Origin of the sequence: Pedobacter sp. (assembly GCF_039594775.1) — a bacterium.
In the GTDB taxonomy this organism is placed as follows: Bacteria; Bacteroidota; Bacteroidia; order Sphingobacteriales; family Sphingobacteriaceae; genus Pedobacter.
Map to the genome: position 1 here is coordinate 346030 of NZ_JBCNMT010000003.1, position 57671 is coordinate 403700.

Below are 57671 nucleotides of genomic sequence, written 5' to 3' on the forward strand. Positions count from 1 at the left end.
CATAGATGGAATCGAGTCAATTGCGTATGATAAAGGATACCATGTTATCATTTCGCAAACACACGAATCATACGAAAGAGAAGTAATCAACGTAAACCATTTGGCTTCGAGGTCTGTAGATGGACTTTTAGTTTCGCTATCTTCCCAAACTTCCGATATTTCGCACTTAAAATCCCTACATGATAAGGGCTTACCCATTGTTTTTTTTGATCGTGTAGCTGATGAAATTGTAACCCATAAAGTAATTGCCGATAATGAAAAGGGGGCTTACGATGCAACGAGCTACTTGATCAACTCGGGCTACAAAAAAATTGCCCATCTCACAAGTTCCAGTTACCTTTCTATTAGCATAGAACGCTTATCAGGTTATAAAAAAGCTTTGGCCTACCATGGCATCCCTTTTAGAGAAGATTATGTAAAATACTGTCCTCATGGTGGTATGCTTTACGAGGAAACAGAAACAGCGATTAAGGAATTAATGGCCCTGGAAGATAAGCCTGATGCCATTTTTGTTGCAGGCGACAGATTAAGTACAGGCTGTTTAAGTGTATTTAAAAATCTGCATATAGCTGTACCTAATGATATGGCCATTGCTGGTTTTAGCAATTCAGATGTATTGGATCTTTTTAATCCTTCGCTTACTTCGGTAAGGCAACCCGCCTATGAAATAGGTCGCCTCGCTACCGAAATGTTGCTCAAAATTATTGAAGCAAAATATCCAATTGAAGAGTTTGAGAAGAAAATTTTAGATACAAATCTCTATATCAGATAAATTTATTGAGGTAATTTATAAGCCTGCCTGGCCAATAATTTCCAATCTTTTCCTTGTAATTGCCAAACCAGTAAAATGCCAAGATGAACTTCGCCGGGTTTGCCTCCATCGTTAGTTTTGGCATGTAGCTCATGGCGTACAACGCCTGTGTTGCCAGTAACTTTAACGGTTTGATTTTTTAGATCTATACTTACAAAATCAGACTTGCCACTAGCTATAGTTTCCACAAAAGTAGCTTTATCTTCTACCTTTCCGCCAGAATGCCCATAGCTTAAATCAGCAGCGGCTACATCTTCTAGGTCTTTACGTTCACCACTCACCATGGCATTTTTCAATTTTTCTACGGCGGTTAAAAGACTTTGCTCTGCTTTATTTTGGGCAAATGCGTAAGTACTAGACATCAATGTAAAGATTAAAATCAGTTTTTTCATATTATTATTATCACATTAGGGCATAAAAAAACATACCCTCCTTTAAGGAACAAAAGGAAAGGGTATGCTTAATTCAAGTATCTTATTTATTTTTCAGTAAATCTCTAATCTCACCCAATAAAACCTCTTCTTTAGATGGTTCAGGTGGCGCTGATGGTGCAACTTCCTCTTTTCTTTTTAGCTTGTTAATTCCTTTGATCATTAAAAAGATAACCAAAGCCAACAGTAGGAAATTAATAGCTACTGTAATGAAATTACCGTAAGCGAAAATAGCAGTTTCCGGTATTTTACGAGCTTCTTCTAAAGCAGTATTAGCTGGTACTTCTCCTTTAAGTACAATGTATAGCTGGCTAAAGTCAGGCTGTCCAATAATGGCCGAAACAATTGGCATCACCAAGTCTTTCACTACGCTATCGATGATTTTGCCAAAAGCGCCACCAATGATCACACCAACAGCTAAGTCCATTACGTTGCCCTTGATGGCAAACTCTCTAAATTCTTTTACAAATCCCATAGTAAACATGTTTTTAGTTAGATAATATATTTTAGTTATTGTAAACTTACTGAAAAGATGATTAATTAATCAAATTAAACCAACAAAAATCTAAAGCATTTGTTTATTTTTGGAACTCGAATTCATCCCAAATATGCTAAAACAACATCTTCAGCAAAAGTTATTACAAAAACTATCGCCTCAACAAATCCAGTTTATCAAGTTGTTGCAAGTACCTACAGTAGCTTTAGATACTCGCATAAAGGAAGAGTTGGAGGAAAATCCTGCTCTTGAAGATTCGAGTTTGATGACGTTAGAAGAACCAAAAGGTGAATATGACGACCTACAAGACGAGAGAGATGACTTTGATGGTGAAAGTGGTGAAGACACAAGCATTGATGAATTTAATGTAGATGATTATCTGCAAGATGATAACACTAATGACTACAGCACTTCATATAATAACGGTGATGACGAGGAGGATAAAAAAGAAACTCCTATCGCTATTGAGACCACGTTTTTCGAAAGCTTACAGCAACAACTGGACTTAGTCCCCCTTTCTGATCAAGATTTCATTATCGGTAAACAGATTATTGGTAGTTTGGATGATGACGGTTACCTACGCAGACCCATCACTTCCATGATTGACGATTTGGCTTTCTCCCAAAATGTAATGGTTGAGGAAGAAGATGTGCTAGAAATGCTAAAGCTTATCCAAAGTTTCGATCCAGCCGGAATTGCAGCTAGAGATTTACAGGAATGCCTAGCTTTGCAGTTAAAGAAGAAAGACACTTCTAACCCTCTTATTAAAAAGGCGATTGAAATTGTAGAACATCATCTTGATGAGTTTACTCGCAAACATTATGATAAACTTGAACGTGCTGTTGGACTTAATAGTGAGGAGCTAAAAGAAGTAGTGGCTGAAATTTTACGCCTCAACCCAAAACCTGGCGATTCAAACCAGGTAACTACCAAGCAAATGCAAATCATTCCCGATTTTCATATCACCAATAATGATGGTGTATTGGTACTTACACTAAACGCCAGAAATGCGCCTGAATTAAGGGTGAGCCGTTCGTACATGGATATGTTTGAACATTATGACAAAGCTGCACAAAAAGACAAGAAAATGAAGGAAGCTGTGCAGTTTGTAAAGCAAAAGCTTGATTCGGCGAAATGGTTTATCGATGCTATTAAACAAAGGCAACAAACCTTGTTAAAAACCATGAATGCCATTATGCACTATCAATATGATTATTTCTTAACTGGCGACGAACGCAAGTTGAGGCCAATGATTTTGAAAGATATTGCGGATAAAATAGACATGGACATTTCTACGGTATCAAGGGTAGCCAATTCTAAATATGTTCAAACAGAATTTGGCACTTTCTTGCTAAAATCATTCTTCTCGGAGGCGATACAAACAGAGAGCGGCGAAGAAGTTTCCAATAAAGAAGTGAAAAAGATATTGGAAGATTGTATTGGAAAAGAAGATAAACGCAAACCTTTGGCCGATGAACGCTTAACTGAAATTCTGAAAGAGCATGGCTATAATATTGCCAGGAGAACTGTAGCTAAATATCGTGAGCAAATGAATATTCCGGTAGCAAGGCTAAGGAAAGAGCTGTAAAAATTCCTATTCATTAACTATGGCTAAAAAAGTAGCCTTAGTGCAATTTCATGTGAACCCGAAGAGGCAGTTCTTAACTCCGACGTTGTATAGTCGTAGGCATAGCTTACCCCTACTATATTGGCAACATTAAAACCCACGTTCCCAAAAAACGCGTCATTTTTGCGATAACCACCCCCTACCCAAAAATTGTTCCGATAGGCAAATTTCACATTTAAATCAAAAGCTTTAGGTAGCGGACTAACCGCCTTTAACATTACCGAAGGAGTTAAAGAGAAATTATTGCCCATCCAAAACTGATATCCGGCAGTTAAAAAATAGTGTGGCACTTCTTTGCCTGTGTTAAAAGAGCCATCAAAAGCTAGCTTATTTTTAATGATCTGTTGCATAGAGGCTCCTATATAAAAAGTAGCCGAATAGAAATATATACCAGCATTTAGATCGGGGGTAAACTTGTTGATTTGGCCAGAGCTAGCCGTTACCGGGTCATCTGGTTCGTCAAACACCAACGATTGGGCATCCAATCCCAATCTATTTACGCCCAAACCAACTCCAACAGATAGGTTGCTTCGCTCTCCTACCGCTAAATGGTAAGCATAGGTTAAATTTCCGGTCATACGATTTAACGGACCAGCCTTATCATTAATAAATAAAGCACCAATACTATGATGAGCCATAGAACCAGAATAATCGAACATATCGTCTTTGTCTACTGGCTCGGTAACGCCTAAATCACTGGAACGATAATTGGCCATATCACCACCAAAAGAAATTGGCATGCTAAAACTTACATAGCTAGTTTTGGGTGCATTTTCCAAGCCTTGCCATTGGGTACGTAGCCCAAATCTCAAATCCCTACCTTTATAAATACCTGTTACTGCTGGGTTTAACACCGACATATTCTGAACATATTGTGAATAATGTGGGCGTTGTTGCGCAAATGCCGTAAACAACATCAGTTTTAAAGCTATAAAAACAACTAACTTCCTCATCTTAAAATGGTCACTGATCCAGTGTATTTTTTACGGCCATTATTAGGTTCAATAATATAATAATAAGTACCTACGGGTAAATCTGTACCATTTAGCTTTCCATCCCATGGAGTGGTGTAAGGCGAAGCTTCAAATACCTTTTGTCCATACCTATTGAATATAGAAATAGTGCCCTGTACAAGGGTTTCCAAATATTTGATGTTCCAAGTATCATTTTTACCATCGCCGTTGGGGCTAAAAACATTAGGAATACTCGGATTTTCGTGTACATTCACTACATATTCATAAATGGTTTCACAACCATTGGAAGTTACCTTTAAGGTATATTTGGTTGTTTTGGTAGGTTTTGCAATAGGGTTTAAAATATTATCAGCGCTCAGTCCTTCTGAAGGCATCCATTTATATTTAATGTTAGGAGCGGTTTCCGTTACTTTGGCATCAACAAGCTTTTGTCCGCCAAATATAATATCCATATTTGGATGTAATTCAATCTCTGGAAGCTTATCTACAATCACATTGATATTTTTCTCTTCTATACAACCATGGTTTGAGGTAAATACATACTTGATATTAAAGTTTCCGGGGCCACTGACCCTTGGGCTAAACACTCCACTACTTGAAACACCAGTTCCGCTGAAAGTGGAACTACCTGCCACTATATTTTCATCGGTAACAACCAGTTGAACAGGGTCTGCGTTTTCACAAATCGAAGAAATATCGCTAACTTTTAATATGGGTGCCGGGTAAATACTAACAGTTACTGGAGCACTTTCCTTGAAACATCCCTGACCTGAATAAGCTCTCATCACTACTTTATAGTCCTTCTTTGCGGGTAAGTTTGGATATTTGTGCAAATATGTTTTACCTAAGGTTGGATTATCATCGGTGACTATTGTGTTTTGTCCCCCATTCTCATAGTCAAATATCCATTCAATTTTGCTTATTTTTCCAAAAGAAATATTACTCTTATTCTCAAAAACAACTTCTTTATTAGCACATAAATTAGCGGGATCCTTAACTTCAAAAATAGCATTTGGATTACTTCCACTAATGGTAACTTGTTTGGTAAATACCGTAGAGCATCCTTGATCGGTAGTGCCCACTAATTTAATGTCATAGGTACCAGCTGCATTAAATTTATGACTAGGTTTTTGCTTAGTGTCTTGCACCAAACTGCTCACACCATCACCAAAATCCCAGCGCCAAGCCACAAAATTACCTTTCACGGCTGTAGCGTCAAATTGAACAATATCATCCACACATGAACCCGGGTCTTTAAAAGTAATTTCCGGATTTTCAACAATCGTAATAGTTTTCACAATGGTATCAGCACAACCGCTTGACGAGACTGAAATCAGCTTTACCTGATAGTTTCCAGCCGCTTTATATTTCGAAATTGGAGATTGATCTGAAGAATTAGGTTCCCCATTTCCAAAATCCCAAACTTGGCTAGCTACATTAGAGTTTACAGCGGTAGTTTGATTCACAAACTTAATATCATTACCAATACAAAATGGCCCTGTAGCGGTAAAATCCGATTTGGGAGCAACGATGATATCTATATTTTTAGATATTGACAAATTACAGCCCATATCAGTTACTACCTTTAGTTTTACGGTTTTAGTTCCCGTAGTAGCATATTTATGTTTTGGATTTTGAAGAGTGGACTTTACGCCATCGCCAAAATCCCATTCCCAAGCAGTTATATTTCCTCCTGTCCTAGGGGAAATATCTGTAAACTGAACATCAGTTTTTACACAGGCCCATGCGGGCGCACTGATTGCCGGCGAGAAAATATCAAAAACAGTGAAAATCTCTTCATCTATTGCACAAACAGCAGCAGCAGGCTTTTGTATTAAAGCTCTTAATACATAGTTTCCAGCCGTAGCAAAATAACTGGGCTGTACAGTATATTTATATAGATAATACGTTTGACCATCTTCTACTTGGGTAGTGTAGCTCGGCGTATTGATCACTTCTGTTTTAACCCCATTGTTGAGGTTCCAAGTAATCTTATCTGTAATATAAGGTAGCCTAAGCACAAAATCTAAATTTGTACCTAAACAAAAGTTGCTAGATGCCACATTCCCCCCATTAGGAAAAACCTGTATGTTACTTTTTAGGTTTTTCAAATCCGTACCTGCTAAATAAGCATATGATTCAACGGATCCATATCCATAGGCGATAGCTACAAAACCACCACTGGCAATTAAACGATGCTGATCGCTCGAATTGGTTACATCTACCACAGCATAACTATATTCACCGTCGGCTATAGGCTTAAATAGTGTAGAAATGGGGCTTCCATCTAAAGTAAATCCCTGAATATCGACTGTTTTGATAATGATGTTCAAAAAGTATTTAGAGATATTGGTATTAACGCCGGGCACACTATTCAATCTAGAATAAACGGCGATATCCTTTAAAGTCTGCTCAATAGGGTTAAGAATGGTCATCTCTGGATCCCCTAGATACGGACCACCCTGGTTTGATTGAGCACTATTTGCTAAATTACAAGTCTGCGAAGTTTGAAACTGTGCCACAGCAATTGGAGAAGAAGCCTTAATTACATTGGGCGAAGTACTGTAAAAAGTAATCACACTGCCCTTTCTATATGGATTTGATAGTGAAGTGCCATTGGCCAAAGTAGTACTTCCATTAACATTAATAGTTGTATTGTCTTCTGCTACAATGATTCTAATAATATCCGTATTTCCATTTAAGGTATTATAAAAAGGTGCCGAGACAAAATTACGTCCCCATGCCGTTACGGGAAACAGTTGCTGAAATAAATTATCGCCACCATTAGGTAACCTTGAATTTCCAACTTCACAGAAAGCAGACCAGGTCGTTCCCGAAAAAACTGCTATTGGTGTACAACCACTAACCGCTTTGATCAAAGTACCTGTTAAATCGTAAACTGATTGATATTGATAAACATCTCCCTTATTTAAAGTAATCTGAAACTTATTATTTGCTGTCCGTGTACCGTCAGAGCTCGTTTGTGTAGGCGTAATATCTATAACAGTACCATCTTTAGTACCAACGATGGCAAATTGAGAATATGCAGCAGAACTTGTACCTCCTTTATTCTGTTCAGAAAACACATAATATTCCTGCTCAAGTGAGGGTGTAGGTAATACCAGGGTAGATCCTGTACGGGCATTATTAGAAATTACGCAATATAGCGAAATGGGCTTGCCCGAAGTAACATTGATCCCTTTATCTATCTCTTTAAGGTTAGATGAACCAATGTAAACACCATGTTTGTTTGGATCGATAAAAACAGGGGTAACCACATTGGCCAAAATACTGCCGCTGGAAATAACCTTTCCTCCCGATTTTACTTCGTAGGTTGTGTTCACATCAGATGATAAAAATAGCGTCATGCGTGACACCAAGCCATCTATATGGCCTGTATAGGCCAACCAAAAGTCAGTACCCCTATTAGAGGTAGATTGAGCGTAAGTATTTAAGCTATTGAAAAGCAGCGACATGAAGAATGTCACAAACAAAACCCTGCTTTTCATCCTAACTTAAAATAAGAACATTAGATGGGTATAAAATCTTCATTAAAAAAATAAAAACATTAACAATCAGGTACAATTAGCCTTATTATTGATAAACATATCGGAATAAAGCTGGAGAACGGTTACGACAATAGGTTTTGGCGAGCGATAAATTCTAGCTGTTGGTTAGCAATCAGAAGTTTTTCAGTCAATTCTCTATTTTCTTTTCTGAGCGTATAAATTTCTATGGCCTTATCTATGTTTATCCTCAAATCCTCTTCCATCCAAGGTTTTTGGATATATCTATAAACCTGCCCTTTGTTAATAGCGTCTATAACAGCATCAATATCCGTATAACCTGTTAAAATCATCCGTATAGGTTCTGGGTATTTCTCTAAAATAGAAGCTAAAAATTCAACCCCAGTAGTTTTAGGCATTCTCTGGTCAGTAATGATTACCTGTATATCTTCTGTATCTAGGATCTTTCTGCCATCTTCTGCCGATTCCGCCGTAAAAACTTTATACATTCTACGAAAGGTTGCCGCAAAAGCGCTCAAATTATGTGGTTCATCATCAACGTAAAGGATATTCGCTGTCATTTCTTTGCTAATAAAAAGTTAAAAATACTTTTTTAATGTAATTCTAAAAAACTAATTTAGTCTTTTAGCCTTGAAAAACATGTTTCTTCCGCAATATTTTATTTTTCCTAGATCATACAATGCATTCTAAAGCCGCACCCCACTCGTTAAAAGAGCTTATTGGGCAAACCCAAAAATTCAGTGATACCTACAAGCCTATCAAATTGAATTTGAGCAATCAAGATGACCTCGCTCAGTTCAATAAAATCATAAAAGAACAACCTAATTTACAGGTTTACGACACCATCAGACTACAGGTTAAAGAACTTGTAAAATGTTTGCAACCTTTTTTAGCCTTAACCCCTGCCAATATAGATATTGCAGTTGAAAAACGTTTCAACGACATCCCTGATCACGAGTACGGAACCTGGTTCTACTATCCGTGGTCAAACAGGCTAATTCATCTTTTAAATGAGGATGAATTTACCATAGTGAGAACCAATCGTAATAAATATAAGATTACCGAAGAGGAACAACAAACACTTGCTACCAAGAAAATTGGCGTGATGGGCTTATCCGTAGGGCAATCTGTTTCTTTAACACTAGCTATGGAACGCGGCTTTGGGGAATTGAGAATTGCCGACTTTGATGAGCTTGACCTTAGTAACATCAATAGAATAAGAACAGGCGTACATCATATACAGCTAAAGAAAACAGTGATTGTTGCTCGTGAAATTGCCGAAATAGATCCTTATTTAAATGTGGTTTGTTTTCATGAGGGCATCACTGATGAAAATATCCATCAATTTCTTACCGAAGGTGGCAAACTAGATCTTTTGATAGATGAATGCGACAGCTTTGATATCAAAATCAACAGCAGGAAAATAGCCCGACAGCTACAAATACCTGTACTTATGGAGGGTAGCGACCGTGGAACCATCGATATCGAACGTTTTGACCTTGATCCAAACCGACCTATTTTACATGGATTGGTAGAACATTTGGATATGGATAAGTTCAGTTCGTTAAAAACCTTCGACGAAAGGATTCCCTACATTACTGCAGTAACAGGATTGGAGACCCTTTCTCCTCGCATGAAAGCTTCAGCGGTTGAACTCATGGCCACCATTTCTACTTGGCCACAGTTGGCCAGTGCCGTTACCTTTGGTGGTGGTGTAAGTGCAGATCTTTCTAGAAAAATATTGCTAAACAGCCTTAAAGTGTCAGGCAGGTTCTTTTTAGATTTAGATGAGCTCATCGCAGATCCATCTACCGAAACCCAACATGAACTACCTACCGATGAAAAAACTCCATTAACTGTTGTTGAAATAGAAACTTTTATTGCCCAGAACAATTTAAACAACTGGGACAATACAGGAATTGAATTACCTGAGCAAAGTCTGTTATCCTTAATTGAAGCGGCTAAGAAAGCACCGTCAGGGGGTAATAACCAGCCATGGAGATTTCATTACCAAAACAAACAGCTCCATTTATTTTTAGAGGAAAGTGCTACCGGAGCATATTTAGACCCGCAATACATTTCGTCGTACACCTCCATTGGCGCTGCCATAGAAAATCTTTTGTTAACCGCTGCTATCCAAAACTTAAAAGTAAATTGGCAACTCACACCACAACTGGCTCCCAAACACTTAGCTGTTTTTACCTTTAGCAAAGGTGAAGGACCAAAAGAAGAAGAAAAAGCGCTTCAAAAACAAATAGACCATAGACATACCAATAGAAAAGCACTGCCAAAACAAGAAATTGACCAAGCTGAGATAGACCAACTTAATGCACTTGTTGCGCAGACCGAAGGTGTTCAACTAACTTTTGTTAAAGATCCTGAAAAAATCAATGCGCTATCTAAAATAGCAACCCAGGCCGATTTGTTAAGGATGTTTATTCCTGAAGCCCATGAGGACTTTATTAACCGCGAAATGCGCTGGACACCTACCGAAGCTACTGAAAGAGAAGATGGCATAGGTATACATACTTTAGATTTGAGCAATAACGACCAATCAGGCATTCGTATGTTGCGTGACCGTAGAATGATTGATTTTCTACAAAAAATTAAGGGCGGAAGCGCTTTTGGTCGTCTCCTAGCCCAGCAATTCAATACCTCATCAGCCATTGGACTCATCAGCATCCCAAACAGCAATGTATCATCTTGGATAAATTGTGGCATTGCTGCCGAAAGAATGTGGCTGGGAGCCACCAACTTAGAATTTCAAATACATCCTGTTAATGTTCCATTGATCTTTTTTTATAAAAATTCTATAGAGAAAAAGTTACCTTTAGCGGAAGAAAAAAGAATTGAATTAATTAAAGCAGAAAAAGAGTTAAATATTATTTTTGACGTGCCTAAAAACCAAATCCCAGCATTTATGTTTAGGATTTTTAAGGCTAACGCATCTCCGGAAAGAACCATCAGAAAGTCGAACAATAAAATTTTCTCCATTGGAAGAGCATAACTCAGATATAAAGAACATCAACTTCACAGCGTTTAGGGCTATAAATGATAGAGCAGCCTGTATGCAGTTTGTTGAGGGACATAGACGCGTGCTAGAGATATTTGGGATTACTCAAATTACTTCGGCAAAGGCAGACTGGGTTTCAAATCCGGACGTATATGTAATGCTGGTTACCGATGCCGATACTGGAAAAGCCCTAGGTGGTGGCCGAATCCACAAAGCAAATAGAAAAAATCCCTTACCAATTGAAGAAGCAGTGGGTTACATGGATGATAAGATCTACAAAATGGTTGATGATTATACCGATGCCGGAACCGGAGAGGTAGCTGGTGTGTGGAACTCATTCGAAATTGCAGGTTTGGGCATTGGAAGCCTTCATCTAAGTACTGCCTGTGTGGCCTACTCTAAATTTATAGGCATTACTACCCTATTTGGTTTAGCAGCCCCCGCTACTTACAGGAATGTGGTAAGAGGTGGTTTTAGAGTAGTTACTGATCTAGGCAACAATGGAAAATTCTATTACCCTAAAGATGACATGACGGCAACGGTTTTGTTCAATCACGATATTATTGATCTTCCCTTAACTTTGGAACCCCAAAGAACAATAGCTTTTGAAATGAGGAGAGATATTGTTTACAAAACTGAAATAACCTCCAAACAGGGCGATGCTGTAAACTTAACATTCGACCTATCCAGAACATGACAACGCTTACTTTTAAGAGGTTATTAATCGTTATATCCATCCTATTTATTGGGAGTAGCAAAAGCTACGCTTCGGCCGAAATTGACACATTACCCTTCAAAGCACAATATTACAAAGACAGCAGCAACAAGCTGGCAATCGACGAAGTTGATAAAAAAACTTTTACCCAAATACAGTCCGACATCTTTAATTTTGGGGTAGACAATGCTACCTTTTGGGTAAAGCTCGACGCTGAAAAGGACCTTACGTTTAGCAGGAATATTCTTTTCATAGAGCAGGCTAGGTTTTTGGCCGGTGAAATGTACTATCAGAAAGCTAACCAAAAACCTTTGTTAACTAAACCGTTCAGTTTTTTTAGAGATAGCGTAAAAAAAGGGCCTCAGGGAATTGCATATCTCCTTCCCGACACAATTAAAAAAGGCGATGCATTATTCCTTAAATTAAAGTCCCATGAAGCCTTTATCACCAAAATTTCTATTGTTAATGAAAACGAATTACGAGATAAATATGCACTAAAGGATATTATTTTCGGTATATACACAGGAGTAATGTTAATTATGTTTGTGTATAACCTTTTCCTATTTATCGTAGTAAGAGACCGAAGCTACATTTTTTACGTTTTTTATATTTTCTTTACCTGGTTGACCCAAATTTCTATACAGGGCTACGGTTCAAAATACATGTGGCATGCAGGTTCCCCGATCAACCATTATTCAGTAGTACTTTATTCCCTACTAGGTTTAGTATTTGCCAGTTTATTTACCACCTCCTTCCTCAACACAAAGGTATTTGCGCCTCGTATCCATAAGCTCATTAAGGTATTCATACTGTTAACACTAAGCAACATTGTACTGCTATTTATAGCCGATACCTATATAGGTTTTATTACCATGCAGCTCACTACCGTTTTAGGAGTGGTTATTGCGCTATCCTCATCTTATTACGTTTACTTCAAAAAACATTTTAAACCAGCGGGCTTTTATCTTATCGCCTGGTCAATTTTATTGATTGGAGCTGTTTTGTTTATTTTAAAAGATTACGGTGCTCTGCCTTACAATACCTTTACCACTTATCTATTACAGATATCTTCGGCAATTGAAGTAATGCTGCTTTCGTTTGCACTGGCAGATAAGATCAATTATTTCAAGAAAGAAAATGAAACCTCGCAGGCGCAGGCTTTACAGGCTTCGTTGGAAAATCAACACTTGATCAAGGAACAAAACGTAATACTCGAAAAAAAGGTAAAAGAACGTACCGAGGAGATTGAAAATACCAATCAGGCGCTTAACGAGACACTTAACAATCTAAAATCTACACAATCCCAGTTGGTAGATGCGGAAAAGATGGCTGCATTAGGTCAGCTTACGGCAGGTATAGCACATGAAATTAATAATCCCATCAATTTTGTAACTTCCAATGTAAAGCCCTTACAGTTAGATATTGATGACCTTAAGGACATCATTAAGAAATATGAAGGTATTGATTTCGAAAAAGAGATTAAACCTCAGATAGATGCCATTGAAGCTTATAAAAAGCAAATAGATCTAGACTTTATCAATAACGAAATCACTTCTCTCCTCTCGGGAATTAGTGAAGGAGCAAAACGTACGGCCGAAATCATTAGAAGCCTTCGTAATTTTAGCCGTGTTGATGAGACCGACATGAAGGCTATCGACCTAAATGAAGGCCTCTTATCTACTCTGGTACTGATTAGAAACACCCTTCCCGACAACCTAACTGTTATTAAAGAACTGGGCAATCTACCAAAGGTAGAATGTATGCCTGGTAAGATCAACCAAGTATTTATGAACCTGGTATCTAATGCGGTACAGGCCATAAAAAGTAAGGAAGTACAGGAAGAAGAAGAATTTCTTACCATTAAAAGCTGGTACGAAGACCAGAAAGTACACATTAGTATTAAAGATAGTGGTACTGGCATGAGCGAAGAAGTTAAACATCGGATATTTGAGCCCTTCTTTACTACTAAGGACATTGGCGAAGGCACTGGGCTAGGTTTATCTATCGTATTCAGTATCATCGAAAAACATAAAGGACACATAGATGTTGTTTCCAAAGTGGGTGAAGGAACAGAATTTATTATTACATTGCATGTAAATACATTATAAACTAAACGGCAAAATGAGCATACCTACAGTACGTGTCTTATATATAGATGATGAGGAAAACAACCTTCAAGCATTTAGGGCAAGTTTTAGGCGCCAGTATGAAATTTATACCGCAATATCAGCAGCAGAAGGTCTTCTGATCCTACAAAATGTAGATGTACATGTAGTGATTGCCGATCAGAAAATGCCAAACACTACTGGCGTCGAGTTTTTTAAGAGCATTGTTGAAACACATCCAGATCCAATTCGTATCCTTTTAACCGGTTATACCGATATTGAGGCCCTAGCAGACGCCATTAACCATGGCGATATTTATAGATACATTACCAAACCATGGAACGATCTGGAGCTTCACAACTCTATCAAAAATGCGTACGATGCCTATAAAGCGAAAATAGACCTTCGTAACAAGATGACCGAGCTAGAGAAAACAAACGACGAGCTCAACCGGTTCATCTATAGCATTTCGCATGAGTTAAGAGCACCATTGGTATCCGTTATCGGGATTATCAATTTGGTAAAAATGGAAGATCTATATCATTCTAGTGGTGAATATTGGAGTTTGATAGAAACCTGTTCCAACAAACTAGACTATTATATCCAAAAAACCTTACAATATTACAAGAACACCAAAGATGTTCCTGACCATAGTGAAATAAACTTTAAACAACTCATTAACGAGTTAATTGAACTACATACCTATTCCGATAAGGATACCGGATTTAATGTAAATATTAACCAAAATGTTAAATTTGTAGGTGACGCTTTCAGAATTGAAGTAATATTAAGTAATCTTATTTCCAACGCCATCAAGTATCAGAAAAGCAATGAGCTTAACAAAACGGTAAATATTGATATTGATGTCACCGAACATCATGCAAATATCAATATCAACGACAATGGAATGGGTATCCTTAAAGAGCACCTCGAAAAAATCTTTACCCAATTCTTTAAAAGCAAAATGCATCACGGAAGTGGCCTAGGACTTTTCATTGTAAAAGAAGCTTTAAATAAGATTAATGGTACAATTAACGTTAGCTCAAATATAGAAGATGGTACCACCTTTAAAATAACCATACCAAATGCCAAATAAGACTGGAAAAGTGTTGCTGATTGACGACAATGATATTGACCTAAAAATCAACTATAAAATTATTAAACTGTCGGGCTTTTTTGAAGAGATTATCCTATGCCAATCAGGAGAGGAAGGAATTGATTATATCAACAGAAATCTTAGCGAGCCCGAATTATGGCCTGATTTTATTCTATTGGATATACAGATGCCGGAAATGGATGGCTTCGAATTTTTAGAGGTATATAAGAATTTCTCAAGAGAGTTTTTGGACCATTGTAAATTGGCAATCCTGTCTTCGACACTTGATTTTGGGGATATTAAAAAAGCAGAAGCAAATCCATTGGTGTTAAAACTATTGAAAAAGCCTTTATACCCTAACGAGCTACAGACCTTATTGCACAAGCATTCAACCCTGATGGGCATATAAGGTATCCGTTAAAAATATTTAAAAGGCTAGCTTAATATCTCTAGGCTGGCTTTTTATTTTATTCGACTGAATTTCAATTTGTTGAAACACACACTCCTTGTCTAACATATTAAATTCTAAGGTCTCCAATAACAAACCTGTTTCTGTTTTTATTTCAAGCTTATGCTTACCTACAGGAACGTCCTTAACCACAAATACATTCACAAGTTCACTAGGTTTTTTAAGATCCCTACAATCATTAACAGGACTAGGTCTATTGGTAGCCACAAGCTCAAGCAAGCCGCTCTCCACACCATTAATGAAAAAACGGAGACTTATGGTTTTATTGCCATTATATTTAACACCAACGGCATATTGCCCTAGTTTTTTGTTATAATTATCTTTATCGCAGGAAGAAAATAAAAAGAGGGTAATAAGCAATAGAAAAATCGAGGCGTTGATTTTTTTTAACATGGTGAGATTTAGATAGTTTTTTGTTGCCGGCAAATATGTACAATATTTTAAAAAGAGCCAATACCTAAATGTAGGTATTTGAGCTTGGTCAAATAGATTTTACAAATCTATCTGCAATTTTCCACCGTACCGTAAGCGCTATGTGTATGCGGAGACAAAAAAGGAATATTTAGGTTGGCAGCCCTTAAAATAAAAAGTGCACCTATAGATAAGGCAAACCATGGTATTAATTTTTGGCTATTGAACCTAAAATACTTCTTTAAATAAACACCACCCAAAGAAACAAATAACATTAAGGGAGCGGTACCCAAGCCAAAAAGCAACATAAAACCTGCTCCCGAACCTGAATTTGCCGAACTAAGTGCTGTTGCCAAAGCTAAGTAGACCATTCCACAGGGAATCAGCCCATTTAACATGCCTGCAAATAAACCCCATAGCGGCAATTTAAATACCTTTCCCATTACTTTGCTTATAGGCACCACCAAACGGCTCTGCAAGCGCTGTAAAGAGGCCGTATACCTCCCGGTAAGTTGCAATACCGTAAAAGTAATTAGCAAAATGCCAATGATTAGGCTTAAAGTTTCCTGCTTTGCAAAAACAGAGAACGTATTTCCAAGTAAGCCAACCAATAAACCCAAAATGGTATAGGTGCCAATTCTTCCAATTTGATAGAGTGCCACTTGCAACACATTGCGCCAGCTATGGTAGCCATTTAAAGGTAGGCCCAATACGATCGGCCCGCACATTACAGCGCAATGTATGCTACCCAAAAAACCCATCAAAAAAGCAAGCGGCAGTAAACTCATATGGTGATTTCTTTTACAAACAAATAATCTTTACCATTGGTACGCCATTTCAATTTTAACGACCATAAGCCTTTATCTAAATGAGTAGCATCAACAATAACCAAGTGGGCATCCCCTATGGTTTTGCCCTTGCTGTTCACATCTTTTTTTGCTTCCGATGGCCTCATAAGTGTCAACTCATAATCAGCGGCATCTTTTAGCTGCAAAATCACCTGGCTTTTGCTGATCTTAATGATAGGTACTGCATCGTCATTTAAAGTATTGCTTTTAGCGGCATATTCCTGGTCATAGTTAATGCCTTTCTCATAGTAATCGTCTTCTACCAAAGCATCATTACCGTGGGTTTTAAACATATATACCACCATGCTAATAATAAACAGCATAAATGCCGCCATTCCTAAAACTATCTTTGTGCCCCAGTTCATTTTTTTTTAGTATTTAGTATTTAGTAGTTAGATGTTAGTAGTTAGATATTACTATTTGGATATGTTTAATCGTCACGCTATTCTCATTCCCCCTCTCCTAAAGGGGTGCCCAACGGGCGGGAGTTTCTATTGTTTAATTGGTTAATCGTTTAACTGCTTAATTGTTAATTGCTTTCCTACATCGTTATCTCAATCGTAATTCGTAAATCTAAAATCGTAAATTCAACTATGGTTGCGAAAAAAAGGTTGTACTTGTACTACTGATCACTTTCCCTTCTGCCTCTACTTCAAACTTAACTTTTGTTTTAAACTCTTCAATATCCTTGGCTTTCTTAATTAAAAAGAAGGTTAAATGTGCCGTTCCTTCTTTAGGCAAAATAGTATCGGCCTGTATCCATTGAATTTTATCCAGTTCATTTGCCGACTTAAATATAAACTTCATATCTCTATTGGTTTTATTGATCAGTTCAGCATTATATAAATTGGCAATGCTCCCATCCGGTCTTTTCTGATATAAAGTTCCGCTTGCTCTTAATACCGTGGTTTGCACATCCTCTCTTTTATAAATTAACGAGGAGAAAATAATGATCACCAATATTAAGATAACGGAATAACCGTAGGCTTTAGCTCCTACCTTAAAAGGATTTCTGTTCTTAATAAAATCATGGTTATAAAAGCCGATCAGCTTTTTAGGTTTGTTGATCTTCAGCATCACTTCATCACAGGCATCAATACAAGCGGTACAGTTTACACATTCCAATTGCGTTCCTTTTCTGATATCAATACCTGTTGGACAAACCTGCACACATAGGCCACAATCAATACAATCACCTTTTAAACTTTGGTCTTGGCTTTTTTGTATATGCCCTCTTGGTTCGCCCCTCGTTTCGTCATAGGCCACAATTAGACTTTTATTGTCTAACAACACACCCTGTAGCCTTCCATAAGGACAAATAACGGTACACACCACTTCTCTTACATAGGAAAATACCCCATAAAAAATGAACGTAAAAATCCAAATAGAGATAAAACCAACGGTATGTTCTTCAATAGGTTCGGTAATGATCTTATACAACGCATCGGAGCCTATGATGTAGGCCAAAAAGATATTTGCAATGAGAAATGATATGGTTAGGAACAAAAAGTGCTTAAATCCTTTCTTAAATACTTTCTCGGCGTTCCACTCCTGTGCGTCCAGTTTCTTTTGCTGGTTGGCATCACCTTCAATCCAATACTCAATGCGCCTGAATACCATTTCCATAAAAATGGTCTGCGGACAAGCCCAACCACACCACAACCTGCCTAAAACTACCGTAAAGCACACAATAAACAAAATAAAGATCAGCATGGCCAAAGCAAACAGGTAAAAGTCCTGCGGGGTAAAGATCAGGCCGAAAAAAACGAACTTCCTTTCCAAAAAATTGAGCAACACCAATTGCTCGCCGTTTAATTTGATAAAAGGACTCGAAAATAAAAGCAGGAGCAATACGTAGCTCACCCATTTCCTCTTGTTGTATAAACTACCTTGAGGTTTTTTAGGGTAAATGAACGTTCTGCCCCCAATCTTTTGGTCATTGTTTTGTTGTTTTGCCATTACTCGCTCTTCATTACTACTGCCTGTCGTTACTTCCTCATCTCCTACTTGTCATTCTGAGCAAAGCGAAGAATCTCTATGAGATATCTATGAGATTCCTCCTAACGTCGGAATGACAAATAGTCTAAATTTCTCCGTTTCGCTACGCTCAGAATGACAAGACCTTAATTGGCCGCGGTTTCTCCCTCAGCAGCCGCTGGATCGTATTTCTCACCTTGAGGTGCTTTCGGATTAGCCGGCTTGGTACCTTGCAGTGATAAGATGTAATTGGTTACCGCACTAATATTGGCCGAACTCATGTTCTTTTCCCAGCTTACCATGCCTTTTTCAGGTACCCCATATTTCACCACCTTAAAAATGTCCTTCACACCACCACCGTGCAACCAAAATTCATCGGTAAGGTTAGGGCCAACTAAGCCCTCTCCATGTTGACCATGACAGGCTACACAATTGGCATTAAATATCCCTTTACCTACTTCAATTTGCGAAGGGTCTACCTTTACACTATTCTCATCTACCGAAGAGGCATTTTTAGCCAAGTACTGCTGTTTGGCTAAATCGGCCTTGGTCATTTCGGTTTTATACTCATCATCCTGTCTTTCACCGTATTCGCCAATATGATAATAGTATAAATAGCCAGCTGCAAAAATGAGTGTGCCATAAAACAATACGTTAAACCAGGTAGGAACAGGGTTATTCAATTCCTTAATGCCATCGTAAGCATGTGGAATTTCCAGGTCCTTTTCTGCCGAGAGCGGCTTTAGGCTCAACAACTTGGTCCAAATGGTTGGCCTATCTGCTTTTTGTTTTTTCCACTCCTCATAATCCAAAGCCTTTTCTTGGTGTTTCACATAAGGTGTAGGGTTTAATTTTTCCTTATAAATTACCTTAAAGCTGTTGTATAAGGTAATGGCCACAAATAGCAGGATAATGGAAAATACCAAAAGTGTAATGATCAACAGTTCGGTAGTGCTGATCCCCAACGATGGTTCTGGGATCACTACGGGTGTTTCCTCTGCTGCAGCTGCGGCTCCCTGTGCGAAGGTACCCAAGGTGGACACCAACATCATTATCAATAAACTAAACTTCTTCATACTCATCAGGTTGAGGTTCGTTAATAGGTAGGTTACTCATTTCTATAATATGGGTCTTGTTCATTTTAATGAGGTAAATGCCTACCATAATGAAGAAAACCATGAATATCAGCAGTGAAGCGATCAGGTAAAACTCACCTCCTGCCAAATCTTTTATTTGCTTAAACATAATTTTACTGGTTAGATGGAATAGTGGTTTTATTAGCTTTAATATCGGTACCCATACGCTGTAGGTAAGCAATCAGGGCAATGATCTCTCGATCACTTTTCACCTCAATGTTATTCTGTTTCAAGTCGGCCGCGATGGCTTCGGCCTGCTCTTTCAGCTTTGCCTGTGCCACTTGATCAAAATTCTCTCTGTAAGGCACACCTAAAGTTTGCATGGCCCTAATCTTGGCTTCCGTTTGGCTAACATCTAACTTTTGGGTAATTAACCATGGGTACGGTGGCATAATACTGCCTGGCGACATAGATGTAGGATCAAGCATGTGGTTATAATGCCATGCATTAGAATACTTACCACCTATGCGGTGCAGATCAGGTCCGGTACGCTTACTGCCCCATAAAAACGGGTGATCGTAAACAAACTCCCCTGCTTTACTATATTCGCCGTAACGCTCGGTTTCTGATCTAAACGGACGGATGGTTTGCGAGTGGCAGTTCACACATCCCTCTCTGATGTATAGATCCCTGCCTTCCAGTTCAAGTGGTGTGTAAGGTTTCACACTAGAAATAGTTGGTACATTGCTTTCTATGGTAAAGGTTGGCATCATTTCTACCATCCCGCCAATTAAAATCACGATCATAGAAAGCACCATGAATTTCATTGGTTTACGTTCCAATACTCGGTGCCATTTTTTATCTGCAGCATCTTCGTGGGTAACCACTTTTTCCAAAGCCATTGCTTCTGCTGCTTCATTGGCCACTAGCTTACCTCTTAACATGGTTTTAGCCAAGTTGTAAGTCATTACAATAGCGCCCAATAGGTACAATGCACCACCAATAGAACGTAAAATGTGCATTGGAATGATCTGTAAGGTAGTGGTTAAAAAGTTTGCGTATTTCAATAATCCTTCTGGTGTAAATTCTTTCCACATTAAACCTTGTGTAAAACCTGCCCAATACATTGGAATAGCATAGAACAAAATACCCAGGGTACCAATCCAGAAGTGGAACGATGCCAGTTTTTTAGAATACAGCTCTGTTTTATAAATACGTGGTATTAACCAATATAAGATACCGAAGGTTAAGAAACCATTCCAGCCCAAAGCTCCTACGTGTACGTGTGCTACAATCCAGTCGGTAAAGTGTGCAATCCCATTAATTTGTTTTAGGGATAACATAGGCCCTTCAAAGGTGGCCATACCATAAGCGGTTAGCGCCACTACCATGAATTTCAAGGTTACGTCTTCACGAACCTTATCCCAGGCGCCGCGTAAGGTTAACAATCCGTTGATCATACCGCCCCAGCTTGGTGCAATAAGCATAACTGAGAAAGCTACCCCTAATGATTGTGCCCAACCTGGTAACGAAGTATATAACAAATGGTGTGGTCCTGCCCAAATGTAGATGAAGATCAACGACCAAAAGTGCAGGATACTCAATTTATAAGAATATACCGGACGGTTGGCCATTTTAGGCAAAAAGTAGTACATCATTCCCAGATACGGCGTGGTTAAGAAAAATGCCACCGCATTGTGCCCGTACCACCATTGCACCAAGGCATCCTGTACCCCGGCAAAAACATAATAACTTTTTAGGAACGAAATAGGCAACTGAAAAGAGTTTACGATATGCAATACCGCAATGGTGACGAACGTGGCTATGTAAAACCAAATGGCCACGTACAAATGACGTTCTCTACGCTTGATAATGGTACCAAACATGTTCACCCCAAACACTACCCAAATTAAGGTAATGGCAATATCAATGGGCCACTCCAGCTCGGCATACTCATGTGAGGAGGTAATGCCCAAAGGCAGTGTAATTACCGCCGACACAATGATGAGCTGCCAGCCCCAAAAATGGATATTGCTTAACACGTTGCTAAACATACGGGCTTTTAACAGGCGTTGTAACGAGTAGTAAACGCCCATAAAAATGGCATTGCCCACAAAGGCAAAAATTACCGCGTTGGTGTGTAATGGCCTAATACGACCAAAAGTGGTGTACTGGCTGCCCATGTTCATTTCGGGCTTAAATAGTTGCATGGCAACAAGCAGTCCAACCAGCATTCCAATAATGCCCCATACAATGGTGGCGATACCGAAATTTCGAACGATCTTGTTGTCGTAGGTAAATTTTTCTAGCTGCATAATGATTAGAAATAGATTTGTTATAATGTTTGAAGCAAAGTTATTGTGGCCACTACCCGTGGCTCATGATGAGCATTAGTCGGAAATATGATCTTTATCACTTTTTTCGGCTTCCACTTCATCATCAAAAAGTATGCGTACGCTGGGCGTATAAACGTCGTCGTGCTGACCGTTTTTTAGCGCCCAAAAGAAAGCCCCCAGAAATATCAATGCCACCAGTACGCTACAGCCGATTAAAAAATATAGTATGGTCATGTTTTTAGGGATTAGGAGTTAGTTGTTAGTTGTTAGTTGCTAGTTGTTAGTGGTTAGGGGTTAGTTGCTAGTGGTTAGGTATTAGTTTATTGGTAATTGTTTTATCTATGATTGTCTAACTGGTTATTCAAACTTGTTTGTCATTCCGAGGGAAGTGCAGCGACGAGGAATCTCTATATAGTTGTTTAAACTCTTATCCCGCAGATTACCTCGATTTTTAGTAATTAGTTGTTAGTGATTAGGATTTGTTCATTAGTTCAATTGTTCACTGGTTCATTAACAGGTATTGTTGTCATTCAGCTTATCCTGATCTATCGGGAGCGCAGTCCTTGTCATTCTGAGCCTGTCAAAGACCGCGAAGCAGCTACGAAGTAAATCTCCTGTATAACCTTTTAATTTTATTCCCGCAGATTACCCTGATTTGTCCGCTGATTGTTTTAGTGGCTAGTGATTAGGGGTTAGTCTGTTAAATCATTGTTTAATTGGTTGTTGTAAACTGAAAACTGTTAACTGGTTAGTAGTTTAATTGAATATTGTTCATTAACCTTCTGCCGCTCATCTTACTTCTCTCTCCTTCTTAGGGAGAGATGCCCAAAGGGCAGAGAGGGTTAACCTCTCCCTAATCCTCTCCTTTAAAAAGAGAGGGAATTCGGCACTGCTAGCTACTTCAACCCATTCCTCCTTGCAAAATACCTGGTGGCCAAACTGGTAAAACTGATAATGGTAATGGTACTAATGGGCATCAATATGGCGGCTACCAAGGGGTATAAAGTGCCTTGTACGGCATAGTAAACCCCAATTAAATTATAGGCAGTGGCAATGGCAAAGCTTATTTTAATGGTCTTTAGCCCATCGCGGCTCAATTGGATAAATTTGGGCAATAAGCCTATAGCACTGCCTTTCATAATGGCATCGCAGCCTGGGGTAAAGTTGTTGATGTTATCGGTAATGGCAATTCCAAAATTGGCCTGTTTAAGCGCCCCTGCATCGTTAAGGCCGTCGCCCAACATCATCACCTGCTTATGGCCTGCCTGTAGGGCTTTTATTTCGGCTAGCTTTTGGTGTGGACTTTGGTTAAATAATAAAGGCGTTGAGGGTTTAAATACTGATTTCAACAGCTTTTCGTCCTTGTTTGTATCGCCAGAAAGTACTTTAAGGTCAAAATCATTATCTAGCTCATTGATCAGCGGAGCAATCCCTTCTCTCCATTGTTGGTCTACGGTAAAACAACCTTTATACTCTTCGTCTATTACAATATGTACACCGCTATGGTCTTTGGCGGGCACATCAAAAGGCATGGCACGTTTACTACCTGCATAAACCATACTACCATTTACTACCCCCATAATTCCTTTGCCCAACACCTCATTATATTTGGCAATGGCATAAATTTTACTAGGGTTAAGTACTTTAAGCACTTGTCGGCTCAATGGATGCGAAGAATTATATAACAGCGAGGCTACCAATAGCTTCTCTCCTGCCGATAAACTGCCTTCAAACCTGATTTCAGACTGATGGGTACTGGTTAACGTTCCTGTTTTATCGAAAACAATGGTATCAATAGCGGCCAATTGCTCTAAAGCATCGGTATTTTTTACATAAAACCCTTTTTTATCGAATACTGAAAGAATGGCCGACAGGGTAAAAGGCGTGCTTAGGGCCAATACACAAGGACAGGCCACGATCACCACGGCGGTAAAGGCCGACCATGCCTTGATGCTATCATTTTGCCATAGCCAGTAGGCTGTAGCGGCAAAGGCAATTACAAATACCCCTATGCTGAAATACTTGGCAATGCTATCGTTAAAGTTCTGTTTCTTAACATCGCTCTTGTAAAACTCTTTGTTCCATAAACCGGTTAAGTAACTTTGCGAAGCCGGTTTTACCACCTCAAGCTCTATCGCTTCGCCCATCTGTCTACCTCCAGCATACACAATTTCACCCAAAACCTTCTGCTGGGGTTCGGCTTCGCCAGTTACAAAACTCATGTCCAGCCAAGCATCTCCCTTCATTAAGATGGCATCGGCTGGCACCAATTCACCATTGCGGATCAATAGTCGATCCCCAACAACTATCTCGCTAATGGCTACCGGTTTTTCCCGGTGATCTTCAAGGGTGGTAATGGCGATGGGAAAATAAGAGCGATAGTCCCTATCAAACGAAATATGATGATAGGTACGCTGTTTAACCCATTTTCCCATTAGCAACAGGAATACCAATCCTGTAAGGGTATCGCCAAAACCTGGCCCTGTGTTAAATACGGTTGAAATAGCAGTACGGATAAACAGTACTGCTATAATGAGCGCTAGAGGCGTATCTAGATTAACAAATTTTTGTTTTAAACTGGCAATGGCCGAAGTAAAGTAATCTTTGGCACAGTAAAAGGTTACCGGAATACAAAAGGCCAGGTTTAGCCAGGCAAATAAGTGTTGGAATTCCTTTTCCAAGGCCGATAGGCCGAAATACTCGGGAAAGCTGAACAGCATTACGTTGCCCATACAAAAACCGGCAATGGCAATTTTCCAGATCAGCTGCTTATTTACCGAGTTGCTCTTCTCCTTTACTACATCCTGCAGGCTAATAAGGGGTTCATAGCCTATCTGGTTCAGTATTTCAACCACTTTGCGCAACGAAACTTGTTCGTGCTTATAGCTAATGGTTACCTCTTTCTTTAAAAAGTCGATACGTGAACTAAAAATAGCGGGATTGATCTTGTATAAATGTTCCAACAACCAAATGCACGAACTGCAATGGATGGCCGGAATATAAAAGGTAACAATGGTGTTTTCCTTGTCTTTGTAGTTGATCAGCTGTGCAATAATGGGTGCCTCGTCCAAATATTCATAATGACCTTCTTCCTTTACACGTTGTCCAGGAGAATCGTTATAAGCATAATAATTGCACATGTTGTTTTCAGATAGGATCTGATAAACGCTTTGGCAACCTATGCAGCAAAAGTCTTTCTGATCATAGCTTAATTTAACGGCGGGCAATTGATCGCCGCAGTGGTAGCAAACTGAACTTTGATGTATGACGGTTGAATTGCTCATTTTCCTTCTAATTGATTTTAGTTCAAATTCTATCAAACAGCCCCTGAAACAGGTTCAGGGTGACGATCATTAACCATCCGTCATGCTGACTACGAAGTAGCTGCTAAGCACTTTAATCAGCATCAGTTCTATAGGTTTCATTTCATCATCTATGTGCCTATGTGGTTAATGATTTAGTTTTCAATTATTGTACTATTATTTGAAACACATAGTTACATAGCCCTTATCTTCTATTCTTTTAAATTCTATCCAGTAGACCCTGAAACAAGTTCAGGGTGACGATTATTAACCATCCGTCATGCTGAATTTAGTTCAGCATCAGTTTGCATTTTTCAATTATTGTACTATTATTTGAAACATATAGATACATAGATGATATCCGTATTTCTTATTGTTTATTCTATCTGTGTAGGTGGTAATTTTATATTCGAATTAAATAGCTGCACTAAACAATTGCGTTTGCGGCTGTTGCTGCCATAAGCGATCGTCAAAGGCCATACAGGTATTGCGTAAAAAAGACCTGCCCAAAGGCAATATCTTTACTTCCCTGTTTCTAATGGCCACCAACCTGTCCTCGATCATGGGCTGCAAACGTTGCATTACCTGGGCGGGAACCTCGGTTTCAAAACAAGTACTGTTCTGGCACATCAGGCTCAAAATATGCCTTCTAATGCTCAAATCCTCCGCATCAAGCAAGTGCCCTTTCTGCACTGCCAAAACACCGTCCTTAATGTATTGCTTATACTCTTCTACAGTTTTGGCATTCTGCGCAAAGGCAGTTCCACAATCGCTGATAGAGGACACTCCAAGCCCTAACAGTATCTGCGTATGCTGATCGGTGTAGCCCATAAAGTTGCGATGTAACTTGTTTTGTTGATAGGCAATAAACAAACTATCTGTTGGTAAAGCAAAATGATCCATGCCAATTTCTTCATAACCAGCTGCCACCAACATTTCCCTGCCTTTTTGGTACAGGGCAAATTTTTCGTTACCCTGCGGAATATCGGCTTCCGTAAAATGGCGTTGTCCGGCCTTGATCCAAGGCACGTGGGCATAGCTGTAAAAAGCAATACGATCTGGCTTTAAGCCGATCACTTCATCAATGGTTCTGGTCAACCCTTCCATGTTTTGTCCCGGTAGGCCATAGATCAGGTCGTAGTTGATAGATTGATAGCCCATCTTCCTGGCCAGCTCGGTAATATGTTTTACCTGTGCAGGTGTTTGGTAACGGTTGATCATATACTGCACCTTGGGATCAAAATCCTGTATGCCCAAGCTTAGGCGTTTAAACCCAAGGCTGTATAAGGTCTGCAGATGTTCGGCGGTAGTATTATCGGGGTGTCCCTCAAAGGAACAGGCCGCTTCGGTATCAAACTGGGCCGCTCCGGCAATGCTTTGCAACAGTTGCTGTAAATTAGTGGCACTAAAAAAAGTAGGTGTACCGCCGCCCAGGTGTATCTCCTTGATCTTGGGCTGTTCGCCCAATAAGGCTACATACATTTTCCATTCCTGTAACAAGGCTTCAATGTAGGGCAATTCTACCCCGTGATTTTTGGTAATGCGGGTATTGCAGCCACAATAGGTGCATAGGCTTTCGCAAAAAGGCAGGTGAATGTAAAGACTGATCCCTTCTTCTCTGTGTTGGGCATAGGCGCTCAACAATCTCGATTTCCACTGCCCCTCGTTAAAGTGCTGGTTGTTCCAATAAGGTACGGTGGGGTAACTGGTGTATCGTGGAGCGGCAATGTTGTACTTGCGCAAAAGCTCAGTGGTTTCCATTTTGCTCCTTTTTTTTAAGTGATGCTCCACAGTCGTTTGGACAGCAACAAGCCTTGCCTACGCATTTGCCTGCAGCCCAATTGTCTAAGTTCTTGACCACCTGTTGCATACGGGGCATAGCAAAATCTTCACCTTCCCTAAAAGGAACATTGGCAATTTTAAGGCCTGCCTTTCCGGCAGCAATCAGGTCAATATGCTTGGTTTCAAAGGACGATGTTGCAATGTACTTAATGCCCAAAGCGCTTAAGCCCATGATCAGCTCTTCACTCAGTGGGTCTTCATTAAACACGATCAGCACTTCCTTGCCCTGTGCAAAAGGTAGTGTTTCGCCACTTAGGCTGTTGGCTATAATGGTAATATCATGTTTTTTATGATTGGCCAGTACTAGGCATTCTTTTTCCTCGGGTTTAATATTGTAGGCAATAGCTTTCATCCGTTCTTGTTATGTACCTACAAAACTAGCTAGCCCCCCATCCTCACGAGTTGAGCGTAGTTATTGGAAAAAGTGATATTCGTCACAAACGTGGTTAGTCCTTGGTTAGTGGTTAGTGGATAGTATTTAGTAGTTAGATATTAGTATTTAGTAGTTAGATGGGCTGTTCCCCAAATTCCCTCGTTGAATTGGTTAATTGCTCATTTCTCTCCTACAACGTCATCTCGACCGTCGTAGTTGTCATCCTGCCTGTCCCGATTCATCGGGGAGCCTGTCGAAGGATCTCTATAAAGCATAAACAAAACCCACCAACTGTTATACGATTAGCAGTCGAGCTGGCAATGACGAATAACCAGCAGATACAGTAAAAACCAAATAGCATCAACTCTATCACTCCGTTTCCGCTTTCCACTGTAGTTTCAATCGTCGTACATATTCAAAAGTCTTATAATAAAGCAGCGTTAAACAAAAAAAGATATTCGATTTCAGTAAAAAAGCTCCCGCAATGGTCAATGGATCCAACGAAAAATCAACACCAACAAACTCCCTTTGATTTGAAGTATACAGTATCATCACAATCTCCAAAGGAACCAACAATACCAAACCAATCATTGGTCTTAAAAACGGGTGGTACCTAAATTTAGGTTTTCTCAGTAATTGAGTGGCCACTATCCATAAAGTTGGCTGTAGCCAAAAACTAAACCAATAAGGTCCAAACATCCTATTGATGATTGCTGCACTATCTGGTTCTTCACTGGTCATTAAGGCCCCGATCACCACCATGATCCACAAGCCCAAAAACACTAGCCCCAAACAGATAGTAAAACTGCAAAATACCCTATTCAACAATTTCATCTGAGCTCTTTTTGGAAATAGGAATCCTAAAGGATATAATATAGAAATTATACCAAAAGTGGTAAACAAATCTTGTTGGATAACCCTATTGATATAGAAGATGATTTGGAGCATTTAATTAATGGTTAACAAATATAATGATATTATTTTCTATAATTCACTATATCATAACCTAATACAAAGAGGACATCTCTGTTTACCACTCCGAATATTAATATATCGCTCGTAACACTTCCTTATGCTCCAATATCAAACCTTCGGCTTTCCTTACCACCTTATTTACCTCTTCTAAAAAGTCATGGAAATAACGATCTAAAGCCAGCTCATCATGGCAAAAAGTTTCAATGTCCTTCAACTCCTTAGGAAACCAGTAAAAACAAATATATTGCTCTGTAGGGTCCATATCATTTTGATCAAACTGCTGCAAGGCCGCCCTCAGCGTTGCTCTCGTTTTCTCATCGCCCGGAGCAATGGTGAAATAAAAAACAATGCTATCGGTTTTAATTAAAAACTCGAACAAAAAGGCTTCATTTTTCCAAGCACTGCTATTGTTGGGAATAACATCCTGTAACGATTGCGGTAAAAACCTCACATAGTTCTTTTGGCAGGTTTTCCTCACCCATCCAAACGAACCCAATTTCTTAGAAAAGTAATTCTGCAGCTCATTCAAAGGATTAGGCGTATGGTTCAAGATGAAATCGAACAGTTCCTTATGATTTAAATAAACCTCTCTGGCTAAATTATTTACTTCTCCGTTTCCCATAAAATTTGTTTTGATAGTTTCGATATAATCATTTAAATAAACCATTACCGAGGGCGATATGGCTTCATGATATGAACTGGTAATTAACTGTAAAATGGATACAATCCTTGCATAGGAGTAGTTCACATAAGCCTCATTCATACTGGCTTCTAAACCATAGGGCGTTAAAAAAACAAACACCTTTTTACTGTCCCTAAACTCCTTATCAATGGTTTCTTTGTACCTTTCCAATTGACGGTTACCTTCTCCAGACCATATCTTATTCTCAAAAACGACCACCAAATTTTCCATTTTGATCAGGATGTCGATGTTTTTCCATTCCCTAAACACCCTGGCCTTCTCCAATTTCAATTTGCCTATGGAAGTCACCGACACATCTTTGGCTCTTTCATCCAATAGAATATCCGACAGTACGAGTTTTAAAAATTTGGTTCCCAAACCGTGTGTTTGATTGGGATCCAATAACCAGCCCAAAAAATTAGAATGTCTAATTTCGCGATGGGCCAATCTAAGCGCATTGAAAATATTGGGCTTTTGGTATAGAAGCTCCAGCTTGATAAAATTAGGGTCTAAAAGTAAACTCGAATATTTACTCTCCAGTTGATGTTGTTTCATGAAAGGCGTTAAATCTTTTTATTCCATATGGGCAATCTGCCGTGTTGCAATTGGTATTGGCTGAGCAATGAAACTTCTAAATCTCTCGGAAAATCTTGGTCAAGCTCACCATAGGTTACATACCAACGTATTTCTATAACTTTGATCTGTTGGGCCAGCATTCTATTGGGCCAGGCAATTTTTCTCAGCACCCCATCTGTTTTACCTCTTAAAAACCGACCCCGCAAACCATCTTTACGATGGATAATTTCCCCTTTTTCACTCTTCCTTCCTGATATACCAATATAGATGAGCTCTCTTTTTCCCTTAACCGTCGCGTAAATTAAATATATGCCACTACCGCTTTTGGGCGCATTGCATACAGATGAAAGTCTGTCCTTCTGATTAAAAACAAAAATGCCTTTTTCTTTATATTTATTTAATTCGGCAAACATGGAGGTGTTAATATGGTCTTTTAAATAATTGCTTTGACCCTAAAAGCAATAAGCGTAATTTTTAAATATCATCAAATTGCTGAATAACATCTTGGGCTGTAATTGTTTTTCCCAAACTAATCATCGTTTCCACAATTTCTGATAAGTCTTTTTGATCTTTAATGCGATAAGCCAACAAATGTAACAATGCATCGGAACTGAGCAATATAAATCGCTTGATATCCGTACGCCAAGTAATATCATTTACAAAACTGTCAAAAGATGACTTAAAGCCATTACTCACAATAATAAACCCTATACGCTGTATGCCTTCCTTTTTGAGTTTAGGACAATAATAATTGATGTATTCCCTCATCGCTCTTTCATCTGAAGCCCCCATCATATAACCATTAGCATAAGCTTTGGCATCTACTATAAAAGCTACATTATCCTCTTTATGGATAGCGATTAAATCTGGCTCTCTACCCTTACCCTGTCCTAAAGATTCAATTACAAATCCTAACTGTTTAAATACCTCACAAACTGCTTTTTCATACTTGCTACCCTTTCCAGAGTTTGAATCTTCGATTTCTTTTCCTAATGCAATAAGGTTAGCTGTAATTCTTGGCACATAATCGTAAATATCAAAACTAGCCTGTGTTAATGCCGAGACAGACTGCTCCATAGTTATTTCTGTTTGCACTATTGGTATATTTACAGGCTTTTCTTTTTTAGGATAAGCGGTTACCGTTCTAAAATTCCAAAAAGCATGTTCAGCGTCCCAATTAGATACTACATGACCTGTATGTTTCGACAAAATCGACTTGATTTCTTCGTTTAAAGTGTAAAATTCTCTATAAGCTTCTTTCTGTGTCTTTGGACTTTCCCATAAACCAATATCGGTAAAAGAAACAATCATAGAGCTATACATAATGGGCCATTGCTGCGGATCATGTATTTGCCAAAAGTAAGATAGAAAATAGCCAATGCTCCCTGGATTAGGAGCTTTACGTTTATTAGGCGCCTTATTAAAGATGGCCGAAACATACTTATCTAATGCCTCAATTTTATTTAAAGCATCCTGTAAATCCTTAGGTTCAGCTACACATCCTTTTAAAAGCGTCGTAAGTTTTTGCATTTCAACCTCTCCTTCACTTGTTTTAAGTAAAAGGTTAAAAAACATTTGCCCCTTAATAGAGGTAAAACCCCAAAAATTATGTTGCTTATTGAAACTGTCAACAGCCGTTTTAAATTCGGCAATATCTATAGTTCCTGCAATAAATTCCTGAACAATGGCTTTCAAAGTAACAATAGCTTTTAACCTGTTGTTGTCTATATCATCGTAGGGTACTCCTTTAGTATCCAGTACAGTTTTGTTATCTGAAATGTATTGATCCCAAATAGTAGTAATTTGAGTTTGTGTACCTGCTGAAATCATTTTAATTTTTAAATTAAACCTAGTTTTATCGTCTTAAAAATAACAGGAAATCCAACTATTTAAGACAGTCCCTTTTCCAGTATTTCTTTTAAAGCACTTAATTCATCATCGTTATGTTTTTTCAAAATCTCTTTATACTTATCTTGATTAACCTCACTTATTATATCCTTATCCTCTCTTAGTTTTTTAATTCCATTTTGTTTTACAACTGTTGGGTTACTTGGGCTAATATTTGATAAAATAGCTAACTCATCCTTATAAGCCATAAATGGTTCATATAATTTATGAAATGCCCTACCTACCGCGCCATAAAATTGAAATAACTTTGGATTTTTTTCTCTATTGACAGCATTTTTTAAAATATGCTGCCTTGCGATACCTGGGTAAGGGTCTATATAATAGATTTTATTAATTCCTAACTGAAATGCTTTCTTTGAACATAATTCACATGGACTTGCGGTAGTAAAAAGAACTCCTCCTATAACTCCTTCTCCTCCGTACTTAACGATTTGCATCATCGCATTTTCTTCTGCATGTAATGATCGTGTATGGACTTGATTTTTTTCTCCCTCATAAGAGTTTTGGAAACTTTTAAAACAATAACTACAATTTCTACCTTCTAAATCATCAGGGTTTAAACTTTCAAAGTCGTTTTTAAATAGTGTTAGAAATTTTTCTTCTTTACCTATTCCAAATTTAACAGAACCATTTTTTTCATAATCACTAAAGTGGTTAGGTGAAATATCGTTAATTAAATGTGTAGCATTCCGTAAATTACATGGTAATTGATGCTGTGCTACATCATTCCACCCAACCGATTTAACAGAGAAATTTGCATCTGTAATAACGGCTCCTACTTGTCTAGAAATACAACCTGAATTTAGCTTTGCATTATAGGCAATTTGCATACATCTTTCTATAGCACTAGGGGTTACAATTCCTGGCTGATGTATTAAGGCTAACAACTTAACTAGTTGTTTATCGATAAAAGCATCGTCTATATTAGAAATATGAAATTCACTTTTTTGAATACAATTTTCGACATCCGGTGAAGCAAACATTCCTTTTGAAAAATGATTACTAGCATACTCGGCCTCATCTAAATTCAATAGTTCTTGAACATGTTCTTGTTGTTTCTTAAACTTTTTGTTCAAATATTTCTTTCTAGCTTCCTCTTCTCTATTAACGGAAATCATATAAAAAGCTGAATACTTTTCTTTAAAATACATTAATTCAAGAGAGTTCTTCAAAGAATCTATTACAATTTTTGTTGGTGAACCAGATTGCCTAACGCATTTAATAATTCTATTTATAGTGTTAGCAGTAGTATAAATATTTTGCAACTCCACGTTAGCAACAGTATTTAGGTTTTTCACACTACCATAAATCCTTAAATTATTAGATAGGTCATGAAGAAGTCTAGACCTTTTTGTAATATCAATATTATTTAAAAGATTAAAGAAGTCAATAGCTAACTTTTGTAAAAAATCAAAGAAGAAAGAAGTAAATTCTTTACAGAAGTTGGGGTCATTTAATTTCTCTTTAAACTTAGATTTTAAATCATCTAATTGTATCAATGTGGTAAACCACAAATCATCTTTTTCTAGTTCTGTTCTTATTGAACTAAAATCGTCACTTGTGTCAAATCTGTTTTTAAACTTATCTCCAAATTTTCCATTAACACCATTTTGACAGATAATTTCACAAACTTTGTTTATAGCGCTGACTTTTTCTTTTGTTTCAGCAACAGCTTCATGTAAAAGATGTAAAAAGACTACTGACTTATATTCTATAATAGTAAAAGGCAGATAGTTGTTCTTATGTTTAAGATAATCGTAGCAAATTCTAAGCTTAATATCATCTGGTTTATCGTTATTTAAACCCCATTTTCGCAATTCTAAATTTAAAACAAAATTTGGGTCTGCTATTCTTTTTGCAACTGCTGAACATCCACTTCCAACTCTACCACTGATACCTATAACAGTAAAATTTTTTCTAAGTGAGTATAGATTTTCTAATTTCATTTGAGAACATTATTTATAATTATTATTTCATTTTACTTAACGTCTTTAATTTTTTTATTTCTTCCAATAAATCTTTAGCATCTCCATCTGTAAGTAATTGCTCTACCAACTCGCCTTTAAAAGCTTTATGCAAAATGGCTTGTGGCAGAGTGGCTACTTTAGCTTTTAAGGCTTTGTATTTTTCTTCTATTTTATCCGCCTTGGAAAATAAGCTTTCTACTCGATTAATAATTTCTCTTTGTTCTATTAATGATGGTAAGGGAAACGGAATTTCATTCAGTCCTTTTTGATTTATTTTAGGCAATACACTGCGTTCTCCCGCAGTTGTTGAATAATTTAAAAACTCATTACTCATCATATAATAAAAAACGAACTCAATAATTGTCAGCTCGGAATTTAAGATTGGATACATATCTGCACTACATAAGCCGCTAAAGTCAACGATGGCAAGCTTATTTAAATAAGGTCGTATTTTTGAATATATTATTGATCCACTTTGAAACAAGTGTTTTCCACTAATAGGTTTTATCTCGGAAACAATCGGTTTATTAATTATTTTACCAGTGTTAGCTTCTAAATTATCTGGAGCTATTAAAATATGATTTGAATATAAATTTGGATTGACTAAATTACTTTTAATGATTGCAGCTTGATCAAAAGAAATTATTGACCAGTCTTCCGGCAAGTTGAATTTCCAACTTCTGTGAGGTGTTTCGGCAATTTTTTTTAATAAAGGAAAATCCGAATTATTTCTCCACTCTTTTGTTAACTTACCCGTTACAGCTTGCGTTAATAGCTGTTGCCTAAAATCTTTTAGCAATTGTGGTATCCGTTCTAAAGCTTGTTTAATAGCCTCGTGTTGCGCAAATAAGGTATCTAACTTAGTTACTATACGTTCTTGTTCTGCTAATGGAGGAATTGGAAAATCCAACTCTTTTAAGACAGCAAAATGCCTACTATATCCAAAATCGGGAATATTTAGACTTTTTAAATAATAATAGAAAAACCTAATATTTATATTTTTCTTAGGACTTAATACTTTTGTTCCATCAGCTCCAATTGCAAATGGAAAATCAATAAATTTTATATTTCTAGTATGATCGCCAAATATGACAATTGGTAAATTTCCTTTATACAAAACTTTTTCGTCATCGACGTAACCTGAAATTAAATTTGCGCCTTGATCTACAACTGGAAATACGCCTTCATTAGAATATTCTTTAGAACTTAATTTCGTTATAATATTAGTTTTCTCTATAGCTTGTTCAAAATTAACAAACAACCAATTGTAATGAAAACTTGGCTGTATTGACTTTTTATTAATATCACCTTTACCAGCCATTAATTCAACTCTTTAATTAGATTTTCTAATTCTTTCTGTATCAAATTCAATTCGGACAGAGCGGCTTTAGCTATGTCTAAAGGCTCACCTAAATCCTCAGCTTTGGTTAAAGAGCTATCTGCAATTAAACCTAAATCTAAGCTATAGTTTTTCGCTTTTATCGTATCCAGTGTAATGCATTGCCAACGCTCGTCTTGTATAGCTGCCCTCTTTTCATCATCAATTTTACCATCAAAATCCTTCATCACTTCGTCAGCATTAATCCCACCCGTATAAGCTATAATAAAATCGACAAATGCCTTTTCGGTAAAAGGCGTACGTACCCCATAGCTTGGCATATTGGTACGCATATCATAAAACCATACTTTATCAGTATTACCTTCTTCCTTTTTACCTCTTGTAAAGAACAAAACATTAGTTTTTACTCCAGCAGCATAAAAAATACCCGTAGGTAAACGTAAAATGGTATGTAGGTTACATTTTTCCATTAAATCTTTACGGATACGCTGGCCATCGCCATCTTCAAAAAGCACATTATCTGGTAAAACTACAGCTGCTCTGGCTTTCCCATCTTTTTTAAGGGAGCGGTAAATATGTTGTAAGAAATTTAATTGTTTATTACTGCTTACATAAATCAAATCATCACGGGTTGGCTTCTCACCACCTTTCTTGGTACCAAAGGGAGGGTTAGCCAATACCCCATCATAACCTTTTAAGTTTTTACCCAAATCTGTTAAGGTATCACCTAAATATATACGGCTTTCCATGCCATGTAAGCGTGCATTCATTAAAGCTAAACGATGCGCATCCCCTACAAGTTCTACACCACTCATCGCTTCTTCCAACTGAAAGGTACGGGCTTTACCTTCTAAAGTATAGAGATAATCATATTTTTCTCGCAGGTAATGGTCGGCAGCAATCATAAAACCAAAAGTACCACAAGCAGGATCATTCCATTTCTCACCTAATTTGGGTGCCATTAAATCAACCATTACATTAATCAATGGTCTTGGGGTGAAATACTGCCCTGCACCCGATTTTTTTTCACTCGCATTCTTCTCCAATAGGGTTTCGTAGATATCCCCCATCACGTCACGATCGTTTTCTTCGTACCAGTCTAGTTTATCAATAGCTTTAACTAGTGTATTAAAGTTAACGGGCTTAGTTAAGGTAGTAGATGCATTGGTATAAATTTCTTTAATGCTATCACTGGTAGTTTTAGCGGCTACCGTAGCTAAAAACTCACGGTATCGGTCGAAGTTCTTTAGGTTATCTGTTTCTTTCACAAATACCTGCCATTGATACTCTGGCGGTAACTGATCATCAAACCTTTTAACTTCCGACAGCTTGAGAAACAAGATATAAGTTAACTCATTTAAGTATTGATGATAGGTTACCCCATCATCACGTAACACATTACAAAGGTTCCAAAGTTTATTTGCTATTTCCTGTGCGCTCATTATTCAAATCTTATTAGCGTTAGTGTAACTAACGGATGTTTATTATCACAAAAATGCTGTTTTTAAATGATTTTAGGCAGTAAAAAGATAGCCATTTAACTGGCGTAATAAATTTTCTAAATCATCTTCAAAAATGCTATTTAACCTTTTAAAGCCCCCCTCATTTACAAAAGGCTGTAGGTCAAGATCCTGCTTGGTTAAAATAGTTTCCGCTAAAAGTTGTTTTTCAAATCGTTCAATCCATTTAAGCTGGGTTTTATTCCAGGTCTTAGCCGTTTTTATTTTAGCAATGGCATTTTTAACACGGTGTTGCGGCGTGACCAATTCTGTATTTAATGCCAAGGTTCTAATAAAGGCGATAATATCAGCTGAAATATCGACCATATTTTTAGCTCGCCAGGCGGTATTTAATGCTGTTTCGTTAAATCCTTCACTATCTAATAATAGCTTTAATTCTTTTAATGATTTACGATCTAAATCCGCTGGTTTAGTGCAGATCAATTCAAGGGCGGCGATTTTATTTTTATTTATCTCTATAAATGCTTTAAAACTATCAATATAATCTTCAGGTTTATTGCCATAACCATAACCTCGCTCCATGGTAATAAACCGATCTTGATGGTCAGATACATAAATTTTACGATTACCTTCTTTATTTTCATCAAGAAAAGTCCATAAACCTGCTGTATCCAATAGAAGTGATTTAACTTCAGGCATTGATAAACTGCGAATAACATTAATGAATTCCTGAGGATTTCGATTATCACTTAAAAAGGCAAATCTGTCAAGATCATCACCCTTTATCTTACCCTTTTTACCTTGTAACTTAGCTATCAGTTGCTCTTTAAATCGTAAAAATTGATCTTCTGTATTTATTTGTTGTAAATCTCTGGTCAATTGGGTAAAGCTAACACTAGGATTCGAAACTGCAATCATCTGTGTTTTATTTTTCATTGCTCGATACAATTGAACAGCATCATAAATTTTAAAACTTTCCTTGCCAATTTCATCACATAAACGTGTTGCCCTTCCTATCATTTGTTCATATAAGATCCTCGATTTAACGGCTCGTAGAAACACCAAATTACAAATGGCTGGTACGTCTATACCTGTAGTCAATAAATCAACAGTAACTACTATGTTCGGATATTTTTCGTTCTTAAACTTTTTGGTTTCTCCTGCAGGATCCTTTATACTACCAGTTATTTTCTTAATGGCTTCTTGATGAACAGCGATGCCAATTTTTTCGAACTCTTCATAAAGGATACGTACCACATCATCGGCATGTGAATCTCTGGCAGCAAAAATCAGTGTCTTTTCTTCTCCATCAGGATCTAGTTCCTTAACCAATTCAGCTAATACAGTTTGGTTAAATGATGGGGTAAGTACACGTTTATTAAATTGATCTACATCCAGATCGATATCATCGGCTATATTGGCCAGCTCTTCAATACTATTGGTCTCTGGATCATAAACGTTTACCGTATCTCCTCTTTCCCAATGAATACCACCTTCATTTAATTCGGTTTTAATAGTATAAGGAGGCTCATGATCTTTTAAATAACCATCTATCACCGCTTCGCGATAAGAATAAGAATGCACTGGCTCTCCAAAAATTTGAGAAGTATGTAAGGCCGGGGTTGCTGTAAGACCAATTTTCCAGGCATCAAAATAAAAAAGTAACTTCTTGTATTGGCCTATATAATCTTCTTGGCTACGAAACTCCAAGTCATCCTCTACAAAATCTCGATCTAAAATATAGCCACGATGCGCTTCATCAACAATGATACAATCAAAAGCATCCACGGGCAAAGGTTCATCACTATAAAACACACGCTTAACCATGCTTTGTACAGTGGCAAACTGTAACCTTGTTTCGTAATCAGGCCTTTTTAAATCTAAGTCAGCAATTTTATAGATAGAAGCAAAAGACTGTAAATTTTCAACTTTATTATCCGAAATGGCATCTCTGGCTTGAGTAGCCAAAAGTGTTCTATCGGTTAAAAATAAAACTCGCTTAAACCTATTTGCTTTGATAATTCGATAAATTAAACCACCAATGGTACGGGTTTTACCAGTACCTGTGGCCATTACCAATAAGGCCTTTTTGTCTTCTTGGTTTTCATGTTGTAACTTATCTTCAACTGCTTTAATCGCATCTATTTGATAGTGCCGGAGCGATAAACCGCTAGTAGAACTTAAATAGTCATAATCATCTGCCTTCAAACGTTGGTTAGCAGCTTCAATATCCCGTTCAAATAATTCCTTTAATCCACTTGGTGAATAAAAATTATTTAAAGCATTAGCTTTGTTATATACATTGCGTATGTCTAAAAACCAAACTCCCGATTTGGTTTTTAGCTGTTCTATATATGACCGCCCATTGCTTGAAAATAAAAAGGGTACTTTATAAACATTCCATTGTCCAAGCAGCTTATAGTCATCTGATTCTAAAACATGTTCAGCATATAACTTAGATTGATCAAGGTTGCTAGAAATATCTTGTGCATAACGTTTTGCTTCAACTATACCATATAACTCTTCGCCTACAAACAAAGCGTAATCAGCCCATTTACCACCACAAGGCCATTCGGCAATGGCCATATTCTTATTTTTTTGAGGAAGTGTTTTATGAGTCTTAAAATTTAAATGAATTGAATCACATTCCCAGCCAGCCTTATTTAATTGATCATCAATAAGCAGCCGAGTTTGTGCTTCATTCAATTCGAGGTTAGAAGCAGAACGTTTTGCTCTTTCTGTAAAAATTGCCTTCTGCGCTATGGAAACAATTTTAGTTTGCTGTAACAATGCTTCATATTGCGCCCTAATATCTGACAGCTCTCCTTCTAAAATATGTAGGGCATGTCGCGTATCTAAATTAGCAGGCACTTCAAATGCTATTGCCTTAACATCTACATTTTTTACAGAATATGATTCATAAAACCATTTGCCTAATTTAAATGCGGCAGATAAAGAAGCTATAGCTTCGGCTGTAGTACCTTTAAATTGATGTACCGCACTATTGCCTTTATGTCTAAGAATAGTAAAGTAATCTTCTACACTAGTAGGTAATATTCCTTGGCTTCTTAATAGAAAAACTCTATTTTGGAAAGTGTTCTTTTCAGGCAAATCTATTCCATAGATATTAAATATCTGTTCAGTCATGTATTCGCCATACTGTCTTAATTTATACAAAGAAGTGTTAGGATCTTGGTATAAATTATACTCAGCTGCTTGAGCTAAATTATTCAGCAAAGGGAATTCTTCTGTTAAAAAGTTGAAATTTGAGGCCTGCATTTAATTTATAGATGTTAATATTGCAAGATAAAAATAATAAATACAACTAAAGTTAATCTACATTCATTTTACTCAAAATTCGACTATCTAAAATAATAGATATCCAAAAAATACTACCTCTCCCTAAATCTTTCAAGCATTTCGAGCAAATCGCTATACCGATAATAAGACTTGCCACGAATGAGAGAACGGACCAGATAGCCCTCGCTCACGTAGGTCCTAAGCGTACGTTCGCTAATGTTCAGGAATGTCATGACTTGGTATTTGTCCAATATCTCATTGACATATTGAATAGGTTGTTCAGATCTGAACACCACCTTTTTGAGCCCTTTAGAGCGCCCGTAATTTTCATTAAAATCCATTACAGTAGATATTTTGGTTAGTCACAGGATATACAAGTTACTAAACATCAGTACAATTACAAAAAAATATCCCTTATTCATCAAAGTAGTTACTTAGCTCCCACTTCTATCGGGTCTGCTTCGAACCTTATTCGAGACATATTCGAGACTGCTTCGGCAATTGCCGAATGGGTATGAATTAAGATCTACTTCAATTTCGACACCGGATAGGGCCATTATTGTTAGTTAAAGCAACATTTTAGGCCATTTATACCCCGCAATATTCATGCGAAAATAAAACACCTTTGTCGAAGAAGCTCGCTTAACTGCCGAAGAAGCTAGGCAATAGCACGAGGTTTTAGGGCAAATGTGGGCTGCTTTAAGGTAAGTAGCTAAGCAAACACGGCATAGAGGGTGAAAAGCTAGGCAAAATGCGGCAATATTTAGGCAAAACAACATCACAATATATTGATTATCAAAATATTAAAACCAACAAACCTACCTTTACCTCAATTAATTAATTTTTTAACCTTTAAACCAAAATTAATATGGGAAAAATTGAGCAAGGCATTTTAGGAGCCTTTTCAGGTACAGTAGGTACCGTAGTGGGAGCACGCTGGCGCGGCATTAGATACATGCGTGGCAAAGGACCAAGCACACGTCCAACAAGTACTGTAAAACAGGACAAACAACGCGAACGTTTTTTATTAATGGTACATTTTGTGAGAGCAATGAGCCCCATAATTACCCTTGGCTATAAAAAGTTAGCGGTAAACATGACGCCGGCCAATGCGGCACTTTCATACAACCTTAAAAATGGGGTGACAGGTACCTATCCTGATTTTGAGATTGCTTACGATATGGTGTTGCTTAGTCGGGGCGATTTACCCAATGCAAGTAATGTTGCCGCCGTGGCCGAGGGAGGTTCGACAGTAAAATTTACCTGGCTAAACAATGCCGGAAGCGGCAAAGCATTAGAAAGTGATTTATGTATGGCTGCCGCTTATTGCGAAGAGCTTGATTTGGCCATTTGCAGTATCTTAAATCCTGCTGATACCAGACAAAAGCAATTGTTTAATTTAAATGTAAGCGATTTTGCGGGACGTAGCGTAGAAACCTACCTCACCTTTTTTAGTGCCGATGGCAAAGAGATAGCCAACAGTTTATATACGGGAAATGTACCATTACCGTAGGAGCTTGTTATTGAAAAATTGGAACTGGGGCTAATGCTCTGGCTTCCAATTTTTGTATCAAGACTTTTCAGTTTTCTGTTGCTGGTTACGAGTTATCAATAATCAATCGAGGTTATCTATGGAACAATTAAACAAGCAACCAGTTAACCAATGGACAGTTAACAGTTTACGATTATCAATTGACCAATAACAAGTGAACTAATGAACTAATACCTATAAACACGCTACCGTCATATCTCTCGATGGCTAATCTTCATGTGGTTAGATTTCTCCACTACGGTCGAAATGACGCGATAGGAACGGGATGAGCTAAGGAACCAATGAACAACCAATCAATCCCTACTACTAACCCCGGCCTTATTGGATTCCGGAGCAATGAGCGGTGAAATGGATACAGTAACGCAGAAACAGCACAAAACAAGAAATTAGGCAGTCGGAGCTTGGGGATAAGGCAGCGGGACGACCTTCTAATTTCGCCCTAACCATTTCGCCAGACCAGTGCAAGGAAGGCAATACAGCCTTGATTTTTTGCTTCGTTTTGTATCAAGACAAAATGAAGATGCCTTTCCAGCATAGAGGAAACAGAGAAACAACGATGGACAGTAAAACATCCTTCATGGCATTGGGATGAAATTTCTTTTTACCCTCTCATCAAGAAAACACCCCGCCCCTTGGACACCTCTCTAAAAGAGGGGAATTTTGGGAACAGCCCATCTAACTAATGCCTATAAACATGCTATCGTCATATCTCACGACTGGCTAATCTTCATGTGATTAGATTTCTCCACTACGGTCGAAATGACGCGTTAGGAACGGGATGAGCTAAGGAACCAATGAACAGTTTTCAGTTAACAGTTAACAGTTAACCAATTTAACAATTAACCAGTTAACCAACCCCTGCTACTAACCCCGGCCTTATTGGATTCAGAAGCAATGGGCAGTGAAATGGGTGTAGTAACGCAGAAACAGCATAGAACAAGAAATTAGGCGGTCGGAGCTTGGGGACAAGGCAGCGGGACGACCTTCTAATTTCGCCCTAACCATTTCGCCAGACCAGTGCAAGGAAGGCAATACAGCCTTGATTTTTTGCTTCGTTTTGTATCAAGACAAAATGAAGATGCCCTTCCGGCATAGAGGAAACAGAAACAGTGGTGGACAGTTTGATGTCACCCATAATTTGCCGGGGTTTCGTTTATACTTTATAGAAATCCTTCGACAAGCTCAGGATGACATGTAGGAAAGGAATAATCAATTAACCAGTTATCAGTTAACCAATTTAACAATTAACCAGTTAAACGAATGACCAATGAACCAATGAACCAACTACCCCCTAAACAACTAAAAAAACCAAACAACCAACCAACTCATCCGTTATTAAAATATGAAAACGATCACCACCCTCAGCATAGCCATAGGTTTAACCCTAACCCTAGCCTGTAATTCCGCCGATAGAGAACACCGGGATACCGCCGTTACACCTACCGATTCCGTGATTGACGCCACCACCAAGGCGCAAATAAGTACCGCCGACGTGAACATGGACGGCGACGAAAAAGCCTTCATCATCTCCGTGCATTCCCAAAGCTTATATACTACAGAACTGGCTACCATTGCCGCCAAAAGCCAATTGCCCGAGTTGCGTGCGTTGGTTAAGAACATTAGTCCAAGCTATCAGAAGCTAATGGCCGATATGGAGAAAATAGCCAAGGGCAAAGGCATACTCCTAAAACGTAACCTATCCAAAGCGCAACAAAAGGAGCTCGATGCCATTAAAGAACTCTCCTCGCCTACCTTAGACCAACAAGTATTGCAAAAACTGCAAACCCTACAAGCAGCCTTCACCAACATTTTCAAGGAAGGGCAAAACCTATACCATACCGATTTAAAGACCTATGCCAGCAACGCCTTGGCCATTATTCAGCAACAACAAGTACCAACTACCAAGCTCGTTAACCTGGTGAATCAAACAGGGTCGCAAAGTACCCGCCCCGGCGAAGTATCCACACCATAACAATCCTTAAGCATAAAAGCATTATTTTTACTTAGAACATACCGCATCAATTAAACATGAAAATAGCTACCTATAATGTAAACGGGGTTAACGGCCGACTACCCGTGCTATTGCGCTGGCTACAAGAAGCCCAACCAGACATTGTTTGTCTGCAAGAATTAAAGGCACCACAAGAGAAATTTCCCTTACAAGCCATTGAAGACGCAGGTTATTATGCCCTATGGCACGGACAGAAAAGCTGGAATGGTGTAGCCGTGCTTTCCAAAGACCCCAGCATGAAAGAAATTCAAAGAGGACTTGCTGGCGACGATGAGGACCTGCAAAGTCGCTATATGGAAGTTTTAGTACATAACCTGTTGATCTGTTGCCTATACCTGCCCAACGGGAACCCTGCCCCTGGACCAAAGTTCGATTATAAGCTCAAGTGGTTTGCCCGATTGCAGCAACAAGCTAAATTATTGTTAGACAAACAACTTCCAGCTATCTTGATTGGCGATTTTAACGTAATGCCTACCGACTTGGACGTATACAAACCTGAGCGTTGGGTAGATGATGCCCTCTTTAGGCCCGAAACCCGTGCGGCTTTCCATGAATTGCTTAACCAAGGCTGGACAGACGCCATACGTACCCTATACCCTGATCAGAAAATCTATACCTTTTGGGATTACTTTAGAAATGCCTACGGTCGAGATGCAGGACTACGCATTGACCACTTTCTGCTAAGCCCTCCCCTTAAACACCGATTAAAAACGGGCGGTGTAGACCGTCATGTGCGTGGCTGGGAAAAAACCAGCGACCATGCCCCGGTATGGATTACCCTAACAGAAAAGTAGCCCCATGAAAACCAGTGCAGGCATTCTCCTATACCGTATCCAACAACAGCTAGAAGTATTTTTGGTACATCCCGGTGGCCCGTTTTGGAAAAATAAGGACATTGGCGCATGGTCTATTCCCAAAGGCGAATATACTGCCGAAGCAGACCCACTGGCAACTGCTAAGAGAGAATTTAAGGAAGAAACTGGCCAAAACATTGAGGGCGATTTTATCCCCCTAAACCCCATCAAACAAAAAGGAGGCAAGCTCGTTAGTGCTTGGGCTGTACAAGGCAATATAGATGCCGACAATATAGTGAGCAACCACATTACCATTCCATGGCCACCACGTACAGGCAAGTTGATAGAAATACCGGAAGTAGACCAAGGAAAATGGTTTGATACCGCTACTGCCCTTACCAAGATCAACCCCGCACAAGCTTCCTTCATCCAACAATTGATTGATAGAATAACTCATGAACAATAGGCAGTAAACAGTTCGCAAACCGCTTCCCCTCCCTACAATGCTTATCCGTTTAATCATCCGTCATTGCCAGCCCGACTGGCAATCGTAAAACAGTTGGTGGATTTTGTTTATACTTTATAGAGATCCTTCGACAGGCTCAGGATGACAAGGACTGCGCTCCTCGATGAATCGGGACAGGCAGGATGACAACCACAACAATCGAGATGAAGATGTAGGAAAGGATGGTTTATGAACAATTAACCAATTCAACGATTAACCAGTTAACCATTAAAAACACCCCGTCCGTTGGGCACCCCGTCTAAAAGAGGGGAATTTTAGGAACTGCTCATCTAATTACTGATGAACTAATGCCTATAAACACGCTACCGTCATATCTCACGATTGGCTAATCTTCATATGATTAGATTTCTCCACTACGGTCGAAATGACGCGTTAGGAACGGGATGAGCTAAGGAACCAATAAACAACCATTCTTTTACTGCTAGCTTCGGCCTTATTGGATTCCGAAGCAATAGGCGGTGAAATGGATACAGTAACGCAGACACAGCACAAAATAAGAAATTAGGCAGTCGGAGTTTGGGGACAAAGCAACGGGACGACCTTCTAATTTCGCCCTAACCATTTCGCCAGACCAGTGCAAGGAAGGCAATACAGCCTTGATTTTTTGCTTCGTTTTGTATCAAGACAAAATGAAGATGCTCTTCCGGCATAGAGGAAAGCTATAAATAGTTCAAAGGTTTTACTTCCTAGCTGTTTCGCGGTCTCCACTGCGGTCGAGATGACGACGTAGGAAAGGAACAACAATTAACCAGTCAAACAAATAACCAATAAACTAATCCCTATATTTACCATCATCATTAAACGTCTCTATCCATGAGCAACAAATTAAAAACAATACTCCTCGTTATTGGTATCCCTACGCTTTACGCTTTATTATTACGACTATTTTTTGGTGTAGAAACACTAGATGACCTTTATAAGGTCATGTCAATTTCCTTTCTATTTCTACTACCCACCATTGTAGGCTATCTAACCATCTATTTTTCCGACATCAAATTAGTAAGAAAACTAAGCTACCGAATAATTGTCCCGTGGATTCCGATATTCTGTTTCTTTCTGTTAACCCTATTAATGGCCATAGAAGGTTGGGCCTGTTGGATAATGGTGTTACCACTGTCCATGCTTGCTTCGTCACTAGGTGGCCTACTTGCTGGCTATTTTATGCTTAAAAAGAAAGACAATAAACTATATGTCTCACTTTTCGTGGTGTTTCCCCTATTCATTTCTCCTTTAGAACAAATGATTGTAGCCATTTCTGGAACCTATAAAGCCTACACTTATATAGACATTGAAGCAGCCCCAGATCAGATATGGGAGCACGTTACCAGAGTAAAAGAAATACCCGAAGCACAGGATAAAGGTTGGCTTACCAGAAATTTAGGTTTCCCTAGACCCGTAAAAGCGGAATTGAATTATTTGGGTGTAGGTGCCTATCGTAAAGCCATTTTCACCAATGGTTTGGTATTCCACGAAACCGTTACCGAATATGTAGACCAAAAAAGAATGAGTTTCACCATTAAAGCTTATCCCAATGAAATACCCTCGGCCACTCTAGACAAGCACGTGCTCATTGGCGGACAGTACTTTGATGTATTGAACGGCACCTATGAATTGGAACAGTTGAACAAAACCACTTACCGATTACATCTTTATAGCCATTTTAAGTTGAATACTACTTTTAACTTTTATGCAAGCTGGTGGGCCAAGTGGATCATGAAAGACATACAGAACAATATCCTACAGATTGAAAAGCGCCGTGCCGAGCAATCTAATACTTCAATAAAATAGTGATTAGCCGTCATTGCCAGACCAACTGGCCATCGTAAAACAGTTGTAGAGTTATTTTATTGCGCTTTAAAATCCCGCATACGTGAGGATGGCGATGTAGGAAAGGAATGGTTTATGAACAATTAACCAATTCAACGATTAACCAGTTAACCATTAAAAACACCCCGCCCGTTGGGCACCCGTCTAAAAGAGGGGAATTCTGCGAGCTACCCATCTAATTGCTAATATCTAACTACTAAATACTAACCCCTAGTCCCTAAAAACTAATCCCCCTTCACAAACACAAACTGCTTGTTTTCATTAAAATCAATAGGAACGCTAGGGTCAAAATGTGGAATGCCAACAGTCATTTTAGTGAGGCCTTCGCCCATGACCAAACGGTTGTTTTTCATCAAAAAAGCGACAGGCTTACGTTTCCATTCCAGCTGATAGTGCAAATAGTGGAACTCGCCAATTAAAGTATCGCCCTTTACCCATCCTTTTACCGTACCAGAGTCAATGTAAACCCCGTGTTGATTAATCATTAGGGTACCGCTAAATATCTCCTTAGATTGATTAAGGAATACCATAGCAGTGTCGCTTTGCCGATAAGCCACATATTTCACGTAAGTAAGCTGCGTAGGTTTTCGTTGACTATTTCCGCATGCTACCATGAAACAAATCAATACAAGTACAAATAAACTGCTTTTGAATAAATGCATAAGAAAGGCTAAGTTAAAACTTATTCCTTTCATTCAGACCGTCCCGATTCATCGGGGAGCCTGTCGAAGAATATTTTATGCGATAAATAATCAAATGTCATTTCGACGACAGGAGAAATCTCACGATTGGCTAGTCTTCATATGATTAGATTTCTCCACTATGGTCGAAATGACGCGATAGGAAACAGGATGAGCTAAGGAACCAATGAACAGTTAACAGTTTACAATTGTCAATTGAACCAGTGTACCAACCAACCCCTGCTACTCCCCCCTTGGCCTTATTGGATTCCGAAGCAATGGGCGGTGAAATGGGTGTAGTAACGCAGAAACAGCACAAAACAAGAAATTAGGCAGTCGGAGCTTGGGGATATGGCAGCGGGACGACCTTCTAATTTCGCCCTAACCATTTCGCCAGACCAGTGCGAGGAAGGCAATACAGCCTTGATTTTTTGCTTCGTTTTGTATCAAGACAAAATGAAGATGCCCTTCCGGCATGGAGGAAAACAGAAACAGTGGTGGACAGTTTGATGTCACCCATAATTTGCCAGGGTTTCGCTTATACTTTATAGAAATCCTTCGACAGGCTCAGGATGACAAGGACTGCGCTCCTCGATGAATCGGGACAGGCAGGATGACAACCACAACAATCGGGATGACATGTAGGAAAGGAATAATCAATTAACCAGTAAGAAAACACCCCACCCCTTGGGCACCCCTCTAAAAGAGGGGAATTTTGGGAACATCCCATCCAAATACCAATGAACTAACGCCTATAAACACGCTACCGTCATTTCGACGATAGGAGAAATCTCACGATTGGCTAATCTTCATATGATTAGATTTCTCCACTACGGTCGAAATGACGCGATGGGAACGGGATGAGCTAAGGAACCAATGAACAGTTTTCAGTTAACAGTTATCAGTTAACCAATTTAACAATTAACCAGTTAAACGATTAAACAGTTAACCATCAAGAAACACCCCGCCCGTTGGGCAACCCTCTAAAAGAGGGGAATTTGGGAAGCTAATGAACCAGTGAAACGATTAATCGGATAACAAGTGTGTAAAAGAGATTCTTCGTTGCACTCAGAATGACAAGTAGGCCTAACCACTAATCACTAGCCACTACAATCTACTGCTTAATATTGCTCAAGCGTTCAATAGACACCACATAAATGGCATTACCATGCTTCTCGATCAGCTTTTCCTCCTTGAAATCGGCCAGCATACGACTTACCGTTTCACTGGCGGTACCTACAAAAGCCGCTAGGTCATCCCTAGAAATCTTTAACGTACAGCTATCTTCATGGGCCAGGGCAAATTTCCTGGACAATTGCACCAAAGCCTCAGCTACACGCTTACGTACCGAGAAATAAGCCAATTTAAGCATCTGCTCCTCTTTAAATCTAATATTGCCCGACAATAACTCGATAAAAGCCGTAGCCATTTCCTGGTGGTTAAATAAGGCATCCATAAAATCGGCTTTGGGAATAAGTAGCAGCTCCGTATCAGTTAAGGTAGCCGCATTATCGGCATAGCTAACCCCACAGCACAAGCTCTCGTAACCAAAAAAATCGCCATCCTTATAAATATTGGAAGAAAGCTCCCTGCCATCCTTGAAGCGCTTATAAGTTTTCACCTGTCCACTTTTAATGAAATATAGGTAGCCAGGTTCATCATTTTCTACATAGATCACTTGTTTATTGGCAAAGCTTCTGCCCTTTCCCTTTTGTTTCAGTTCCGAGAAAATAGTATGCAGATCCTTAGGTGCAGCTTTAAAGCCCACGGTTTGGCTCTTCTTTTTCAGTCTGCTCTCAATGGCATTAAACAGTTCCAGGTCGTCAAAAGGCTTAGTCAAATAATCGTCGGCCCCCATTTCCATGCCTTTGCGCATATCCGCCCTTTCGGCCTTTGCCGTCATGAAAATAAAAGGAATACTGGCCAGTTTGGGATTTTTGCTGAGCAGGTACAACACTCCATAACCATCCAGTTCGGGCATCATGATATCGCAAAGAATAATATCCGGTGAGGAGCTCAGGGCCATTTCAACTCCCAGTTTACCGTTCTTGGCCGATATTGCCTCATAGCCTGCCAAGGTCAATACCTCAACCGTGCCTTCTCTAATATCGTCGTTGTCCTCTATAACCAGTACCTTTTTCATGATGTTTTATTTATGTTGATAGGCGATAATTTTCTTATCGCCAGATCATAGTTTCTATTATTTGCCTTCACACTACCTTGCCTGCCCTTATACCGGGCATTGGCACTCCATTTTGAGCGACCAAAATGGAGGAAAAGTCGCCGACTGCGTCTTTTGCTTTTAAAGCCAGTACTAATGCAATTGCATCAATACCGCAAAAGCCAAGGTCGGTTAGTAGCTTATTAAGGGATTGTAATTTGGCTTAAAAGCACGTATCCATTTTCATTTGAATATTTGCATCTGAGTATTACTCTTTTTCAAAATTAAACTTCAAAGTAAACGTAGTCCCTTTATTTTGCTCCGTTTGGCACGCCACCGTACCATTCATTAACCCAACATACCGTTTTACAATATTGAGCCCAAGGCCAGTTCCTGGAATATCGCCCGTATTATGCGCCCTGAAAAAAGGCTCAAACAAATTCACCTTATCCACCTCCGGAATACCAATACCATTATCCTTCACCTCTACAATCAGCTCGTTCTGTTTCAAAATGGTGTTAAACTGGATCATGGTATTTTCGCCCGAATACTTAATAGCATTGGAAATAAGGTTAATGATACAGTTCTTTAACAAATTATGGTCTAAAAATACCTGCGCACTAGTGCCCGTATGTTCATACACAATCAGCTGATTTTGTTTACTGATCAACTGCATTTCCTCCACAATTTCTTCAGCAAAAAAAATAATGTCGAACCAATTGGCTCTAGGCTCTACTTTTCCTGCTTCCAATTTCTCTAGAGATAGAAAATCGTTGAGAATGGTCGTCAGGTTATTAATGGCATTTTTAATCTTCGATGTGTGCTTTTCAACATTCGCCTCATCGTGCTTAGAGCTGTATTTATCAATCAGCGACGCCGATAATTGAATAGAGCTCAATGGTGTTCTAAACTCATGAGAAGCCATAGATACAAACCTAGTTTTTAACTGGTTAAGTTCCTTTTCCTTTTCAAAAAGTGCACTTACATGTTCTTTAGCTGTTTCCAGTTCGTTAATGGAGCGAATAAGATCTTGCGTACGTTCCTTGATCTTTTGTTCCAACTCTTCAGTATAGCTCTTGATCTTAAGCTCATCCTCCTTTTGTCTGCTTAGATCATGGATAAAGCCCGTAAAGATGCGCCGATCCGAGAACTTCACTTCGCTCACTCCCAATCGGAAAGGGAACATAGAACCATCTTTACGTTGACCTTGTACTTCCCTACCAATCCCAATAATATGCCTTTCGCCGGTATGACGATAATTGGCAATATATTGATCGTGCCTAGCCTTATCAGGCTGCGGCATGAGTACCGAAACGTTTTTACCAATGAGTTCGCTACGATCATAGCCAAACAGGGTAAGTGCCGAAGGGTTAATGTGCTCAATAATGCCAAACTCGTCAATGGTAATGATTCCATCAATAGCATTCTCAATAATCGCATTTAACAATTTGGCTCTTTCCATGTACTCAGTTCGAATTGAAGTTCAAAGTTAAAATTTTTAGGGATTAAGAGATAGTGGTTAGGGATTAGTAGTTAGATATTAGTAGTTAGATGAGCAGTTGGTAGAATTCCCCTCCTTTAGAGGGTACCCAACGGACGGAGTGTTTTTTACAGGTTAGCTGTTTAATCGGTTAACTGGTCAATTGCAAATTCCTTTCCTATCTCGTCATTAACCACTCACCACTAGTTATTGACCATTAATCACCACTTTCTCTAACCTTTTCTCCGATAAACTTAGCTCCTTTAACACATTCACATTGGCCAATTCTGCAAATAAGCCTTTATAGTAATGGATTCCCTTATGTAACTGTTCCTTAAAATTATCCAAATGTTTCCTTTTCTTGTCGTTGATATCGTCCCAATAACGTTGTATCTCAGTCTGCAAATAATCAATATATAAGTTCAGTTCATTCACAAACACATGCGGACGTTGTACTTTTTCCAATAAGTTCACACCGCCATAAATATGCTTCACCATTTCGTCTAAAGAATAAACCTTATTGAAAAATGCCAAATTAGGACCTGGACAAATGGCTACGGCCTTGCTTTCCTTTGGCTTTAGCATGTGGGTTTTGATATAGGTTGAGGTACATAAACCTTCGCACAGGCATACCTTTTCCGTAATACGTTCGTAAGCTTTCTGATGGGCACTTTCTTCCAAATGCTGCGCCTTCAGTTCATTAAGCTTAAGTTTTTGGTATTTACTAGAAGCCGTGCAAATAGGCTCTTTAGTGAATTCTGTATTGGTACACAGGTATTTTTTGGTGCATGGGCTTCCAGGCTTTCCAGCGGCAATACGATCTAAACGCTGCTGCTCGGCGCTGCTGTACCTAAAATTATTGAACAACACTCCCAACGGCGAAGAATTGCTTAAATAGTAATCCTCCTGCTTTGCTTGTGCCAATTGTTGTAAAGTTTGCTCGTCAACATTGGTGACTTCAGGCACCAGTAAAAACGGACTGCCCCAGCCCGTAGCATCCAAATGGTAATATTTTAACAAAAATTCATTTTCCTGTGCCGTACCTATACCACCCTGAACGGTAATGCGCTGCTGAGGCATTTGATCAATAGCCATCTCTTTTTGCTGCAGGGCCTTAAGATAAAGCGCTTCCAGCTCTAAGCGCATGGGTGCTCGGTTTTGTTTAAAATCCTCCAAGATAGGTCCAAGCAGGAAGCCCTCTGTAGCAAAAGCATGTCCACCACAGTTTAAGCCCGATTCTATCCTAAATTCCGACACCCATAGTCCTTTTTTGGCCAAGAACTTGGCCTGTATCAATGCCGAACGGTAATCGCTCACTTTTAAAATGATACGTTTGGTAAATTTGCCTTCCTTATTGGGATTAAAACCTTCAAATTTCTCGATGTAACTATACAAACGTGGGTTCATTCCAGCCGAAAGTACTACCGAAGCACTTAACTCACTTTCCGCAAAAGCTCTAAGTGCGGCCAGAGCATCTGTGTTTTCATCACCTAAATATGTGCCATCCTGATCAAAGTTAAGTTTATCTACCTTGGCCATAATGTTCACATCAATATTGCCCTTTTCCATCCGTTCCCTTAAACGGTCTTGGAATATCTTTTTCCTTTGCCCTTCTGGATATTCCATCATCAGCTCATAACCGTGCTTATCTACCGAATCATCGGGCAGTAATTCAAAATAACGGCATATCTCGTTCCCAGGCATAAACTCCTGTTGTTTAATTGTTTCAAACTGTTGATCAACCAATTGATTGAGCAAATTCAAATAAGCCTTGATACGCTTGGTACGGCTATCTTCTACCTTTTTATCAATAGGATGGTATGGAAGCTGGTTCAACTGCGAATGGTATTTACGCATGCGTTCGGTCAGTTCATCATCAACAATGGAAACTACCGACGAAATACCGTAACGGGCAACTTTTAAAGGAGTATCAATGGAAAAACCTAAACCTAAAACCGGGATATGAAATTGATGGGGCATATAAAATGAGTGTTGTACTTTTCCGTCAAAATTATTGAGCGCACCCCCCTTTTTGCAGTGTACAGGTCACATTAAAAAGTGATTTAAGTCATATTTTGGAATTAGGTGCTAAGGGGTTAGGAAATAGTGGTTAGGGATTAGTGGTTAGTGGTCAGTAGCTAGTAGTTAGTTCATTCCTTTGCTATGTTGTCATCCTGCCTGTCCCGATTCATCGAGGAGCGCAGTCCTTGTCATCCTGAGCCTGTCGAAGGATCTTTAAGCACTGGTTAACTGGTTAGTTTGTTAATTGTTTGTTCCTACGTCTTCATTACTATTACCCAGAGATTTACTTTGTAGCTGCTTCGCGGTTCTCATCGCTTTGCTTCCCTCGGAATGACAAGCATGGCCAATATCACTATCAGTACCATATGTAGATCTACGTCTAGGTCTTTGCTCCTTAATCTTTATTTCTTAATCCTTGTTCGTTGCTCCTAATTCCTAGCCCCTAATTCCTGGTACCTAACTACTAGTATCAATTCTATGTTAAGCCCAACTGTTAACATTAACAAAATGATAATATACACTTAACGTGCTAATGCCCTAGTTTTGCGGAAAAGCCCATTCCATGAAGAAAGATAAACAGAAAGCACAAATTAAAGCTGAGCGCAAAAAAGCAGAGAAAATTATTAAAGCTACGCTGATTGCTGAACTCACTACCGTAGCCAGTAAATTTGCAGAGCCTTCAAAGAAGCTAAAGAAACTGATAGAGAAAACAGCGTCAGCATTTGCTAAGGAAATCAATAAAAATATCAAACCTGTAGAAAAAGTAGCTCCCGAAAAACAGGCGGAAACTACGGCTGCTGCTGCGCCAGCCAAAGTAAGCAAACCACGTACTACCCAAAAAACAGAAAAGGAAGCAACAAAATAGTTGTATTAATTTATTGCGTATAAATAGCTGTAAAGATGTTACTTACCTCATTACAGCTATTTTTATTTAGTGGTGTTTGGTTTAAAATTTTCAAATTCTATTTCATTTAGCCAATATTTAATTGCAACTTTGTGTCAATAATGCAAAGAAGAGCAACATATCGTAAAAGGGCAGCAAATCAATTTGCGGCATTCCTACTAACGATATTGTTTTTGGCCATTCCTTTAGTGCAAACCCTGCACTCCCATCATGCCAAAACCTTCTTCAGCAAAAACAATACAGAAAAATCATTTACCGATGCCAGTGAGAAATGTCTCATTTGTGAATATAATGCCAACATTAAAGGCAAGCAAATACTCATGAGCTATGCTCCTGCACTTGATATTCCTACACAGGTATGTGCCGAGCTCAATAGCTTTGTATATACCAGGATTTATAAGTTCACTCTTCAGAACTTTTCCAACAAAGGCCCTCCTAGCCTTTTAGCTTAATTCTTTTAATTGACAATGCAGCCTTACACAGGGTATCGTATTGTTTGATCATCCCCTATTTTTTACCGAAAAGGCCCTTGGGCACTTTCTCTAATCTATTCTTGTTTTTTGGTGTGGTATGCCGCTAAGTGTTAACCTATGGTTGGTGTTAAGCTTGCTGCACATCAAATGCTAAGACCAATTGTTTCTAATGAAAAAATGGTATGCATTATTTGCTAGCTGCTTGTTTGCCAGCTATGTTTTAGCGCAGAGCACCGAAGTGTCGGTGTATGTAAGTAACGCTCAACAAACTGCTGTTAAAGATGCTAAAGTAACCCTACACAACTCGTCTGCACATACAGACGCCTATGGAACTGCAGTGTTAAAAAACATTCCTTTGGGAAATGATGTGCTAACCGTGCATGCTCCGGGCTATGCCGATTACGAAAAGCACATACAAATTACCGCCAGCAATAAACATATCCATGTGAAGCTGAAACCAGAAGTAACGGAGCTTAAAACCGTAGAAATTAATAGCAATAGCCAAAACATCAGAAAAAGTAGCGAAGCTAGAAGCATTGACGTAATAGATCAGCGTTTTGTACAGCAGCATTTGGGTGGCAGCCTGATGCAAACACTCGACCGCTTACCTGGCATTAGCAACATAGGAATTGGCTCAGGACAATCGAAACCCCTTATTAGAGGTTTAGGCTTTAACAGAGTGGTAGTAGTAGATAAGGGCATTAAACATGAGGGCCAACAATGGGGTGCCGATCACGGTTTGGAGATTGACCAATTTGCTGCCGGGGAAATTGAGGTCATTAAAGGGCCATCATCCTTCTTATACGGGGCCGATGCTATTGGAGGAGCCATTAACCTTAAGCCTATCAACATTGCAATGGAACAAGGCTTGGGGGGCAGCGTTAACCTGATCGGTAAATCTAACAACAACCATTACGGTACTTCCATTAATCTTTTTGGCAGCAACAAAAAGTGGTTTTTCGATAGCAGATTGACCTACCAAAACTATGCGGATTACCGTGTACCTACCGATACCGTATACGTATATGACTTTGCCGTAGGCCTACATCAACACAGATTACGCAATACCGCAGGCAGGGAAACAGGACTGCATTTGAGTAGCGGATACATAGGCGAGCGCTTTAAAACTTCCTTACATGCCAGTAACAGCTATGCCAAAAGTGGATTTTTTGCCAATGCTCATGGTTTAGAACCTCGCAGGGTTGATCAGGCCTTACATGACCGATCTAACCGTGATCTGCTATCGCCCTACCAAAGGGTCAACCATTTTAAACTCATTAGCCGCACAGAGTTCATCCATACAAACAGTAAAACCGAGGTAGAACTAGGTTTTCAGCGAAACTTTAGACAGGAATTTAACCACTATGTGAACCATGGCTATATGCCGCCTATTTACCCTGTTGATATGAGCATTCCAAAACATTTAGAAAGGGAATACGACAAGTTTATTTATTCGGGCAATTTAAAGCATAGCTTCTCCTTGCACCACCACCACTTGCAAATAGGTTTAAACACTGATCATCAAGACAACAGTATTAGCGGTTGGAGCTTTTTAATACCAGGTTTCCAACAGTTAAATACAGGACTTTTTGTGTACGATAAATATGTAGTGAACCATCAGCTCATTTTACATGGTGCCTTACGTTACGATTATGGACATGTTCAATTTGAAAGATATGACGATTGGTTCACTTCTGAACAAAAAGAGGGCAATACCACTACCATTGAGCGCTTAACTCGTGCCGCTAGCTTCAGCAGAGATTTCAACAGTTTTGTATGGTCGGCAGGTATGAATTATAACCCAGGTAAACTAGGTTTAAAGGTAAACATAGGCAAGAGTTTCAGAATGCCTATTGCCAAAGAGCTAGCGGCCAATGGCGTGAACTATCATTATTTCAGCTATGAGAAAGGGAATGCCAACTTAAATGCAGAGGTAGCCTACCAAGCCGATTTGGGCATTAGCTATACCGAAAAGCAATGGGCAATAAGTTTCAGTCCTTTCTACAACTATTTCCCTAACTACATCTATCTTAATCCAACCCCTTACCACGATTATTATTACGGCGCAGGCAATCAGGTATTCGAATACACCCAAAGCCGTGTGATGCGCTACGGTGCTGAATTGAAGGTCAATTATCAGTTGCTACCAAGCCTAAGTTCTGAGATTTTGGGAGAATACCTATATAGCGAGCAGCTATCTGGCGGCAAGAAAGGATTTACTTTGCCTTTCTCTCCAGCGCCTTCGGCATTGCTTAATCTTACATGGTTGCCAAGGTTATCAGACCAACTTCATCACAGCTATCTATCGGTTGATTATCGCCTTACCGCCTCGCAGAACAATATTGTGCCTCCTGAGAAAAAAACACCGGGCTATCAGGTGGTAAATGTACAGATGGGCACCACCCTAAATGTCAGCAAACAGATGTTTGAACTGAACTTACAAGTGCAAAACCTGCTCAACGCCAAATACCTTAACCATACCAGCTTCTATCGTTTAATTGAACTGCCCGAAGCCAGTCGCAACATCATCCTATCCATTAAAATGCCATTTAAAATTAAATAAATCACTAATAAACCATTAAAATGAAAACAAAACATATGCTGGTAGCCTTTCTGGTTTTAACAGGCACCTTTACCGCATGTAAAAAAGACAAACCTGAGCCTGAATTGGTAAAACCTACCGTTCAAAACGTTGAAATTGGTTACGCAAATAATAAGCGTGCGATAAGAGGTCGAGATTTTCACCTCAATGCCGATATATTGGCCGGTGATAAAATCACTTCTGTAATGGTAAAGATTTTACAGAAAACAGGTCAAACCTATACTGCCAACTGGAAATTTGAATTGACTTGGGACGAATTTAAAGGCGTTAAAAACACGAACGTACACAAGCACTTTACCATCCCTACCGAAGCACCAGAAGGCACCTACGATTTTCTTTTCATTGTAAATGATGAAAACGGCACTAAGCTGGAGCTGAAGGAAGATTTTGTGATTATAGATGCGGCAAACATGCCTGTAGATCCCATTGTTGACCGGGATATTTTCTCGAGAAATGGCACCATGATCTATTACATGAATACTTATGTAGAAAATCCTTTGGTATTTAAAAAGAATGATGAGTTTACCGCACGTACACAGATCAAACAAATTCAAGGTGATGGCACCCTTTATACCGTGCTCATTAACAGAAAATTAAACTATTTCCCCGAAACAATAAGCCAATTGGACCTTAAAAAAGGAATTATCATTTCTAAGGTAGAACACAAAGGTCTTGGTCCTGCTTCCAGCATCACCACGCTAAAAAATGTGAATGGTGTATGGGGTGGCGACGCTATCCTTATCGGAGTAGAAAAAGATGGCATTGGTAATGTTATTTCAGGCGAAAAAGCATGGGCTTCGGGGCAGTACAACTTGGTAATCCTATACCACAACACTACCTACAATGTCAGCACGCATAAGTCAATTCCCATCACTATTAACTACGAATAACAAATCATACTCATTAACAATTTAATATTAAATCTTAATCACAATGAAAACAAACAAATTTCTATTAGTAGCCCTACTTTTTGTAACTGTGTTAAATGCCTGTAAGAAAGACA

At 38.9% G+C, this 57671-nt stretch carries 45 protein-coding genes (2 of these 45 only partly in view); 17 read left to right on the forward strand and 28 right to left on the reverse strand.

Going from position 1 to position 57671, the window contains the following annotated elements:
- Positions 1-772, forward strand: partial view of a LacI family DNA-binding transcriptional regulator gene (locus ABDV71_RS11025; RefSeq protein WP_343532504.1) — the 3' portion only. 239 nt of this gene lie to the left of the window's left edge; 772 of the gene's 1011 nt are visible here — the last part of the coding sequence; the start codon falls outside the window, past its left edge; its stop codon occupies positions 770-772.
- Between the two features lie 2 nt (positions 773-774).
- On the opposite strand, the gene ABDV71_RS11030 is transcribed toward ABDV71_RS11025, so the two are convergent.
- The gene (locus tag ABDV71_RS11030; protein ID WP_343532505.1) at positions 775-1203 is read right to left on the reverse strand and encodes a nuclear transport factor 2 family protein; all 429 of its coding nucleotides are present in this window, start codon (positions 1201-1203) and stop codon (positions 775-777) included.
- Positions 1204-1285: 82 nt separating this feature from the next.
- Positions 1286-1717, reverse strand: a complete 432-nt coding sequence (mscL, locus tag ABDV71_RS11035; RefSeq protein ID WP_343532506.1) for a large conductance mechanosensitive channel protein MscL — start codon at positions 1715-1717, stop codon at positions 1286-1288.
- A gap of 133 nt (positions 1718-1850) precedes the next feature.
- Here mscL and rpoN point away from each other — a divergent pair, with 133 nt between their 5' ends.
- On the forward strand, positions 1851-3326 hold the full coding sequence (rpoN, locus tag ABDV71_RS11040; RefSeq protein ID WP_343532507.1) for an RNA polymerase factor sigma-54: 1476 nt from the start codon (positions 1851-1853) through the stop codon (positions 3324-3326).
- 23 nt (positions 3327-3349) lie between these two features.
- Here rpoN and ABDV71_RS11045 read toward each other — a convergent pair whose 3' ends face one another.
- The 3 genes from ABDV71_RS11045 to ABDV71_RS11055 form a co-directional block, all read right to left on the reverse strand.
- Entirely contained in the window at positions 3350-4318 is a 969-nt protein-coding gene (locus tag ABDV71_RS11045; RefSeq protein ID WP_343532508.1) for a type IX secretion system membrane protein PorP/SprF, read from the reverse strand.
- Positions 4315-7848 (reverse strand): PKD domain-containing protein, encoded by a 3534-nt coding sequence (locus ABDV71_RS11050; RefSeq protein ID WP_343532509.1) that lies wholly within the window; start codon positions 7846-7848, stop codon positions 4315-4317. Before ABDV71_RS11050 ends, ABDV71_RS11045 begins: the two co-directional genes overlap by 4 nt.
- 122 nt (positions 7849-7970) lie before the next feature.
- Positions 7971-8426 (reverse strand): response regulator, encoded by a 456-nt coding sequence (locus ABDV71_RS11055; RefSeq protein ID WP_113646033.1) that lies wholly within the window; start codon positions 8424-8426, stop codon positions 7971-7973.
- A 119-nt stretch (positions 8427-8545) separates the two neighbouring features.
- Here ABDV71_RS11055 and ABDV71_RS11060 point away from each other — a divergent pair, with 119 nt between their 5' ends.
- The 5 genes from ABDV71_RS11060 to ABDV71_RS11080 are packed head-to-tail and all read left to right on the forward strand — an operon-like array spanning position 8546 to position 15204.
- Positions 8546-10873 carry an Rv1355c family protein gene (locus ABDV71_RS11060; protein ID WP_343532510.1) on the forward strand — a complete coding sequence of 776 codons (2328 nt, stop codon included), beginning with the start codon at positions 8546-8548 and terminating at the stop codon, positions 10871-10873.
- Entirely contained in the window at positions 10860-11576 is a 717-nt protein-coding gene (locus ABDV71_RS11065; protein WP_343532511.1) for a hypothetical protein, read from the forward strand. Before ABDV71_RS11060 ends, ABDV71_RS11065 begins: the two co-directional genes overlap by 14 nt.
- A complete protein-coding gene (locus ABDV71_RS11070) occupies positions 11573-13702 on the forward strand; it encodes a 7TM diverse intracellular signaling domain-containing protein (RefSeq protein WP_343532512.1) in 2130 nt (709 codons plus the stop codon). The genes ABDV71_RS11065 and ABDV71_RS11070 overlap by 4 nt, the downstream gene beginning before the upstream one ends.
- 13 nt (positions 13703-13715) lie before the next feature.
- The gene (locus ABDV71_RS11075; protein ID WP_343532513.1) at positions 13716-14795 is read left to right on the forward strand and encodes a hybrid sensor histidine kinase/response regulator; all 1080 of its coding nucleotides are present in this window, start codon (positions 13716-13718) and stop codon (positions 14793-14795) included.
- Positions 14785-15204 (forward strand): response regulator, encoded by a 420-nt coding sequence (locus ABDV71_RS11080; RefSeq protein WP_343532514.1) that lies wholly within the window; start codon positions 14785-14787, stop codon positions 15202-15204. Before ABDV71_RS11075 ends, ABDV71_RS11080 begins: the two co-directional genes overlap by 11 nt.
- 18 nt (positions 15205-15222) lie before the next feature.
- On the opposite strand, the gene ABDV71_RS11085 is transcribed toward ABDV71_RS11080, so the two are convergent.
- From ABDV71_RS11085 to hsdR, 19 genes are all read right to left on the reverse strand, one after another.
- Entirely contained in the window at positions 15223-15657 is a 435-nt protein-coding gene (locus ABDV71_RS11085; RefSeq protein WP_343532515.1) for a hypothetical protein, read from the reverse strand.
- Positions 15658-15764: 107 nt separating this feature from the next.
- The gene (locus ABDV71_RS11090; protein WP_343532516.1) at positions 15765-16463 is read right to left on the reverse strand and encodes a sulfite exporter TauE/SafE family protein; all 699 of its coding nucleotides are present in this window, start codon (positions 16461-16463) and stop codon (positions 15765-15767) included.
- Positions 16460-16888: a FixH family protein gene (locus tag ABDV71_RS11095; RefSeq protein WP_343532517.1), complete on the reverse strand. Its 429-nt coding sequence runs from the start codon at positions 16886-16888 to the stop codon at positions 16460-16462. The genes ABDV71_RS11090 and ABDV71_RS11095 overlap by 4 nt, the downstream gene beginning before the upstream one ends.
- A 226-nt stretch (positions 16889-17114) precedes the next feature.
- The gene (gene ccoG, locus ABDV71_RS11100; protein WP_343532518.1) at positions 17115-18482 is read right to left on the reverse strand and encodes a cytochrome c oxidase accessory protein CcoG; all 1368 of its coding nucleotides are present in this window, start codon (positions 18480-18482) and stop codon (positions 17115-17117) included.
- A gap of 164 nt (positions 18483-18646) precedes the next feature.
- Complete coding sequence (locus tag ABDV71_RS11105) at positions 18647-19576, reverse strand: cbb3-type cytochrome c oxidase N-terminal domain-containing protein (RefSeq protein WP_343532519.1); 930 nt, start codon at positions 19574-19576, stop codon at positions 18647-18649.
- Complete coding sequence (locus ABDV71_RS11110) at positions 19563-19745, reverse strand: hypothetical protein (RefSeq protein WP_343532520.1); 183 nt, start codon at positions 19743-19745, stop codon at positions 19563-19565. Before ABDV71_RS11110 ends, ABDV71_RS11105 begins: the two co-directional genes overlap by 14 nt.
- Positions 19746-19749: 4 nt before the next feature.
- Positions 19750-21891 carry a cytochrome-c oxidase, cbb3-type subunit I gene (gene ccoN / locus ABDV71_RS11115; RefSeq protein WP_343532521.1) on the reverse strand — a complete coding sequence of 714 codons (2142 nt, stop codon included), beginning with the start codon at positions 21889-21891 and terminating at the stop codon, positions 19750-19752.
- A 75-nt stretch (positions 21892-21966) separates the two neighbouring features.
- Positions 21967-22146: a cbb3-type cytochrome oxidase assembly protein CcoS gene (gene ccoS / locus ABDV71_RS11120; protein WP_343532522.1), complete on the reverse strand. Its 180-nt coding sequence runs from the start codon at positions 22144-22146 to the stop codon at positions 21967-21969.
- A 662-nt stretch (positions 22147-22808) separates the two neighbouring features.
- Entirely contained in the window at positions 22809-25196 is a 2388-nt protein-coding gene (locus ABDV71_RS11125; RefSeq protein WP_343532523.1) for a heavy metal translocating P-type ATPase metal-binding domain-containing protein, read from the reverse strand.
- A 432-nt stretch (positions 25197-25628) separates the two neighbouring features.
- A complete protein-coding gene (hemN, locus tag ABDV71_RS11130) occupies positions 25629-26975 on the reverse strand; it encodes an oxygen-independent coproporphyrinogen III oxidase (RefSeq protein WP_343532524.1) in 1347 nt (448 codons plus the stop codon).
- Positions 26962-27408, reverse strand: a complete 447-nt coding sequence (locus tag ABDV71_RS11135; RefSeq protein WP_343532525.1) for a lactate dehydrogenase — start codon at positions 27406-27408, stop codon at positions 26962-26964. Before ABDV71_RS11135 ends, hemN begins: the two co-directional genes overlap by 14 nt.
- 390 nt (positions 27409-27798) lie before the next feature.
- The gene (locus ABDV71_RS11140) at positions 27799-28377 is read right to left on the reverse strand and encodes a hypothetical protein (RefSeq protein WP_343532526.1); all 579 of its coding nucleotides are present in this window, start codon (positions 28375-28377) and stop codon (positions 27799-27801) included.
- A gap of 97 nt (positions 28378-28474) precedes the next feature.
- Entirely contained in the window at positions 28475-29641 is a 1167-nt protein-coding gene (locus tag ABDV71_RS11145; RefSeq protein ID WP_343532527.1) for a PD-(D/E)XK nuclease family protein, read from the reverse strand.
- An 8-nt stretch (positions 29642-29649) separates the two neighbouring features.
- A complete protein-coding gene (locus ABDV71_RS11150) occupies positions 29650-30075 on the reverse strand; it encodes a hypothetical protein (RefSeq protein WP_343532528.1) in 426 nt (141 codons plus the stop codon).
- A gap of 61 nt (positions 30076-30136) precedes the next feature.
- A complete protein-coding gene (locus tag ABDV71_RS11155; RefSeq protein WP_343532529.1) occupies positions 30137-31492 on the reverse strand; it encodes a restriction endonuclease FokI C-terminal domain-containing protein in 1356 nt (451 codons plus the stop codon).
- A gap of 59 nt (positions 31493-31551) precedes the next feature.
- Positions 31552-33516: a hypothetical protein gene (locus ABDV71_RS11160; RefSeq protein ID WP_343532530.1), complete on the reverse strand. Its 1965-nt coding sequence runs from the start codon at positions 33514-33516 to the stop codon at positions 31552-31554.
- Positions 33517-33538: 22 nt separating this feature from the next.
- Complete coding sequence (locus ABDV71_RS11165) at positions 33539-34858, reverse strand: restriction endonuclease subunit S (protein ID WP_343532531.1); 1320 nt, start codon at positions 34856-34858, stop codon at positions 33539-33541.
- Positions 34858-36318, reverse strand: coding sequence for an N-6 DNA methylase (locus ABDV71_RS11170; protein WP_343532532.1), 1461 nt, complete (start codon positions 36316-36318; stop codon positions 34858-34860). Before ABDV71_RS11170 ends, ABDV71_RS11165 begins: the two co-directional genes overlap by 1 nt.
- A gap of 72 nt (positions 36319-36390) precedes the next feature.
- Positions 36391-39615: a type I restriction-modification system endonuclease gene (hsdR, locus tag ABDV71_RS11175; RefSeq protein WP_343532533.1), complete on the reverse strand. Its 3225-nt coding sequence runs from the start codon at positions 39613-39615 to the stop codon at positions 36391-36393.
- Between the two features lie 889 nt (positions 39616-40504).
- Here hsdR and ABDV71_RS11180 point away from each other — a divergent pair.
- The 5 genes from ABDV71_RS11180 to ABDV71_RS11200 all read left to right on the forward strand — a co-directional run bounded on the left by ABDV71_RS11180 (position 40505) and on the right by ABDV71_RS11200 (position 46307).
- Positions 40505-41149 (forward strand): DUF6266 family protein, encoded by a 645-nt coding sequence (locus ABDV71_RS11180; RefSeq protein ID WP_343532535.1) that lies wholly within the window; start codon positions 40505-40507, stop codon positions 41147-41149.
- Between the two features lie 1381 nt (positions 41150-42530).
- A complete protein-coding gene (locus ABDV71_RS11185; protein WP_343532537.1) occupies positions 42531-43160 on the forward strand; it encodes a DUF4142 domain-containing protein in 630 nt (209 codons plus the stop codon).
- A 56-nt stretch (positions 43161-43216) separates the two neighbouring features.
- Positions 43217-43993 (forward strand): exodeoxyribonuclease III, encoded by a 777-nt coding sequence (gene xth / locus ABDV71_RS11190; protein ID WP_343532539.1) that lies wholly within the window; start codon positions 43217-43219, stop codon positions 43991-43993.
- A 4-nt stretch (positions 43994-43997) separates the two neighbouring features.
- Positions 43998-44459: an NUDIX domain-containing protein gene (locus ABDV71_RS11195; RefSeq protein WP_343532541.1), complete on the forward strand. Its 462-nt coding sequence runs from the start codon at positions 43998-44000 to the stop codon at positions 44457-44459.
- Positions 44460-45332: 873 nt separating this feature from the next.
- On the forward strand, positions 45333-46307 hold the full coding sequence (locus ABDV71_RS11200; protein ID WP_343532543.1) for an SRPBCC family protein: 975 nt from the start codon (positions 45333-45335) through the stop codon (positions 46305-46307).
- Between the two features lie 263 nt (positions 46308-46570).
- Here ABDV71_RS11200 and ABDV71_RS11205 read toward each other — a convergent pair whose 3' ends face one another.
- The 4 genes from ABDV71_RS11205 to ABDV71_RS11220 form a co-directional block, all read right to left on the reverse strand.
- Positions 46571-47008, reverse strand: coding sequence for a hypothetical protein (locus ABDV71_RS11205; RefSeq protein ID WP_343532545.1), 438 nt, complete (start codon positions 47006-47008; stop codon positions 46571-46573).
- 1132 nt (positions 47009-48140) lie between these two features.
- Positions 48141-49169: a response regulator gene (locus ABDV71_RS11210; RefSeq protein WP_343532547.1), complete on the reverse strand. Its 1029-nt coding sequence runs from the start codon at positions 49167-49169 to the stop codon at positions 48141-48143.
- 286 nt (positions 49170-49455) lie between these two features.
- A complete protein-coding gene (locus ABDV71_RS11215) occupies positions 49456-50649 on the reverse strand; it encodes a PAS domain-containing sensor histidine kinase (protein ID WP_343532549.1) in 1194 nt (397 codons plus the stop codon).
- Between the two features lie 225 nt (positions 50650-50874).
- A complete protein-coding gene (locus ABDV71_RS11220; protein ID WP_343532551.1) occupies positions 50875-52647 on the reverse strand; it encodes a hypothetical protein in 1773 nt (590 codons plus the stop codon).
- A gap of 604 nt (positions 52648-53251) precedes the next feature.
- Here ABDV71_RS11220 and ABDV71_RS11225 point away from each other — a divergent pair.
- The 5 genes from ABDV71_RS11225 to ABDV71_RS11245 all read left to right on the forward strand — a co-directional run.
- On the forward strand, positions 53252-53554 hold the full coding sequence (locus ABDV71_RS11225) for a hypothetical protein (RefSeq protein WP_343532553.1): 303 nt from the start codon (positions 53252-53254) through the stop codon (positions 53552-53554).
- Positions 53555-53694: 140 nt separating this feature from the next.
- Positions 53695-54045, forward strand: coding sequence for a hypothetical protein (locus ABDV71_RS11230; protein WP_343532555.1), 351 nt, complete (start codon positions 53695-53697; stop codon positions 54043-54045).
- 190 nt (positions 54046-54235) lie between these two features.
- Complete coding sequence (locus ABDV71_RS11235) at positions 54236-56629, forward strand: TonB-dependent receptor (protein WP_343532557.1); 2394 nt, start codon at positions 54236-54238, stop codon at positions 56627-56629.
- Positions 56630-56649: 20 nt separating this feature from the next.
- Complete coding sequence (locus ABDV71_RS11240) at positions 56650-57558, forward strand: DUF4625 domain-containing protein (RefSeq protein WP_343532559.1); 909 nt, start codon at positions 56650-56652, stop codon at positions 57556-57558.
- A 43-nt stretch (positions 57559-57601) separates the two neighbouring features.
- On the forward strand, positions 57602-57671 hold the 5' end (the start) of the coding sequence (locus ABDV71_RS11245) for a DUF4625 domain-containing protein (RefSeq protein WP_343532561.1). It continues 644 nt past the right edge of the window; 70 of the gene's 714 nt are visible here — the first part of the coding sequence; it begins with the start codon at positions 57602-57604; its stop codon lies off the right edge, out of view.

What these genes read in the sequence shown, in the direction of transcription:
- hemN (WP_343532524.1), bottom strand. Translation starts at nt 26,975, where the DNA reads ATGGAAACCACTGAGCTTTTGCGCAAGTACAACATTGCCGCTCCACGA.
- ABDV71_RS11230 (WP_343532555.1), top strand. Translation starts at nt 53,695, where the DNA reads ATGCAAAGAAGAGCAACATATCGTAAAAGGGCAGCAAATCAATTTGCG.
- ccoS (WP_343532522.1), bottom strand. Translation starts at nt 22,146, where the DNA reads ATGACCATACTATATTTTTTAATCGGCTGTAGCGTACTGGTGGCATTG.
- ABDV71_RS11165 (WP_343532531.1), bottom strand. Translation starts at nt 34,858, where the DNA reads ATGGCTGGTAAAGGTGATATTAATAAAAAGTCAATACAGCCAAGTTTT.
- ABDV71_RS11105 (WP_343532519.1), bottom strand. Translation starts at nt 19,576, where the DNA reads ATGAAGAAGTTTAGTTTATTGATAATGATGTTGGTGTCCACCTTGGGT.
- ABDV71_RS11145 (WP_343532527.1), bottom strand. Translation starts at nt 29,641, where the DNA reads ATGAAACAACATCAACTGGAGAGTAAATATTCGAGTTTACTTTTAGAC.
- ABDV71_RS11215 (WP_343532549.1), bottom strand. Translation starts at nt 50,649, where the DNA reads ATGGAAAGAGCCAAATTGTTAAATGCGATTATTGAGAATGCTATTGAT.
- ABDV71_RS11150 (WP_343532528.1), bottom strand. Translation starts at nt 30,075, where the DNA reads ATGTTTGCCGAATTAAATAAATATAAAGAAAAAGGCATTTTTGTTTTT.
- mscL (WP_343532506.1), bottom strand. Translation starts at nt 1,717, where the DNA reads ATGGGATTTGTAAAAGAATTTAGAGAGTTTGCCATCAAGGGCAACGTA.
- ABDV71_RS11125 (WP_343532523.1), bottom strand. Translation starts at nt 25,196, where the DNA reads ATGAGCAATTCAACCGTCATACATCAAAGTTCAGTTTGCTACCACTGC.
- ABDV71_RS11080 (WP_343532514.1), top strand. Translation starts at nt 14,785, where the DNA reads ATGCCAAATAAGACTGGAAAAGTGTTGCTGATTGACGACAATGATATT.
- ABDV71_RS11185 (WP_343532537.1), top strand. Translation starts at nt 42,531, where the DNA reads ATGAAAACGATCACCACCCTCAGCATAGCCATAGGTTTAACCCTAACC.
- ABDV71_RS11210 (WP_343532547.1), bottom strand. Translation starts at nt 49,169, where the DNA reads ATGAAAAAGGTACTGGTTATAGAGGACAACGACGATATTAGAGAAGGC.
- ABDV71_RS11070 (WP_343532512.1), top strand. Translation starts at nt 11,573, where the DNA reads ATGACAACGCTTACTTTTAAGAGGTTATTAATCGTTATATCCATCCTA.
- ABDV71_RS11050 (WP_343532509.1), bottom strand. Translation starts at nt 7,848, where the DNA reads ATGAAAAGCAGGGTTTTGTTTGTGACATTCTTCATGTCGCTGCTTTTC.
- ABDV71_RS11170 (WP_343532532.1), bottom strand. Translation starts at nt 36,318, where the DNA reads ATGAGCGCACAGGAAATAGCAAATAAACTTTGGAACCTTTGTAATGTG.
- ABDV71_RS11195 (WP_343532541.1), top strand. Translation starts at nt 43,998, where the DNA reads ATGAAAACCAGTGCAGGCATTCTCCTATACCGTATCCAACAACAGCTA.
- rpoN (WP_343532507.1), top strand. Translation starts at nt 1,851, where the DNA reads ATGCTAAAACAACATCTTCAGCAAAAGTTATTACAAAAACTATCGCCT.
- ccoG (WP_343532518.1), bottom strand. Translation starts at nt 18,482, where the DNA reads ATGGCAAAACAACAAAACAATGACCAAAAGATTGGGGGCAGAACGTTC.
- ABDV71_RS11045 (WP_343532508.1), bottom strand. Translation starts at nt 4,318, where the DNA reads ATGAGGAAGTTAGTTGTTTTTATAGCTTTAAAACTGATGTTGTTTACG.
- ABDV71_RS11055 (WP_113646033.1), bottom strand. Translation starts at nt 8,426, where the DNA reads ATGACAGCGAATATCCTTTACGTTGATGATGAACCACATAATTTGAGC.
- ccoN (WP_343532521.1), bottom strand. Translation starts at nt 21,891, where the DNA reads ATGCAGCTAGAAAAATTTACCTACGACAACAAGATCGTTCGAAATTTC.
- ABDV71_RS11140 (WP_343532526.1), bottom strand. Translation starts at nt 28,377, where the DNA reads ATGCTCCAAATCATCTTCTATATCAATAGGGTTATCCAACAAGATTTG.
- ABDV71_RS11235 (WP_343532557.1), top strand. Translation starts at nt 54,236, where the DNA reads ATGAAAAAATGGTATGCATTATTTGCTAGCTGCTTGTTTGCCAGCTAT.
- xth (WP_343532539.1), top strand. Translation starts at nt 43,217, where the DNA reads ATGAAAATAGCTACCTATAATGTAAACGGGGTTAACGGCCGACTACCC.
- ABDV71_RS11060 (WP_343532510.1), top strand. Translation starts at nt 8,546, where the DNA reads ATGCATTCTAAAGCCGCACCCCACTCGTTAAAAGAGCTTATTGGGCAA.
- ABDV71_RS11030 (WP_343532505.1), bottom strand. Translation starts at nt 1,203, where the DNA reads ATGAAAAAACTGATTTTAATCTTTACATTGATGTCTAGTACTTACGCA.
- ABDV71_RS11200 (WP_343532543.1), top strand. Translation starts at nt 45,333, where the DNA reads ATGAGCAACAAATTAAAAACAATACTCCTCGTTATTGGTATCCCTACG.
- ABDV71_RS11180 (WP_343532535.1), top strand. Translation starts at nt 40,505, where the DNA reads ATGGGAAAAATTGAGCAAGGCATTTTAGGAGCCTTTTCAGGTACAGTA.
- ABDV71_RS11240 (WP_343532559.1), top strand. Translation starts at nt 56,650, where the DNA reads ATGAAAACAAAACATATGCTGGTAGCCTTTCTGGTTTTAACAGGCACC.
- ABDV71_RS11110 (WP_343532520.1), bottom strand. Translation starts at nt 19,745, where the DNA reads ATGTTTAAGCAAATAAAAGATTTGGCAGGAGGTGAGTTTTACCTGATC.
- ABDV71_RS11160 (WP_343532530.1), bottom strand. Translation starts at nt 33,516, where the DNA reads ATGAAATTAGAAAATCTATACTCACTTAGAAAAAATTTTACTGTTATA.
- ABDV71_RS11135 (WP_343532525.1), bottom strand. Translation starts at nt 27,408, where the DNA reads ATGAAAGCTATTGCCTACAATATTAAACCCGAGGAAAAAGAATGCCTA.
- ABDV71_RS11225 (WP_343532553.1), top strand. Translation starts at nt 53,252, where the DNA reads ATGAAGAAAGATAAACAGAAAGCACAAATTAAAGCTGAGCGCAAAAAA.
- ABDV71_RS11075 (WP_343532513.1), top strand. Translation starts at nt 13,716, where the DNA reads ATGAGCATACCTACAGTACGTGTCTTATATATAGATGATGAGGAAAAC.
- ABDV71_RS11095 (WP_343532517.1), bottom strand. Translation starts at nt 16,888, where the DNA reads ATGAACTGGGGCACAAAGATAGTTTTAGGAATGGCGGCATTTATGCTG.
- ABDV71_RS11090 (WP_343532516.1), bottom strand. Translation starts at nt 16,463, where the DNA reads ATGAGTTTACTGCCGCTTGCTTTTTTGATGGGTTTTTTGGGTAGCATA.
- ABDV71_RS11155 (WP_343532529.1), bottom strand. Translation starts at nt 31,492, where the DNA reads ATGATTTCAGCAGGTACACAAACTCAAATTACTACTATTTGGGATCAA.
- ABDV71_RS11220 (WP_343532551.1), bottom strand. Translation starts at nt 52,647, where the DNA reads ATGCCCCATCAATTTCATATCCCGGTTTTAGGTTTAGGTTTTTCCATT.
- ABDV71_RS11205 (WP_343532545.1), bottom strand. Translation starts at nt 47,008, where the DNA reads ATGCATTTATTCAAAAGCAGTTTATTTGTACTTGTATTGATTTGTTTC.
- hsdR (WP_343532533.1), bottom strand. Translation starts at nt 39,615, where the DNA reads ATGCAGGCCTCAAATTTCAACTTTTTAACAGAAGAATTCCCTTTGCTG.
- ABDV71_RS11085 (WP_343532515.1), bottom strand. Translation starts at nt 15,657, where the DNA reads ATGTTAAAAAAAATCAACGCCTCGATTTTTCTATTGCTTATTACCCTC.